General features: G+C 59.3%; 48 protein-coding genes (1 of these 48 running past the window's edge). 31 read left to right on the plus strand and 17 right to left on the minus strand.

Annotated elements, in window-relative coordinates; translation table 11 throughout:
* On the plus strand, positions 1–605 hold a 605-nt coding region (locus Q0K10_RS04290; RefSeq protein WP_294503644.1), incomplete at its 5' end, for a hypothetical protein.
* A gap of 76 nt (positions 606–681) precedes the next feature.
* Here the strand turns inward: Q0K10_RS04290 and Q0K10_RS04295 are convergent.
* The 3 genes from Q0K10_RS04295 to Q0K10_RS04305 are packed head-to-tail and all read right to left on the minus strand — an operon-like array spanning position 682 to position 3920.
* Positions 682–2469, minus strand: a complete 1788-nt coding sequence (locus Q0K10_RS04295; RefSeq protein ID WP_294503646.1) for an exo-alpha-sialidase — start codon at positions 2467–2469, stop codon at positions 682–684.
* Between the two features lie 28 nt (positions 2470–2497).
* Complete coding sequence (locus Q0K10_RS04300) at positions 2498–3253, minus strand: aldolase/citrate lyase family protein (RefSeq protein ID WP_294503649.1); 756 nt, start codon at positions 3251–3253, stop codon at positions 2498–2500.
* Positions 3254–3257: 4 nt separating this feature from the next.
* Positions 3258–3920 carry an FCD domain-containing protein gene (locus Q0K10_RS04305; RefSeq protein ID WP_294503652.1) on the minus strand — a complete coding sequence of 221 codons (663 nt, stop codon included), beginning with the start codon at positions 3918–3920 and terminating at the stop codon, positions 3258–3260.
* A gap of 189 nt (positions 3921–4109) precedes the next feature.
* On the opposite strand from Q0K10_RS04305, the gene Q0K10_RS04310 reads away from it, so the two are divergent.
* Entirely contained in the window at positions 4110–4727 is a 618-nt protein-coding gene (locus Q0K10_RS04310) for a hypothetical protein (protein WP_294479788.1), read from the plus strand.
* Between the two features lie 30 nt (positions 4728–4757).
* Here Q0K10_RS04310 and Q0K10_RS04315 read toward each other — a convergent pair whose 3' ends face one another.
* Entirely contained in the window at positions 4758–5741 is a 984-nt protein-coding gene (locus Q0K10_RS04315; RefSeq protein ID WP_294503655.1) for an alcohol dehydrogenase catalytic domain-containing protein, read from the minus strand.
* 28 nt (positions 5742–5769) lie between these two features.
* A complete protein-coding gene (locus Q0K10_RS04320; RefSeq protein ID WP_294503658.1) occupies positions 5770–6852 on the minus strand; it encodes a Gfo/Idh/MocA family oxidoreductase in 1083 nt (360 codons plus the stop codon).
* Positions 6853–6952: 100 nt separating this feature from the next.
* On the opposite strand from Q0K10_RS04320, the gene Q0K10_RS04325 reads away from it, so the two are divergent.
* The 11 genes from Q0K10_RS04325 (at position 6953) to Q0K10_RS04375 (ending at position 19934) form a co-directional block, all read left to right on the plus strand.
* Complete coding sequence (locus tag Q0K10_RS04325; RefSeq protein WP_294503661.1) at positions 6953–7522, plus strand: AraC family ligand binding domain-containing protein; 570 nt, start codon at positions 6953–6955, stop codon at positions 7520–7522.
* Positions 7483–9873, plus strand: coding sequence for a hypothetical protein (locus Q0K10_RS04330; RefSeq protein ID WP_294503664.1), 2391 nt, complete (start codon positions 7483–7485; stop codon positions 9871–9873). The genes Q0K10_RS04325 and Q0K10_RS04330 overlap by 40 nt, the downstream gene beginning before the upstream one ends.
* Positions 9825–10391 (plus strand): ribosome recycling factor, encoded by a 567-nt coding sequence (gene frr, locus Q0K10_RS04335; RefSeq protein ID WP_294479804.1) that lies wholly within the window; start codon positions 9825–9827, stop codon positions 10389–10391. The genes Q0K10_RS04330 and frr overlap by 49 nt, the downstream gene beginning before the upstream one ends.
* Positions 10391–12271, plus strand: coding sequence for a glycosyltransferase family 39 protein (locus Q0K10_RS04340; RefSeq protein WP_294503667.1), 1881 nt, complete (start codon positions 10391–10393; stop codon positions 12269–12271). Before frr ends, Q0K10_RS04340 begins: the two co-directional genes overlap by 1 nt.
* Before the next feature lie 83 nt (positions 12272–12354).
* Positions 12355–12648 (plus strand): hypothetical protein, encoded by a 294-nt coding sequence (locus Q0K10_RS04345; protein WP_294503670.1) that lies wholly within the window; start codon positions 12355–12357, stop codon positions 12646–12648.
* 220 nt (positions 12649–12868) lie between these two features.
* Positions 12869–13969 (plus strand): sn-glycerol-3-phosphate ABC transporter ATP-binding protein UgpC, encoded by a 1101-nt coding sequence (gene ugpC / locus Q0K10_RS04350; protein ID WP_294503674.1) that lies wholly within the window; start codon positions 12869–12871, stop codon positions 13967–13969.
* A 178-nt stretch (positions 13970–14147) separates the two neighbouring features.
* A complete protein-coding gene (locus Q0K10_RS04355; protein WP_294503676.1) occupies positions 14148–15926 on the plus strand; it encodes an ABC transporter ATP-binding protein in 1779 nt (592 codons plus the stop codon).
* 25 nt (positions 15927–15951) lie between these two features.
* Positions 15952–16275: a 50S ribosome-binding protein YggL gene (locus Q0K10_RS04360; protein WP_294503679.1), complete on the plus strand. Its 324-nt coding sequence runs from the start codon at positions 15952–15954 to the stop codon at positions 16273–16275.
* 123 nt (positions 16276–16398) lie between these two features.
* Positions 16399–17379 (plus strand): substrate-binding domain-containing protein, encoded by a 981-nt coding sequence (locus Q0K10_RS04365; RefSeq protein WP_294503682.1) that lies wholly within the window; start codon positions 16399–16401, stop codon positions 17377–17379.
* 2 nt (positions 17380–17381) lie between these two features.
* The gene (locus Q0K10_RS04370; protein ID WP_294503684.1) at positions 17382–18881 is read left to right on the plus strand and encodes a sugar ABC transporter ATP-binding protein; all 1500 of its coding nucleotides are present in this window, start codon (positions 17382–17384) and stop codon (positions 18879–18881) included.
* Positions 18882–18926: 45 nt separating this feature from the next.
* Entirely contained in the window at positions 18927–19934 is a 1008-nt protein-coding gene (locus Q0K10_RS04375) for an ABC transporter permease (RefSeq protein WP_294503686.1), read from the plus strand.
* 40 nt (positions 19935–19974) lie between these two features.
* Here Q0K10_RS04375 and Q0K10_RS04380 read toward each other — a convergent pair whose 3' ends face one another.
* The 7 genes from Q0K10_RS04380 to Q0K10_RS04410 all read right to left on the minus strand — a co-directional run bounded on the left by Q0K10_RS04380 (position 19975) and on the right by Q0K10_RS04410 (position 26645).
* Positions 19975–21147, minus strand: a complete 1173-nt coding sequence (locus Q0K10_RS04380; RefSeq protein WP_294503688.1) for an SGNH/GDSL hydrolase family protein — start codon at positions 21145–21147, stop codon at positions 19975–19977.
* 14 nt (positions 21148–21161) lie between these two features.
* Complete coding sequence (locus Q0K10_RS04385; protein ID WP_294503690.1) at positions 21162–21923, minus strand: type II secretion system protein; 762 nt, start codon at positions 21921–21923, stop codon at positions 21162–21164.
* A gap of 10 nt (positions 21924–21933) precedes the next feature.
* Positions 21934–22698, minus strand: a complete 765-nt coding sequence (locus Q0K10_RS04390) for a type II secretion system protein (protein ID WP_294479834.1) — start codon at positions 22696–22698, stop codon at positions 21934–21936.
* A 15-nt stretch (positions 22699–22713) separates the two neighbouring features.
* Positions 22714–23856, minus strand: coding sequence for an MBL fold metallo-hydrolase (locus Q0K10_RS04395; RefSeq protein ID WP_294503692.1), 1143 nt, complete (start codon positions 23854–23856; stop codon positions 22714–22716).
* A 150-nt stretch (positions 23857–24006) separates the two neighbouring features.
* A complete protein-coding gene (locus Q0K10_RS04400; protein WP_294503694.1) occupies positions 24007–24804 on the minus strand; it encodes a hypothetical protein in 798 nt (265 codons plus the stop codon).
* Between the two features lies 1 nt (position 24805).
* The gene (locus tag Q0K10_RS04405) at positions 24806–25666 is read right to left on the minus strand and encodes an endonuclease/exonuclease/phosphatase family protein (protein ID WP_294503696.1); all 861 of its coding nucleotides are present in this window, start codon (positions 25664–25666) and stop codon (positions 24806–24808) included.
* 121 nt (positions 25667–25787) lie between these two features.
* Positions 25788–26645, minus strand: a complete 858-nt coding sequence (locus Q0K10_RS04410; protein ID WP_294503699.1) for an AraC family transcriptional regulator — start codon at positions 26643–26645, stop codon at positions 25788–25790.
* Between the two features lie 224 nt (positions 26646–26869).
* Between Q0K10_RS04410 and Q0K10_RS04415 the strand changes: the two genes are divergently transcribed.
* From Q0K10_RS04415 to Q0K10_RS04480, 14 genes are all read left to right on the plus strand, one after another.
* Positions 26870–27676 carry a type II secretion system protein gene (locus tag Q0K10_RS04415; protein WP_294503702.1) on the plus strand — a complete coding sequence of 269 codons (807 nt, stop codon included), beginning with the start codon at positions 26870–26872 and terminating at the stop codon, positions 27674–27676.
* A gap of 101 nt (positions 27677–27777) precedes the next feature.
* Positions 27778–29868 carry a cellulase family glycosylhydrolase gene (locus Q0K10_RS04420; RefSeq protein ID WP_294503704.1) on the plus strand — a complete coding sequence of 697 codons (2091 nt, stop codon included), beginning with the start codon at positions 27778–27780 and terminating at the stop codon, positions 29866–29868.
* Between the two features lie 29 nt (positions 29869–29897).
* Positions 29898–31175 carry an acetylxylan esterase gene (locus tag Q0K10_RS04425; RefSeq protein WP_294503706.1) on the plus strand — a complete coding sequence of 426 codons (1278 nt, stop codon included), beginning with the start codon at positions 29898–29900 and terminating at the stop codon, positions 31173–31175.
* 58 nt (positions 31176–31233) lie between these two features.
* Entirely contained in the window at positions 31234–34023 is a 2790-nt protein-coding gene (locus tag Q0K10_RS04430) for a cellulase family glycosylhydrolase (protein ID WP_294503710.1), read from the plus strand.
* Positions 34024–34129: 106 nt separating this feature from the next.
* The gene (locus Q0K10_RS04435) at positions 34130–35500 is read left to right on the plus strand and encodes a hypothetical protein (protein WP_294503712.1); all 1371 of its coding nucleotides are present in this window, start codon (positions 34130–34132) and stop codon (positions 35498–35500) included.
* A gap of 96 nt (positions 35501–35596) precedes the next feature.
* Positions 35597–36271: a hypothetical protein gene (locus Q0K10_RS04440; protein ID WP_294503715.1), complete on the plus strand. Its 675-nt coding sequence runs from the start codon at positions 35597–35599 to the stop codon at positions 36269–36271.
* Between the two features lie 13 nt (positions 36272–36284).
* Positions 36285–37847 carry a tetratricopeptide repeat protein gene (locus tag Q0K10_RS04445; protein ID WP_294503718.1) on the plus strand — a complete coding sequence of 521 codons (1563 nt, stop codon included), beginning with the start codon at positions 36285–36287 and terminating at the stop codon, positions 37845–37847.
* Positions 37844–39163 (plus strand): hypothetical protein, encoded by a 1320-nt coding sequence (locus Q0K10_RS04450; RefSeq protein WP_294503721.1) that lies wholly within the window; start codon positions 37844–37846, stop codon positions 39161–39163. The genes Q0K10_RS04445 and Q0K10_RS04450 overlap by 4 nt, the downstream gene beginning before the upstream one ends.
* A 208-nt stretch (positions 39164–39371) precedes the next feature.
* Positions 39372–39803, plus strand: coding sequence for a MarR family transcriptional regulator (locus Q0K10_RS04455; protein ID WP_294503724.1), 432 nt, complete (start codon positions 39372–39374; stop codon positions 39801–39803).
* A gap of 18 nt (positions 39804–39821) precedes the next feature.
* Entirely contained in the window at positions 39822–40937 is a 1116-nt protein-coding gene (locus Q0K10_RS04460) for an efflux RND transporter periplasmic adaptor subunit (RefSeq protein ID WP_294503727.1), read from the plus strand.
* A 3-nt stretch (positions 40938–40940) separates the two neighbouring features.
* Complete coding sequence (locus tag Q0K10_RS04465; RefSeq protein ID WP_294503731.1) at positions 40941–41147, plus strand: efflux RND transporter permease subunit; 207 nt, start codon at positions 40941–40943, stop codon at positions 41145–41147.
* Positions 41113–44073 carry an efflux RND transporter permease subunit gene (locus Q0K10_RS04470; protein ID WP_294503734.1) on the plus strand — a complete coding sequence of 987 codons (2961 nt, stop codon included), beginning with the start codon at positions 41113–41115 and terminating at the stop codon, positions 44071–44073. Before Q0K10_RS04465 ends, Q0K10_RS04470 begins: the two co-directional genes overlap by 35 nt.
* 74 nt (positions 44074–44147) lie before the next feature.
* Positions 44148–45290 (plus strand): aldo/keto reductase, encoded by a 1143-nt coding sequence (locus Q0K10_RS04475; protein WP_294503736.1) that lies wholly within the window; start codon positions 44148–44150, stop codon positions 45288–45290.
* 26 nt (positions 45291–45316) lie between these two features.
* Positions 45317–47422, plus strand: a complete 2106-nt coding sequence (locus Q0K10_RS04480; RefSeq protein WP_294503739.1) for a beta-galactosidase — start codon at positions 45317–45319, stop codon at positions 47420–47422.
* Here the strand turns inward: Q0K10_RS04480 and Q0K10_RS04485 are convergent.
* The 5 genes from Q0K10_RS04485 to Q0K10_RS04505 form a co-directional block, all read right to left on the minus strand.
* Positions 47400–47825, minus strand: a complete 426-nt coding sequence (locus Q0K10_RS04485) for a hypothetical protein (RefSeq protein WP_294503742.1) — start codon at positions 47823–47825, stop codon at positions 47400–47402. The two genes, Q0K10_RS04480 and Q0K10_RS04485, sit on opposite strands and share 23 nt — an antisense overlap.
* Positions 47826–47829: 4 nt before the next feature.
* Positions 47830–48672 carry an MBL fold metallo-hydrolase gene (locus tag Q0K10_RS04490; protein ID WP_294503745.1) on the minus strand — a complete coding sequence of 281 codons (843 nt, stop codon included), beginning with the start codon at positions 48670–48672 and terminating at the stop codon, positions 47830–47832.
* Complete coding sequence (locus Q0K10_RS04495; RefSeq protein ID WP_294503747.1) at positions 48669–49748, minus strand: hypothetical protein; 1080 nt, start codon at positions 49746–49748, stop codon at positions 48669–48671. Before Q0K10_RS04495 ends, Q0K10_RS04490 begins: the two co-directional genes overlap by 4 nt.
* Positions 49749–49774: 26 nt before the next feature.
* Positions 49775–50641, minus strand: coding sequence for a DUF1559 domain-containing protein (locus Q0K10_RS04500; protein ID WP_294503749.1), 867 nt, complete (start codon positions 50639–50641; stop codon positions 49775–49777).
* A gap of 644 nt (positions 50642–51285) precedes the next feature.
* Complete coding sequence (locus Q0K10_RS04505; RefSeq protein ID WP_294503752.1) at positions 51286–52419, minus strand: GntR family transcriptional regulator; 1134 nt, start codon at positions 52417–52419, stop codon at positions 51286–51288.
* 288 nt (positions 52420–52707) lie between these two features.
* Between Q0K10_RS04505 and Q0K10_RS04510 the strand changes: the two genes are divergently transcribed.
* The 4 genes from Q0K10_RS04510 to Q0K10_RS04525 form a co-directional block, all read left to right on the plus strand.
* The gene (locus tag Q0K10_RS04510) at positions 52708–53403 is read left to right on the plus strand and encodes a metal-dependent transcriptional regulator (protein WP_294503754.1); all 696 of its coding nucleotides are present in this window, start codon (positions 52708–52710) and stop codon (positions 53401–53403) included.
* A gap of 80 nt (positions 53404–53483) precedes the next feature.
* On the plus strand, positions 53484–55685 hold the full coding sequence (gene feoB / locus Q0K10_RS04515) for a ferrous iron transport protein B (RefSeq protein ID WP_294503757.1): 2202 nt from the start codon (positions 53484–53486) through the stop codon (positions 55683–55685).
* Positions 55682–56389, plus strand: coding sequence for an HD domain-containing protein (locus tag Q0K10_RS04520; RefSeq protein WP_294503760.1), 708 nt, complete (start codon positions 55682–55684; stop codon positions 56387–56389). Before feoB ends, Q0K10_RS04520 begins: the two co-directional genes overlap by 4 nt.
* A 38-nt stretch (positions 56390–56427) precedes the next feature.
* Positions 56428–57671, plus strand: partial view of a right-handed parallel beta-helix repeat-containing protein gene (locus Q0K10_RS04525; protein ID WP_294503763.1) — the 5' portion only. 472 nt of this gene lie beyond the right edge of the window; the window shows 1244 of its 1716 coding nt (coding positions 1–1244); the start codon lies at positions 56428–56430; the stop codon falls past the right edge of the window.

A 57671-nucleotide genomic window follows, 5' to 3' on the forward strand; every position in this document is an offset into this window, starting at 1 on the left:
AAAACAAGCATTATGCGCCTATCGGGATGGACATTGATTTTCCCAAGCCAAAAATCTCACTCCGACAGGCTGCTAGACGAATCTTCCAGCCTTTTGCTCACAAATCCCGGTTTTACTTTTTCCCCAGGGTTCCGATGCGGGTGTTGTCGATTCCGCTGGGGATAACCAGCTGGCGGGATATTGCGCCGCAATCGATTCTGGCGTTTTATGATTGTTCGTGGGGACGCAACGCATCAAGTGGGATTCTGGTCACAACCCGCTATGTCTGTCTGTATGACGGACAACACCCGTTACGGTATCCTCTTCTTCAGAAACAGGAATTCCGAATGACGCCAATCTCATCTGCGGCTCCCTATTGCTGGGCGGGAATCGCTGGATTTTCAGGTCTGCTGGCGCTGGCGGTAACGCCGGTGGCCTGGATTGGTACGGCGGCATTGATTCCGGCTGTACTCTCTTCGCCGTGGAAAGTGGAAATTCAATGTGAAGAACGTGCCCGGATGGTTTTCCGGGTGCGTTCACCGGAGACGCTGAGACATTTCTGCATGGCCGTGGATGAGCTGTGCAGGGTTGTCAAGGAGTTCAGGAAGAAGATTGCCGAACAGTGAAGCGCGTTTTTCGGAATGTCGAACGGAAAAATCCCTGCTCCGGACCGGGGATTCCGAACCCGGAGCAGGGGGGCGGTCATTCCGCCCGCATGGAGACGGATTCCAGCAGAACCCCGAACGGATCGGCGGTTTCCGCCAGACTCTGCAAATGGAGATAGCAGACGGCGTTGTCCGTCGCGGTTTGCGCGGAAGTTTGCAGTACCTCCTTCCCGTTGAGCAGGCAGATCGCTTTCCCAGCCTCCTGGTCCCAGCGGATTCGCAGTTCCCCCCATTCGCCTGGCTTGAATGCAGGAACTTCATTGAGCCGCCCCGCGTCATCGAGATCGAACCGGAATGCGGCAAAGTGTTCCACCACCGGATCTGACGGGTTGAACCAGCGGTCGGTCAACAGGATGCGGACTCCGGCGGAGTTGCGTTCCAGCCGCAGTTTCAGCGTCAGCTCCCCCTGCTGCGCGGCCGGAAAATTCCAGACCGCTCCCTCTTTTTCGCTCAGCAGACGGCTGTCGGGATGACGCCCGATCTGGAGCACCTCGCGCGGTACCCCGTCCGGATGCGGAATCAACGCCGCCCCCTGGCGACGATTGAAGGAACAGTGACCCGTAATTCCCCTGTAATTGCCGTAAATACTCCGGTAATACAAGTGCAGCGACCAGTTGTCAAGCCCCTTTGCGAAATCGTCGGAACGTTCCCGGTCATAGAGAAAATCAAGGTCGAAAATAACGAACTTACGGCAGCGTGCATGCTGACCGAATGCGATGATCACCTTGTTTTCCGGCAGCTCGATCAACTCGTTCTGGTGGACGCTCTTGTCGAGCGAGTCGAAGGAACCGCCGCTGCTGCGGAAGTCGCCGTCGTTGCGGCATTCGTTCAGATGAATTTCACGGAATCCGATCCAGCTGCGTCCGCCGTCTTCGGAAATCGCCGCGTGCAGTGCGTCGCGGTTCGTGAACACGTCCTCGCTCAGGCCGTCGATCTCATGCTGCTGCAGAATCGGCTGCTGACGGTGGTCGGTTTCCGGCAGCGGTGTGGTGTTGTTCCAGACCGCCACCATGCGTCCGTCGGAGAGCGTCACCAGATTCGGCATGGTCGCCACACTGTAGAAAGGAGAGGGTTCCGGCGCGCTCCAGGTGTCGCCGGCGTCCCTTGAGAACATCCAGTAATGTTTGTCCTGCGAGGTGCGCAGCAGCATGATGAGCTCTCCCGACGGCGTCTCCGCAACGACCGGCTCGGAACCCGGCTGCCGCCAGCGGTATCCCTTGTGCGGCCAGGCGATTTCGTGCAGCGGGGGGTACGGCAGGATCTGCCGTGTCCAGCTGGCACCGTCGTCATCGGAGATCAGTACCCCCGGATGCAGAAATCCGTCTTCGCACCAGTACTGGAATGTCTGAACCCACCGTTTCCGGTTTCGCAAGGCCAGCGGCTGCCGCTGTATATGCAGCACTTCCGGACAGATTCTGGTCATGCGGAACGGTCCTTCCGGAGTGGCTGCCCGGAAGCACCAGACTCCCTCTTCCGGACATTGTTCCGTCGCATCGTAAAAGGCGTCCAGATCAATGATCTCGCTGTTCGGATCCTGCCTTTTGCAGTACAGGATCGTGATATACTCCCCGCTCCAGGGACTCTTTACCATGGCGCCGACGGTCGGAGATGTCAAAATCTCCTCGCGCCAGTTGAGGCCGCAGTCATCGCTTTTGGCAACCAGACGGGTGAGCGAAATTTTTCCGTTTTCACGGAAAGCGCGCATTCCGTAATGGCGCAGTTCGCCATCCGGCATCTTCATGAAATCACGGTGGGGATTGGCGGGGGGAACCCCCGTTACAACCGGTGCGTGGATGGTGCGGAAAAACGGTGTGATCTGCATCATGGTTCCTTTTCGTTTTGTGCTGAGATGGTTACTTTTTGCCGATCAGCCGCCGGGTGGCGGCCGCGAGAATGCTCACGTCGCTGCCGATCGCCTTCCAGTTCATGAAACGGTCGCTCCAGAACGGCCCGGCGCAGAATCCTCCGAGCAGCACTCCGGCTGCGAGCGTTTTCTCCCGGACGAGATCGATTGCATCGGAGACCTCCGGATCTTCAAAACAACCGGTTTTCCCGTAGGAGGCCGAGAGATCGCAGGGACCGATGCAGACTCCTCCGATTCCTTCGACTTTCAGGATGTCGTCGATATTGCGAACGGCTTCACGGTGCTCGATCTGCACGAAGACCCGCGGTTCTTTCCGGGAAAGTTCCAGATATCCGGCGAGCGGATCGCGGTCATAACCGGTGGCGCGCCGCGTCGCAAAGCCGCGCTCGCCGCCGTCGACCGGATACCGGCAGGCGCGGACGGCCGCCTCCGCATCCCGGGCGTTGTTCACCATCGGCACAATCACCGCTGCGGGAGCCAGATCAAGTACCGGTTTGAGCAGATAAGGCAGATTCCATGCCACCCGTACGAAGGGGGCGCAATTCGTGCCGCGGAGTGCCATGACGTGGTGCATCGCATCGACGATGGTCAGAGGCGAATGCTCCAGGTCGATCCAGACAAAGTCGCACCCGCAGTCCGCCGCGAGTTCCGAAATCGACGCGTCGTGCGACGTGATGACGATTCCGGTCGCGGTTTTCCCCGAATCAGTGACGGAAAGAAAGTGTTCCAGGTTGTTGATTTTCATGTTGTTACTCCTGATGTTCCTGTGCGGTGATTCTCCCGGTGTGGCGGGAGAGGATTTCGGTGAGGGTTTCGGCTTTTTTTGCGACGATCGCGTCGATCATCTGCTGGTGTTCCGAGGCGGAAAATGCGACCGCGTCACTGTCACGGAACGGGGGGCGCAACCGCTCTTCAAACTGCAGCGAAACGATCTCTGCAAAGAGTTTGACCAGGCGGTTCCCCGCGGTATCGAAGAGCATTCGATGGAACTCCAGATCGATTTCATCCGCCTGGCGCGGCGTCGAGCGGGCAGCCAGCATCTGCCGGTTCAAACTGGTCAGTTCATCGATTCGCTGCGGCGTCGCGAACTGCACCACCGCCGGGGCGATCGCCGATTCGAGCATTTTCCGGCAGGAGTTGACCTCCGTTACTCCGCAGTTCAGCAGCCGCAGCTGAAACGAGAAATCCAGGGCGATTTCCTCCGATGTCGGCAGCCGCAGAACCGTTCCGCGGCTGGTCCGTCGTTCCAGCAGTCCCCGGCTTACGCAGCAGGCGATCGCTTCCCGCATCGTCCCGCGCGAAACTCCGAAATGCGTTGCAAGTTCCTGCTCCCCCGGAATCCGGTCTCCCGGGCGGTATTTCCCCCGGATCAGGTAGTTTTCAAAACGTCTGAGCAGTTCGATTCCGGCCATAATGATCTCCTTTGTTCGACATGAATATATACTTTGTTAAACAAATTGCAAGCACTGTTTCGAATGTTTTTTGTTTTTTTCACGGGGGGAGAGAATTGCAATTGCTCAAGGGGCATGTTATGTTACCGGGTCAGAAGCGGAACCGGATGAAAACGGGGCCGCCGGGAAAGAGTGAGCGGAGTTTCCGGCATGTGGAATTTTTTGGGCGGGAAAGGGCGGTTTGACGGCAAACCGTCGTGGAGTGTGAGCGGTCCGGCGGCGATGCTTTATGGTGGAATCGGCTGCTATTTCATCTACGCGACGATCCGTTATCTGACGGCGGAAGACGGGGGCGCTTACACATCGCTCTTCTGGGTGATTCACGGCCCGATCCACGAGATCGGCCACTTCTTTTTTTCTTCGGGCCGTTTCCCGCTGACGATCCATCTGCTTGCCGGGACGTTGTTTCAGGTTCTTGCCCCGGTTGTCGGAGCGATTCAGTTCGCCTGGCGCGGAGAGTACCCTCCTTTGGCGGTGATGCTTGGATGGTTCGGGTTTTCCGTACTGGATGTTTCCGTCTACATGGCGGACGCGCGACGACTGGAACTGACTCTCGTGTCGCCTTTCGCAGGGGAGGGGGAAACGATTCACGACTGGAACTGGCTCTTCGACCGTTTCGGCTGTCTGAGTTGTGCGGAGGGAATCGCCGCCGTCACGGCGTCTTTCGGCTATTTGTGCTGTTTTCTTTCCATATTCGGAATCGCATGGATGGTGCTGCGCGGGCTTCGCCGGCGGGCGGCTGCGGACGGGGAAGACGAGCGGTTTTGACGTTCTCCCCCGGGAGCGGCGGAAGACGGGTCAGCACTTGACAGCGCCTTTGATGAAGCCGTTCCGGTGCAGCTCCATGTCCTCCATGCCCTTGTCGAACTCTTCCAGGGAATAGATGTGATTCGTCACGCCCGTGAACTTCCAGATTCCGCACGAGAGCAGCTTCATGATCCGGCCGCAGAGTCCGGCTTCGTACATGATCCGGCGCTCGTGGCAGTTGATCGTATCCATCGCCTTGAAATTCCAGAGCTTGTAATCGATCGTGCGCAGAGAGTCATTGTGGTAGCCGCCGATTCCCATCCTGCCGTGGGCGCAGACCATTTCGCCCGCGAGTTTCAATCCGCTTTCAGTTCCTGTGAACTCCATCACGTTCGGAAATCCGATCCCGAAAATGTCGGTCTTATGGCCGTCGCGTTTCAGGTCGGGCGCGCCGATCGCTTTCCAGTCGAGAATGTACTCTTCCGGAAGTTCCCCGGGCAGATAGACCTCCGTCGCTCCGAAACGGAGCGCGTTGTCCAGCGCCTCCCGGCGGAGATCCACTCCGATGATGTCGCCGTATCCCATCGCCTTGAAGAGCGAGATCATCCCGAGCCCCATGTAGCCGCAGCCGACGACCGCGACGGAATCCCCCAGCGTCGTGAGCGGCATCTTGACCGCCGCGCTCAGGAGGCAGGCGAGCGGTTCGACGATCGCGTCCTCGTCTTTGAGGTTGTCCGGCACGTGAACGACTTTCTCCGGCTCCATGACGATGAATTCGCGCAGGCCGCCGCCGCCGAGGCCGGTGACCCGGTCTCCCTCCCGGAATCCGGTGACGTTCCGGCCGCAGCGAGCGACCACGCCGACCGATTCATGGCCGAAGAGTTCCCCCGGCTGGGCGATGGTCCAGGGATACCACTCCGAATGGCACATCCCGGTGTAGGTGACTCTCACGAGCAGCTGGTTGTCGTTGATTTCCGGAACCGGAACGTCCACGACTTTGCTTTTGCGCGGTCCGACCATGACGACTTGTTTCATTTTGATCTCCTGATTGCTGGGGGTTATGTCAGACAGTTTCCACGAATACCGGGGCTTCGGTTGCGGCGGAGCGGTAGGCGGCATCGATGATCTTCATGAGTTTGACCGCGTCATCGGGCGTATTGAGCGGTTCGGCTTCGCCTTTCAGGACGCGGATGAAATTTTCGGCGGATTCGATTCGCCCCATCGATTCTTCTCTGGCGAATTCGATTTCGCGGTTGACCGGTCTGGCGCCATCCTGCCAGTAGAGTTCGCACAGATCCCGGGTCGTTGTTTCATCGCCGTCGACCTCGAACGTTCGATGGAGCATTCCCCCGGCCCGGGTCCCCTGAAAGGAGACGGAGATCTCTTCCGCCCGGATCATCTCCGCCCAGGAGCAGCGCAGCGTCAGCACCTGTCCGGTTTTGAAACGGACGAATCCGTGGCAGGCGTTTTCCACATCGGTGATGCCGTCCATCCGGGCCGCACCCCACGGCCCCCTGAAATCCGGGTTCGAGATGAAGTCGTCAAAGGTTTGGGCCAGCACGCAGTCCGGCTCGGGCTCTCCGAGGAAGCAGAGCGCCAGATCCAGCATGTGAAGCAGATCGATCAGCGGCCCGCCGCCCGCGAGCTCCCGGGTGGTGAACCAGCCGCCGAATCCCGGTATGCCGGTTCGCCGGATCCAGACCGCCTGAGCGGAATTGACGCGCCCCGCCTTGCCCGCTTTCAGGAAATCGACGATTGCGCGCACATCGGCCCGGGCGCGGTTGTTCAGATTGAACATTAACGTCCTGTCCGCACTGCGGGCGGCGTCGCGCATCGCCACGGTTTCCTCCGCGGTGATGGCGGGAGGTTTTTCACAGAAAACATGGACTCCGGCCGCGAGCGCCTCCAGCGTCATCGGAGCATGAAAACGGTTCGGAGTCAGAATGATAACCGCATCAACCAGCCCGGACGCAAGCATTGCGGTCAGGTCGGGGAAGAACCGGGCATTGAGCTTTTGCGCCAGAGGGCGCCCGCTCTCTTCGTTCCGGTCGGTGACGGCGGTAATCGCCGCTCCCGCGTTCCGGCAGCCGGCAATGTGGTATTGCGCCATGCTGCCGGCCCCGACCAGACCCACCCTCACTGTCATTGCGGAATCCTCCCTGCCGGATTTCGGCGGTTGATTTTTTTCTTGCTATTATTATATTACATCGAAAAGAAACATTCAACCGCAAATCAGGAAAGAAACTATGCGTTTTCAATCAAAAAGCGGTGCAATTCCGGAGTCGGAATCGAAATTCGCCCCCATTCGTCTGTCGCCGGACTTTCCGGTTTCGGAAGTGGACGTGAATATCCGGGGGGAGGTTTCGGATGTTCCGCCGCACATTCACGACTGTCTCGAGCTGGGATTCTGCTATTCGGGGGAGGGGCTTTTTCTGGTGGAGGATAAAATCCTGCCGTTTCGGGCGGGGAATGCGGTTCTCATCAACAACCGGGAAGTGCATGTCATGATGAGCAGTCCGGGCGGGAAGACCCGCTGGATGTTTCTGAATCTCGATCCGGCGGCACTGCTTGCGGGTTACGTCAACGAGCGGGATGAACGGCTCGAGACGGCGTCGTTCTGCGGGGAGTCGTTGCCGAATGTGATCGACGAGGCGCGTTTTCCCGGCGTCGCCCCGCTGATCCGGGCGATTGTCGAGGCGCGTCTGAACGAGCCGGCGGGATTCGCTTCGGAAATCCGGGCATTGGTCATCCGGAATGGAATACGGGAATCGGTTTTGTGCAGGAGGAGCGTCGCAACATCATCGAGACCGCGCTGAACGTCGCGGCCGAGGAGAAGTTCCCGATCTTTTTCATGGATGAGGTCGCGTTCCGCGGTGGCAGTCCGGCGCAGAAGATCGATGTGTCGATCCGGCGGATCACCGAATTCATCAAAAAATACGGTTCTCATCCCGGTTTTTACAAGATCGACGGCAAGCCGGTCTACTATTTTCAGACATTCGGCTGGGAGATTTCGGCGCAGGAGCTCGAGCGCATGTGCGCGGAAGTCGATCGTGCCACGGGCGGGGTCTGCTGGGCGATGTTCGGGCCGGTGGCGAAATTCGGTGTGGTCCCGCAGCTGTCGATGATCATCGACGGCGCAAACATTCATCGGCGCAACCGCACCACGCGGGAATGGATGCTCAAGGAGCAGGATCCCGCGGTGATTTTTGCAAACGGCCGCAAATTCGGAAAGAAGATCACCGATATGCAGTATCCGAAATTCGACGGGACCGGGCAGCCCTGGCGCCAGACCGGAGTCGCGCAGTACGGCATGGACGGGCGGACGCTGGAAACCACGCTTCTGGACAGCCTGAAGTCAAAGCCCGACTTCATCATGCTTTCAAGCTGGAACGACTGGGAGGAGGGGGCGAACTTCGAGCCCGGCTGGGATGTTGACGGGTTTGCGGGCGATCCGTACACCTATTGCAAAGTGATCGCCCATCTCAAAGGAATCGAATTCGTGCCGCCGCCGCCCCCGCCGAAAGAGGCGGTGCACCCGACCATCTGGGAGAAGCTCGGTTACGGCGACGGCGCCGGCCCGCTGATCGAACGCATCGAGCGTACGCATGTCCGGGGCGGGTCGCTGATCGTGACGGTGCGGGACAGCGCCGGAGAGGTGACCGGTCTCGAGGTCGTTCCGGAGGGGGATCTCTTCTGGAAAGCCCCCCGGGGCGCGGGCGAAAAGGCTTCGGGATCGCTTGAGGCTCCGCCGCTTCCGGCGGGCGTGCAGCTCGCGAACGTGTTCGGTTTTACGCCGGGATACGCGGTTCCGCTGCTGGAGCCGAATGTCGAGTTCAAGTTGCCGGCCGGCACGGAACTGCCGGAGCAGTTCGCCGTCGGCGTCGCCTGGGCTTTCAATCCGGAGAAGCCGCTGCAGAGCGTGAAAACCGTTCTCAGAAACCGGGAACCGGTGCTGCTGCGCGAACCGAAAGGGAACGTTCAGCCGGAGATGACGCTGGATTTCACCGCATCCCCCCGTTCCTCCGCGCTGCCGTCGGAGAACTGGAACGGCTGGCAGACCGCGGTCGCAGTCGTGCCGCGTCCGGCTGATCTCTCGCAGCCGTTGAAGCTGCAGGCGGGCGGAGCCCGGCTTGGACAGATCTCGCTGCTCGGAGCTCCCCGGGAGGAGCGGGTCATCACCTGCGCGGAGAACGTCGACGCCGACGGGAAGATCAAACGCTTTTACATCACTCTTCCGGATGAGACCATCACTACGCCCGGAGCCCATTTCTTCTGGCTGCGCGCCCGCGATGCCGCCGGAAACTGGGGCAGTCCGGTGCTTTACGCCGCTCCGAATTACGAGTTTTTCGACCGGTCGGGAGGCAATGCCGCCCTCCGGGAGCCGGAACTGGAAATCCCCGGCGCGGTCATCGCCGACAACTGCGCGCGTTCCGACGCCTGGCGCGGAGGCAGCGTCGAAGTGGAGAAAGTCGAGCTGAAACAGCTCTCCGGACGGCTGCGGCTGGGCAATACGCTGATTCACCGGGATCTGACTCCGACGTTGACGCAGGGGCGTTTCCGGCTCTCGTTCGATGTGAGTCACAGCAGCTATCAGCGCAAGATCATCGTCTGGCTCACCGATAAGGCCGGGAAACGGGGATACGGCGTTGCCTGGGATTCGGTCAATCCGGATCAGGCCGGCGGTACCGGCATGGTGCAGATCGTCAAACTCAACGGGGATCAACCCCTCGACTGGGGGGAACGGCGGTACGGTTCTGGCGGAGAGCCCGTCCGGTCATCCGGCGCTCTCGGATGTCCCGGCCCGTTTCGAGTTTCAGCTGGCGGACGGGGTGCTGACGGTCCGCGTGGACGGGAAGACGGCCGTTTCCGCCCGCGATGCGGAGTTCAGGCAGTTCGACCGGCTCTATCTGCGCGGAAACGACAGTCAGAGCGTCGACCGTCTGATTCTGCTGCCTTGAGCTCCCGGCGGGAGGGTTTCCCCGCCGCGCGGGAAGTTCAAGTGAAAAAAACGGTCGAATTTTCACCGATTCGGCCGTTTTCTTATTTGCATTTTACGGAAAGGGTTGCTATTTTACCCGACGGAAGCGAAAAAGCGTATTTAACACTTGGGAGGGAACCATGCAGCTTGATCCGACCAACCTTATGGACGAACTCGAAGAACATATGATGAAGACGGAAGAGTCTCTCATCGGTAATTTCAAAACCATCCGCACGGGGAAAGCGTCTCCGTCGCTGGTTGAAAACATCACGGTCGAGTATTACGGCACCCCGACCCGGCTCAAGGAACTCGCCGGAATCACCACGCCCGAACCGCGGCTGCTCGTGATCCAGCCGTGGGACAAGAGTTCGCTGGGTGCGGTCGAGAAAGCGATTCTCGCTTCGAATATCGGAATCACGCCGATGAATGACGGAACGCACATCAAACTGCCGATTCCGGAGCTCAGCCAGGATCGCCGCGTCGCGCTCGCGAAACAGGCGAAAGGATTCGTGGAAGAGGCGAAGGTCGCGCTGCGCAACATCCGCCGGGACGGCAACGAAGTCGCCAAGAAGGCCCAGAAAGACGGGGTCTTTACCGAAGATGAACTCAAGAAGATGCTCGACGATATCCAGAAGCTCACCGACCGTTACATCGCTTCTCTCGACAAAGAGCTTGCGAACAAGGAAAAGGAGCTCATGACCGTCTGATGGCGGAATCTTCGTCCAACCAGCGTGCCGCTGCCGGGATTCGTTCCGGCCGCGGTTTTTTGCTGATTCTCGGCGGGATCGCGGGGTGCGCGCTGCTGCTGCGGCTCGGGGTCTGGGCTGAACTCGGCGCGATGAACGGCGGGCACAACAGCGTTTACACTCCGTCGGTATTTACGGATCTGGCGACCTACATGAAGCTCGGGCGGGAGATCGCCGCGGGGGAATATTCCGGTCCGTTCTACTATCAGCCGTTCTACTATGCGGTGTTTCTGCCGGTCTGCTACTGGCTGTCGGGCGGCTCGATCGGGTTTGTGATTTTCATCCAGTCTCTGCTCGGGGCGGGGACGAGCTGGTTTGCAGGACTTGCCGCGGCGCGGCTTTTCGGCCGGACGGCGGGAATGGTGGCGGCGGGGTTCGTCGCGATTTCCACGCCGCTGCTGCTGTACACGCCGTTCCATCAGAATGAGACGCTGCAGGCGTTCAACCTGACACTGCTCTTTTATCTGTCGCTGCGCGCGTGTGAATGCTGGACTCTCCGGCGGTGGAGCGCAGTCGGTCTCGTCGCCGGAATCGCGATTCTCACGCGCGGGAACATCGTGCTGTTCCTCCCGGGAATCGTCGCTGCGGCGGCCTGGTCCGGTTTGCGGCGGAAAGTCCGGTTGCCGCGCATTGCCGCGGGATGCGCGCTGCTGCTGGCGGCTGCATATCTCGTGCAGATGCCGTTCATCATTCACAACACACGCGAAACCGGGAAGCTCTCCGGCCCCTCGACTGCGGCGGACGCGGTGCTCGCGCTCGGGAATTCGCCGGAGGCCCCCGCGGGCGGACGCAATCCCGGTCTGCCGGCCGGACCGATGGAGTACCCTGAAGCGTACAGTCGGATGATGGCGCTTGCCGGAGAGGGCGTGAGTGTTCCTGAGCAGATGTTCGAGATGATGTGCCGCGAACCAGGCGCGTTTTTCGAGCTGCAGTTTCGCAAGTTGCTGCTCTTCTGGGATTCCCGCGAAATTCCGAACAATGTTTCGCTTTACGGGGAGGGTGAGTCGAGCCGGATTCTGCGGTGGCTGCTGCCGGGGCGGAGTCTCGTGCTGCTGCCGCTGGGGCTTTCCGGATTGCTGTTTGCGATCGGGAGAGCGTACCGGCGGAGGGAAGTCAAACTCTGGCTGCTGCTCTATTTCGTGGCGGTCTACTGGGGAGCGACGGCGCTCTTTTATATTCTTTCGCGGTTCCGGGCGCCGATTCTGCCTCTGATCGCGGTGGCGGCGGGGGGATTTGCCGCCTGGTTTCTGAGGCGGTGGCGGCTGGCGCCGGAAAAGCGGCGGCAGCTGCTGCTCTACGGCGGCGGGACGCTCGTGGCGATGTTCTGGATCTCAAGTTCCAGTTACGATTTTTACCGGACGCATCTGGAGGCCTCGCTGGCGCGCTGTTTCCGGCCGGACGGGGTTGTTGTTTCTTTCGGCGGGACTCCGTACCGGCTCGACCACGGGCCCATGACCTTCGGCGGCTGGGAGATGATCGAGATCACTCCGGGGCGGAAGCTTGCGAAACGATTTGCCGGAGTCACCGCTCCGGGCGAGGTGGAGTGGACGGTGCTGACCGGCAGGCCGGGGCGGATTCGTTACCGGGTGAACGGAGTTCCCCGGACGTATCTGGCGGAGAAGCCCGGATTCTCGAAATTGCGTTTCCCGGTGACGTCGCGGGAAGGGGAGTTCACGATCGAAATCGTCGGCTTCACGGGAGAACACTGGCTGTTTTACGATACGCAGCGCAATTACGGACGCTCGCAACTCGACGGAAAACCACTTGATGGAGAGTGGATCATGCGGTTTTATGAAGGGGCGGGAGAGCGATTTCCCGGCTCTGAGACAAAGAAAATGTGAAAATTTCTGTTTTTGCGATTTGACAAATGACAAAGAGTCAATATAGTACCCGGAGGAAATGACCCCAGGAAGGAGGCTGTGTTATGGCTACAATTTGTCCCTATTGCAATATTGAAGTGAGCGAAAGCGCGATTGAGGCCGAGGACGGTTGCTGTCCGGAGTGCGGCTCCGTCATCAGCGCCTCTTCGTCGTTTCTCGGCGAGGATCCGGATTACGATGACGATCTCGAAAACGACGATCTCTACGATGATTTCGACGAGGATGACGATGATATCTTCGAGCGCGACGAATTCGATGACGACGCGTTCGATGATGAGGACCTCGACGCGGAATTCGACGACGAGGAGTTCGACGACGAGGAAGAGGAGGAGTTCTGAACCTTCCGCCCGTTGCGCCGTCCCTGGTCGGGACGGCTTTTTTGTGCTGGAAAGTTGCCGGTGAGGCTTGCAATTCCGGACGAGCGGCTCTATATTGCGGAAATGGCAAAAGGTCCGGATGTGCCCGGAGACGGGCCGGTTCGAGTGGAACCGGAGTCACCCGCAGGTCGTCAGAGGCTGCTTCGGCGTCGCGGACCGCAGAGCAAAGGCAGGTATAACAATGGCAGAAGTGATTCTGGAGCACGTCTACAAGATCTACGACGGTTCGGTGACCGCCGTGCGTGACGTCAATCTCGAAATCCGTGACCGCGAGTTCATGGTTCTGGTCGGGCCTTCGGGTTGCGGAAAATCGACGACGCTGCGCATGGTCGCCGGACTTGAGGAGATCTCCAAGGGAACGATCAAAATCGGCGACCGCGTGGTCAACAACGTCGCTCCGAAAGACCGCGACATCGCGATGGTGTTTCAGAACTACGCGCTCTACCCGCATATGTCGGTCTACGATAACATGGCGTTCGGGCTGAAACTGCGCAACTTCTCCAAGGAGGATATTCAGTACCGCGTGATGGAGGCCGCGAAGATTCTCGGACTTGAGGAGTATCTCGACCGGCGTCCGAAACAGCTTTCCGGTGGTCAGCGTCAGCGCGTGGCGGTCGGGCGCGCGATTGTGCGCAAGCCGAAGGCGTTCCTGTTTGACGAACCGCTGTCGAACCTCGACGCGAAGATGCGTGTGCAGATGCGCACCGAAATCTCCAAGCTGCACCAGCACCTCGAAAGCACGATGATTTACGTGACGCACGACCAGACCGAAGCGATGACCATGGGCGACCGGATCTGCGTCATGAAGGACGGCGTCATTCAGCAGGTCGCCGAGCCGATCGAGCTGTATGACAATCCGTGCAACAAGTTCGTGGCCGGATTCATCGGTACGCCGCCGATGAACTTCTTCGACGGGCTCATCGTGAAAAAGGATGGCCGACTCTGCTTCTCCGAGCCGGGATTTGAGTTTGCGATTCCGGAGGAGTGGAAGGCGAAGCTCGAACCTTACGTCGACAAGAAAGTCACCTTCGGCCTCCGTCCGGAGGACATCGGCACCGACGAAGCGGAGAAGGCGCCGGGCATGCCGCGCGTGAAGGCGAAGATCGAAGTGGTCGAGCCGATGGGGTCCGAGACCTATGTTTATTTGAACACCGGGGAGAACACCTTCATCGCGCGCGTCGATCCGCACAAGCGTCTGCGGGTCGGGGAGCTGGAAAGCCTGGCGGTGCTTCTGCCGAAGGCTCACTTCTTTGACGGGGAGACCGAAAAGACCATTATTTGACGCCGGAGGAGGAGGCGGGCACGGGGGAGCTCTCTTCCGTTTCCGCCTTTTCCGGGAAACTCCAGATGCTTCGCGGCGCAGCCGGGTTTGTTGAGGGATTTTCTTCCGGGTAAATGAGTGTGGATACGGCCATCCGGGCCGTATCTTCTCTTTTTGAACAACAGTTTCCGGTAAAATTATGAGAAGAGAACTGCTGCATCGTCAATACCGCAACCGCGGTCCGCTGCAAAACTACATCGGCTTTTATTCGGAGTGGAAGGGCCGCTTCGTGCTGGTCTGGATCATGTATCTGATCAAGGCCGCGCCGGTCTTTGTGATTCCAATCCTGACGGCTGAGGTGATCAACCTCATCACGAACCGGACGCTGCCGCAGGAGCAGATTTTCGGCCGGCTCTGGGAGATTCTTGCGCTCGGATTTGTGGTGATCGTGCAGAATATTCCGACCCACATGCTCTACGTGAGGCTCATGAGCGTGCCGTGCCGGGCAGTGGAGATGAGTCTGCGCTCGGCACTCTGCACACGGCTTCAGCATCTGTCGATTCCATATCACACGCAGACGAAGATCGGGTCGCTGCAGAACAAGGTCACGCGCGACGTCGAGAGCATCGAGAACATGACCCGCATGCTGCTCGACACGGCGCCGCACATCATCTGCACGGTTGTGATCGCGGTGATCGTCACGCTGTTCAAGGCGCCGATTTTCGTGCTGTTCTATCTGGCCGCGGTGCCGCTGGCGGTGGTGCTTTTTGTGGCGATCCGCAAGAAGATACGGGACAGCAACCGGGCGTTCCGGGAGAGCATCGAAGAGATGTCCGGCCGCGTGACCGAGATGATCCGGCTCATTCCGATCACGCGTGCGCATCATGTGGAGGACGTCGAGATCGACCGGGTCAACCGGAAACTCGATCAGATCCGTCACACGGGGCTCCAGGTCGATCTCATCAACTCGATTTTCGGCTCGGTGAACTGGGTTCTGTTGATGCTCTTCAACTTGTGTACGCTGATTTTCATCGCGTTCCTCTACCAGAAGGGATGGCTGAATATCGGCGTCGGAGACATCGTGCTGCTGACGGGATATTTCAGCTCGATCACGACGATGGTGATGCAGGCGATGAACTGCATTCCGGCGATCACGAAGGGACTCGAATCGGTCCGGTCGGTCGGAGAAGTTCTGGAGTGTCCGGACATCGAACTCAACGAAAACAAGCCGCAGTTGACGGAGGTAAAGGGAGATTTTGTCTTTGAGAACGTCTGCTTCTCCTATCCCGGCAACGATAAGCACGCGCTCGAAAACATCAATTTGCACGTGCGGGCGGGGGAGACCATCGCACTGGTCGGCTCCTCCGGCGCGGGCAAATCGACGATGGCGCATCTCGTGATCGGATTCGTACGCCCGACGAGCGGACGGTTGCTGCTCGACGGGAAGGATATGAATACGCTCGATCTGCGCAGCTACCGGACGTTCATCTCGGTCGTGACGCAGGAGACGCTGCTTTTCGACGGGACGATCCGCGAAAACATCTGCTACGGAGTGAAACCGACGGAATTCGAACTCATGGACGCGGTCCGCTGCGCGGATCTTCTGGATTTCATCGACTCGCTGCCGGATGGACTCGACACGCAGGTGCGTGAGAACGGCGCCCGGTTGTCGGGCGGGCAGAAGCAGCGGATCGCGATTGCGCGGGCGCTGCTGCGCGATCCGCGCGTGCTGATTCTCGACGAGGCCACCAGCGCGCTCGACGTCGAGTCCGAGAGCCAGATCAAGAGCGCACTTGACCACCTGGTCAAGGGACGGACGACCTTCATCGTCGCGCACCGTCTCTCGACCATCCGGGACGCCGACCGCATCGTCGTGATGCAGAACGGCAGAATCACCGAAATCGGCAACCACCGGGAGCTGCTCGCTCTCGACGGGATTTATGCGGATATGAACCGCAAGTTCAACGCCGCCCAGTAACCGCAACAAAAATGGAGAGAACAGTATGAAAAAACGTCTGCGTAAAAAGACCCATCGTGGAGAGTTCAAGGAACTCGGTTTCGTCATGACCGCCGAATATGACGAGAAGCCCGATATGGAGTCCCTCTGTGAGTTTGCCGATCAGCTGATGGACAAGTTCGAAGAGCTCGGCATGGACGTGACGGGCTATTTCGACTTCAGCGACTTCGACGTTCTGCTGAACACCGGGCGTCCGGGTTCGGACGAAGAGAACCGCCGGAATCAGGCGATCGAATTCGTGAAGGCGCAGCCCGGAATCCGGAATGTCGAGGCGGGGGAACTCGTCGACGCCTGGCACAACGATCTGTGAACGGCATTGCTTTTCCGCCGGGGCCGGTTGCGGTTCCGGCTTTTTTTTGCCCGAAATTTCCGCCGGACGGATTTGCTATTTGACTGTGGCGGCGCTACTGTATGACCAGGGGGGCATGAAACCATGAGACGCGTTTGGTTCGCAATCGGTATTCTGCTGTTGGCCGCGGCGCTGTTTTCCGCCGGGCTCGTGCGCAAGCTCGCGAGTCTGCGCGGGACGGGACGCACGGCGGAGCGCGTCATCACGGTGATTCCGAAGACGATGGAGAGCCCCTGGTGGAATCAGGTGCGGCTCGGTGCCCTCACCGGCGTGCAGGGAACCCCATACCGCATGGTCTGGAACGGTCCCGCGCTGGAGAGCGACCACATCAGCCAGATCATCTCTCTGGAACATGCGCTTGCGCGCCGTTCCGCCGCGGTCGTAATCGCCCCGAATGATTCGCAGGCGCTGAATCGCCCGGTGGCGGAGGCGGCCGCGCAGATTCCCTGCGTGTTGATCGATTCCCCGCTTATGGAGACGGGGCAGCTTCCTCTGGTCGCGACAGACAACTACCGCGCGGGGGAACTCGCGGCCCGGATTCTGGCGAAATCGATCGATGGGAGGGGCCGGATTCTCGTCATCAATCATCTGAGAAATTCCAAATCGACGGGAGAACGCGCGCGGGGATTTGCCGCCGCCATGGCGGATGACTATCCGGAGATCCGCGTGGTGCAGTCCTCCTGTGCGGAGACGTCACTGATGGATTACCGGGCGCAGACCGTGGAACTTCTGGCCCGCCATCCGGACGCCGTCGGGGTGTTCGCGGCCAATCTCGAAACATCCGAAGGGGCGTACAAGGCCCTGAAGAGCGAAAAGCGTGCGGGAGAGATCTCGTTTGTGGCGTTCGACTCCTCCGCTCAGCTGGTCGGCGGCGTCGCAAACGGTGAAATCGGGGCGCTGATTGTGCAGAATCCGTTTGAGATCGGCCGCCGTGGCGTTCAGCGTGCGATCGAGGCGTTGGAAAACCGGCAGGGGGAATCGTTTTCGCCGATTCCGGTGTTTGTTGTGACCCGGAGAAATCTGGAACGGATGAAGCGGAAGTTTCCCGCAGCACTGGGGTTGTAAAGATGTACAGCTTTGAGACGGAACACATTACGAAACGGTTTGGAGCGGTTTCCGCACTGCGTGACGTTTCGTTTGCGGCCCGTCCCGGAACGGTTCACGCGCTCTGCGGTGAGAACGGAGCGGGAAAATCGGTGCTCTCCAAGATTCTTGCCGGGGTGTACCGTCCTGATTCGGGCCGGATTCTCGTCCAGGGGAGAGAGGTGTCGTTTTCCGCGCCGTCTGAGGCGGTCCGCGCAGGGATTTCGATGCTCTACCAGGAGTCGGATCTCGCTCTCGATCTGACGGTCGCAGAGAACATCTTTCTCGGGGCGGAGCGGTTGATCGGCGGGAAATTTGCCTGCGTGCTCGACTCGGACCGGATGCGGCACGAGGCCGACGACATGATCGACAGCCATGGATTCATTCTGAAGCCCGATACGATTGTGGCGGAATTGACGCCGGCGAAACGACAGCAGGTCGAGGTGCTCAAAGCTCTGAACCGCCGGGCGCAGGTGCTGGTTATGGATGAGCCGACTGCGTCGCTCTCCCCGCGGGAGACCCAGGAACTCTTTGCGATCATCCGCGGATTGCGGAATTCGGGGATGACGGTCGTCTACATTTCGCATCGTCTCGACGAAGTTCTGAAAATCGCCGATGAGATCACGGTGCTGCGTGACGGCGTGAAGGTGTATTCCGGGGCGCGTTCGGCCGTGAATGCGGACCGGGTGGTTCGTCTGATGACCGGGAGTGCTCCGGCGGAGCTGTTTCCGACGCGGAACAACGTTCCGGGGGCGCTGTTTTTCGAAGCGAAGGAGATCTCCGATCGCAGCGGGCGGGTTCGGCGAGTCTCGTTTCAGCTTCGGCGCGGTGAAATCGTCGGTCTGGCGGGGCTGGTCGGTTCCGGAAGGAGCGAGACGGCGGAGCTGATCTCCGGCGTTTCTCCGCTTGCGGAAGGGGCGTTTTTTCTGGATGGGGAGAAGGTGGAACTCCATTCGCCGAGGTGTGCGGTGGAACATCGGATTGCGCTGGTTCCGGACGACCGGACTTTTGAGGGGATCATTCCCGCTCTCTCCGGGGCGGCGAATCTGCTTTTGCCGAATTACCGGCGGTTCGGTATGCGGTACTGGATTCCACGGCGTCGGGAGCTGCGTCTGGGGGAGACGTTCGGACGCTGTTTCCGGCTGGAGTGGCCGTCGCCGCGGACGGCGGGCGGACGGCTTGCCGCCGGGACGATGCGCAAGATTCTGATCGGGCGCTGGCTGATGTCGGACATTCGGCTTCTCATTCTCGATGAGCCGACCCGGGGGATCGACGTCGAATCGCGCCGGGAGATCTATGAGTTCATGAGTCGGTTTGTCCGACGGGGCCGGACGATTCTGCTGATCTCCTCGAATCTGACCGAGCTGTTCGGCATGAGCGATCGAATTCTGGTCATGCGCAACGGTCGCATGGTGGGAAATGTAAATACTGCGGAGACCACACGTGAGGAAGTGATGGGCCTCGCCGCCGTGGATGGTCTTTAAAATGGAAGTGACCGGCAACGATCAACCACAACGGGACGGGGAAGAATGAGACGTTACAGCAGACAATTGTTTCCGTTTTGCGCACTGGTTTTTGTATTCGCACTGTTCAGTGTGCTCGCGCCGGAACGTTTTCTGGCGCTGCGGAATCTGGTGAACATCCTGCGGGTTTCATCGGTGACGGGGATCGCGGCCGCGGGGATGACCTTCGTTGTCATCATCGGCGGAATCGATCTCTCGGTGGGGGCGATGCTTTCGCTGTCGGCGATGGTGACGGCGATTTCGATGCTGCTGTTCGCGGGAGCGGATCTCTCGATGATCGCGAACGGTGAATATGTGTCGCTCGGGCTTCTGCCGATGCTGGGAGGGACACTCTGCGGAATTTTCATCTCGGGTTTATGCGGGTTCCTGAATGGAGAGTTGATCGCCCGACTCAAAATCGCACCATTCCTCGCCACGCTCGGAACGATGGTGGTGTTCCGCGGCGGATCGCTGCTGTTGAATGACGGACGGCCCGCCATGACTTCAGACTGCAACTGGCTTGATGTCGGGCATGTACTCGGGGTTCCGGCTGCGGTGGTGGTGTATTTTGCCGTCCTGCTTGCAGGGGGAGTTCTGCTGCAGTACACGACCTTCGGGCGCTATGTGCGGGCGCTCGGATCGAGTCCGAGAACGGCGCTGCATGTGGGAATTGATGTGACGCGTCTGCGGGTGCTGGTTTATACGCTCTGCGGCGTTCTGGTCGGAGTCGCCGGGCTGATCCGGATGAGCCGGGCGAGCGGTGCGTATCCGTTTTCCGCGGGAGTCGGACTTGAAATCGATGTGATCGCCGCGGTGTTGATCGGCGGAGCTTCGCCTTCCGGAGGTCGAGGAACGATGGCCGGGAGTTTGATCGGCGTGCTGCTGGTCGGCGTGCTGCGCAGCGGGATGACGATGCTGGATATCTCGATCTACTGGCAGATGGTCGCGGTCGGAGTGCTCGTGCTCGGCGCGCTTGCGGCAGATCGGCGCGAGGCGCAGCGTCTCAACCTTGTTCAGGAAAATACCGGCAGCTGATTCCGCAGCTGCCGGAGTTCAGGCGGAATGATCCTGACGCCTAACGTTTGAGCAGTTCGCGGATCACCGGTTCGAGCTTTTCCGCCATGCGGTAGAAGCCCAGATCGGTCGGATGAACACCGTCCACGGAACATTCGTCGAAATCCGCTCCGAGCAGGTCGTCCCCGGACAGGAAGTGAAGATCGGCGTCTTCCCGACTGAGCTTCTCAAATGCAGAACGTTCCTCCGATTGGATTGCCTGAACTGATTTCGGGCGGGGAAGATCGTTCCCCCGCTCCAGATCGCGCCCCTCGTATGCGTAGCGTATCTTGGTCAGGATCAGAATCGGCACATCCGGATGGCTTTTCCGCAGGATGCCGATGAACGGGGTGAGTGTATCCCGCATCCGTTTTGCCTGATGGATATTCGCCTCGTAATCGAGTATGAAGCAGGCGGGATTTTCGATTTTTGCAATTTCGGCGGCGACCTCCGGCTCCCCCCTGCCGTTGCCCGAAAATCCGAGATTGATCACCGGACGGTTCAACCGGCGGCTCAGCTGGCTGGTGTAGGCCATGCCGGGACGGGAGGCGCATCCCCCCTGCGTAATGGAAGTCCCGTAGATCACGATCGGACGAGCGTCCTCCCATGCGGGCGGAGCTTCCACTTTCGCGTCGGCGTCGACCCCGATGAACACCTGGTCGACACCGGCATACAACGGAAAGTTGATCGTGAAGTCGCGCATGCGGCGTTCTCCCTGAAAGAGCCGGGCGGTGTACTCCTTCGCTCCGGCCGGGAAGCGGGTGACCCCGAAAAAGCGCTGTTTGCCGGGCGCTCCGGCATAGAGATCGAATCCGGCGGTTCCGGTCTGGGCCATGTGGTACATGACGCTGTTGCTGCGCATCCTGACTTTCAGGACGATCCGGCCGGTATCGGAGCGGAACGCGACCTGTCCCCCGGCGGTGTTCCATGCGAGCGTTTCCACTCCGCGGCTGAGTTTCCCATCCGGACGGAGCGGCAGCCGCCGGTAGACGTGATCCGTGTCGTACCAGCAGAAACCGCTCAAGCGCAACGGTTTTTCCGCCGGAATCAGATATTTCAGGCCGTCGGTATTCTCCGGCTTGAGCTTCATATTCGGATCAAGGTCAAGCGCGGATTCCGCAGCGGGCAGATTGGCGCAGCAGAAAAGGGCTGCGGCAAGACACCCGAGCCATGTGCTCAAACGATTGGGTTTCATATCGGACTCCCGGGTCAGAATTCGGTGTAGAATTTTCCGCGCACCGAATAGGGGAGGGCGAACCCGTCATCTTCCCGGATCTGCGCCACGCTCTTGCGGACGACGTGACCGTCGGAAAGCAGATAGTTCACCGCATTGTCATGTCGGGGGTCGACGAGTGCATAGGTCGCACCGCCGTTCATATCGCGTCCGTCTCTGCGGATGATGGCTTTTTCGTGGTTGTAGGTGTCGATCATGTAACCGTACTGAGCCGCGCCGCCGCCGTAAACTCCGTTCCAGCGTTTCAGCACGGCCGAATCTCCCAGAACGATGCCGCCGTTGCCGCGGATGTACCGGGAGGCGACCGTGAATTTCACGGGATGGCGCAAATTGGCGCTGGAACGGTCGGTCGTGAGCCCCCACAAATAGTAGTTCAGCCCGTAACCGATGCTGCGGTTGCCCGTCGAGCCTGATTCGGTCCACTCGCAGCGGCTCTCCAGCGGGCAGAAGAACAGCTGTTTCTGCTGCAGATACGCCTCCTGCATCAGGTGTGCCCAGTCACGGACATTGGAGCCGGAGCCGCCGTTTGCGTTGACTCGAACCGGGGCCACCCAGTCGGCGTTGTCCGTGATGTACATGTGGAACGCAAGTCCCTGTTGTTTGAGATTGTTGCGGCAGGTTGCGTCTTTGCCCCGGGTTTCCGCTTTCGCCAGCGCCGGCAGCAGCATCGCCAGAAGAACTGCGATGATCGCTACAACAACAAGGAGTTCGATCAATGTAAATTTCTGAAGTTTCATAGGAAATCCTTTACTTTGCAAGTTCAAGCGGACTGACCGAAACATACCAGTAGCCGCGGATGGAGAAAGGAATCGCGTATTTTTCATCGGGGTCGATCAATGCCGTCGCCGGGACCTGGTCGACATGGCCGTCGTGGTAGACGTTGTTGACGGCCTCCCGGTGCCGGGGTTTAAACAGAGCGATGGCCGATCCGGGTCCGGTGTAGACGTGGTGATTGAGGACCGTTTCATAGGGGCTGAGCATATAACCGTATTGGGCGGAATCGGCTTCGGTTTTCGGGGCGGAGTCGGAGAACATGATGATGCCTTTGCCGCCGCCGAGTCTGGCCGCATCTGCCAGATCGCTCATTCTGGCCGGCTGCCGGAGATTGCTTTTGTCGGTCGAGGGGCCCAGACCGTAGGCGAAATAATTCAAGCCGTAGCTTACGGAACGGTTTCCGGTCAGTTTTTCCTCGACCCAGTCGTTCGGGCCGCTCTCTTTTTCGACCGGGCAGAAGTAGAGAGCGCGGGCGGGGGCGTAGACGGAAAGTGCGTGCGTCCAGTCCACCACATCGCTGGCGGAGCTGTCGTTCAAGCGCGCGGGACACGCCCAGCCGTCGTTGTCGCGGGAATAGAAGTTCATCGCCTGATGGAGCTGACGCAGCTGACTTTTGCAGACCGTGTCCCGCGCCTTTTCCCGCGCCATCCCGAGTGCCGGCATCAGGAGTCCGGCCAGAATTGCGATGATCGCAATGACAATGAGAAGTTCGACTAATGTAAAACGACGTTTCTTCATTTCATCTCTTTTCCTTTATTTGTTGGAGTAACTGACGCTTTCGCCGCAATCGATCACGCGGATCGGAGTGGCGAGCCCGGCGTCGGTGATACGTTTGAAAACCGTGGCCCAGGGATCGCGTCCCGAGACCTTGTGTTTGAGTTCGTGCTCGTGCCCGATGAGAGCGAGCTTCGGTTGACCCGCCTTGAGACAGGGGGCGAATCCGGACCAGCTGTTGACCAGCATCACATCCGGTTTGATCCGGGCTTTTTCAAGCAGCTCATAGGGTTGCGGGTTCTGATTGTCGCCGTTGTGGGCGACGGTGATGCCGTCCGCGGTGACGACGTAGACGCAGCAGGGGACCTCCCGGTTGGGGATCTCCTGATAGCCGGGGAACGCCCGGACGAGCAGCCCGTCGACTTTCACGGCCTTTCCGAATCGTCCGTACAGATTGCGCAGGTGGGGATCGCCGTTGAGTTCGGAAACGGTGTCGTCGGTCGGGCGGACCACGGTCTTTCCGGCGCGGACCATCTCCCGGACGAGATCGGCGCCGACATGGTCGGCATGGTTGTGGGAGAGAAACAGCACGTCGAGAATCTTCACGAGTTTCGCCAGCTGGTCGGGTGTGAATTTCCGGGTGATGGTATTGCCCGAACGTACGTCGAATCCCCAGGTGTGATTCGGCGTTTTCACGATGAAGCCCATGTTGTAAACTTTCCAGATCCGAACGCCTGACGCAACCCGGGTTTTCAGGATTTCATCGAGCATTTCGTCGCAGACCGGCTGGTAGATCGAGTTGATCGTTTCGCGCCAGGTCTGCCCGAACCCGGCCGGCGCGGCCGGATCGGTGTCCTCCACGCTCAGCGGAGCGTCGAGAATCAGCAGTGCCGCCCGACGGATCTCGTCCCGGTTGCTCTGAGGAGGATTTTCCCGGAGTACGCTTCTGCCGAAGCGGATGGTTTCGCCGATCCAACGGTTTGGATCCGGGTCGGCCGCCTCTTGCGCGAGGATGCGTTCGGCCTGTTCCGAGGCCGGGGATTGCGGCCGGGATTCGACAAATGCACGCATTTTCGCGAGTGCGTCACGGCGCAGGGTTTCAACCGGTTCCGGCTTGCCGGCCGCGGCAGCGAGGGTCACTCCTGCCAGCAGCAGAAAGGCGAGAGTTCTGATGATTTTCATAGAGATCACTCCTGTTTGGCTGTGGGAAACGCTTTCCCGAATGATTGTGAAATAAAATACTCCCGCTGTGTTTGGATTTGATGAGCGGGAGATTAGAATAAAATGTCGTTCAACGCGATGCGTCTCAGCGGCAGTGTGATTCCGGTTGTTTCACCGGAATTCCGAGACTTTCAAGTTGGAGATGGCGCATCCTGAGGGGGAAATTCGTATTCCGTTCACATTTTCCGGAATCAGTGTGATTTCACGGCACTCCCGGCGGATTCCGGCCGGGATGTAGATCGTCATCCGGCTGCGGTTGATCCAGCCGCGCGTCGGATCGTGAAATTCCACCGTCACTGTTCCGTCGGACTCTCCACCCTGAGCGGTGAATGTGATTTTCTGGTAGCTGTCGCTCCTGACCGGGAGATCCAGCGGGGATCGGTTCGGAGCGAACGGGGCCGGGCGCAGAGCATCCCGGTACGCTTCCCCGGTCGCGGCATCGATTTTCTCCAGCTTGACCGCTCTCAGATTCAACGTCCCGGCCGAATCGAGCCGGAAATCGATCCGGGCCAGATCGACATCCGGCGGCGTCTGAAACACGATTCTGCCGGGAGTCCATTCTCCGTTTACGAGCGGTGTCACGCAGGAAAGCCGGGTTTTGTCGCGCCATTTTCCGTCTTTTCCGCGGAAAATGATGAGCAGAAGGTCGAGTGCCCCATGTTCGGTGTGCTGTTCAAATGTCAGCGAATACCAGGCGCCGGGCTCCAGCGCCGTATCGTGATAGAGCCGGGCAAACTTCGCTCCGGCATAACGGCGGAACTGGAGAATCCCGTTTTCGTCAATTCTCAGATTGGACAGTTTCTTTTCGGGACGGCAGTCGTATTTCCACCCTTGCGGGGAAAGCGGCTCTCCGGCGTAGGCGGTGGCGATGATGAACAGAATGGCCGGCAGCAGAGAAAGCAGTTTCATTTTATTCTTCCTTGTTCTTCGATTCATGCAGATTCTTCAACGTGAGAATGACCGGATAGTGATCGGAAAGGGTCTGAAAAAATTCCCGTCGCGTGGTGTCCACATACGCTTCGACCACATTCTCTTCCAGATTGCGGCTCAACATCGCCATATCGATCCGGACGCCGAGTGCGGGCTGGTAATTGTGCTTCTTCATCCAGAAGAAACAGACATCCTCCAGACCGGCATCCAGCAGATTGTTCATGCACTGGAAATCGAAGAAGCCGTTGCGGAGGTTTTCAATGTGCGGGCGATTGTCGTTGCGGCGCGCTTCCAGAGCGGCGGCGTTGGAATTGGCCTGTGCCGCATCGTAGGGGGAGGGGTTGTTGAAATCTCCCATCATGATGACTTTCTCGCCTGCTTCCAGCAACGGTTTCAGGCGCTTTGCGTAGATTTCGGTCTCCCGGATTCTGGTATCGTAGCGGAATGGCGAGAGGTGAATGGACATGTAATAGACTCCATCGATTCTGGCAAGAATGTAACCGTGATGCAGACCGTCGATGCGCATTTCCACCATTTCAAACGGGCGCCGGCTGGTCATGGCGATGGAGTAGTCCTGCCACGGTTTGCAGACGGCGGCATAGGAGTGGTTCCACAATTTCGCCTGTCGGGCGAACGATTCGTCTGTCTGCCGGGCGATCTCCTGAAAAAGGACCACATCCGGTTTTTTTTCGCGCAGCCAGGATGCGGTTTCTTCAATTCGTTCGGCCCGATTGAAGCCGATCAGCACATTGTACCCGATGATCCGGGTCATTTCGTCCGCGCCGCTTGCGGTCAGCGCGGCTCCGACACTGAATGTCGCGAGCAACTGTTTGATTTTCATAATCTGGATTCTCCCGTGTTTTCAGATGATATGATATACCATACCACCGTCGTGTTTGAATCACGTTACGGGAGAATTCAAGGAGTGTTTGTTTTGCCGGAAGAGGTGGTTTCGGTTCAACTTAACTTTCGGTCTTCGTCGCTCCGGAGGCGGGGGCGCAGTTGCCGCCGCCCTGCTTGCGCAGTTCGAGCGGAGAGAGTCGGGTGCCGCGCCGGATGAAACGGGAAAATGAGCGCGCTTCCGCAAAACCGCAGCGATGGGCGATCTCGTTCACAGGCAGGCTCGTCCCGCGCAGCAGGGCGATGCCGTGGGCCATGCGGTGATCCCGGATGTAGCGACCCGGCGCGCAGCCCATGCGGGCGGTGAAAATCTGGGTCAGGGTCGAGCGGGAGACCTTGAGTTCGTCGCAGAGCATGCCGACGTCGAGCTGCGGATCGGAGAGGTGGGCGACGATGAATTCCGAGCAGCGTTTGGTCAGCAGTTCCGACCGAACGCCGCTGGCGGCGCCGTCGGAATAGGCGAGAATTTCCATGATGACCGCTGCCATGCGGCGGACCTGCACCGGGTCATCGTCGCCGATGTTGTGTTCGAGTTCCCGGAACAGCCGTTCCGGAACCGGCTGCGCAAGCTGCCGATAGCGCGGATAACGGCATGAGAGCATCACGGCCTCCGCCAGAGGTCCGTCGAAACAGACCCATCGGACATGCCAGCTGCTCGAAAGCGACCGATGCAGATGGTCTTCGCCGGGCAGATAGTAGAAAGAGTCTCCGGGATGGAGTTGAAACGGCTGACCGTAGAGCACAATTTCGCCGATCCCATCCACGCCGAACATCAGTTCCACGAATGGATTGACCCGTCCGTTCTTCTTCAGAACGCCGCGATCATGGAGTTCCGATATTCCGGTCCCGTATGCGTAAAACGGCATGGGAGTAGGTGGAAGTGCCGTAATGTCCGAACGGTAGTACATGATCTGTGCCATTTGCGCCCCTCCTTTTCTGTTAAAATAATGGCGCTCTCCGCAAAAGTCAAGCTCAAAGCATCGATGCGGACCGCTTGGACAGAGGATTGTTCAAAATCGCACCAATTCGTACAAAATGTCTATTGCCAAAATCGATTTTTTGCGCCATAATATATCAGGCGATGAAAATAATGAGTTCCGGGCGGAAATGAGTTCCGGGCGGAAAAGTTCAGAAAGGAAACAAGATGCAAAACTTTTTTTACGGGAAGGTGTACCGGCGGGCCGGGAGGTTGAATTTTACCTTGATCGAGCTCCTCGTGGTGATTGCGATCATCGCGATTCTGGCGGGTATGCTGCTGCCGGCGCTGAACCAGGCGCGGGACAGGGCGCGCACCACGGCGTGCATGTCGAACCTGAAACAGCTCGGGCTTTCGCTCTCGCAGTATACGATCGCGAGCGACGATTATCTGCCCTCCGTCCAGTACGCGAATGAGAGTTGGGCACGGCTGCTGCGCAAAGGATTGGGAGATACCACTGCGCTCGGCGGACAGTTTGACGCCAGCGGCTGGTACGATGAGGCCTCTTACCGCGCGTATAAAGCTTATCGCTGCCCTTCGGTTCCTGAGGGAAAGAGCAAGAACTACCGCAATCCGCAGCTTGAGGTTTACGGTATGAACACCAACATCACCGGCTGGTGGCAGAATTATGCGGGTTGGAACAACTACAATCCGATGAATTTTTTCGTGAAACTTTCGCGCCTCGGGAAACACTCTTCGGCCGGAAATCTTGAATGGTATCCGAATTCCGGGCCGTCGGGATTGATTGTCCTTGCCGACAGCGCGACGGACAATCCGGCAGATGAGCTCTGCAGCGATCAGATCTTCTGGTTCGGCACAAGTCACCAGAAGATTCAGCTCCGCCATGTCGCACGTTCCAACATTCTTTGTGCGGACGGTCACGCGGCCACGGCAGGATTCAACGATCTGCGTTCTTATGCCGCAATATCCGGAGCATCGGTTTTCGATGCGAACAAAAATTCGTTCACGTTCTGACCGCTTTCTCTTCACGGCCCGTTCCTGGTGCCGGATTCGCACCGGGAACAGGTCTTTTCAATCCATTTTTCATGCTCAACGTACAATCAGGAGATTTTTTCATGAAATTCCGGTCATTGCTGGCGGGAATCGCCCTGCCTGCCCTTTTTGCCGCCGCTTCTGCCGCTGAACCCTTCATGTTGCGGGAGGGGAATGAGTGGCGCAAGATCCGCTTCGATGTGACGAAAATCAAGGAGGGGTCGATTCTGGACTTCAGCAAAGTCCTGAACCATCACCGCCCCGCCGGAAAATACGGATTTCTGAAAGCGGTCGGAGATCACTTTGAATTTGAAAAGCTCCCGGGCGTAAAACAGCGTTTCTTCGGAGTCAATCTCTGTGAAGTGAGCACAATTCCGTCGAAAGAGGACGCGCCGCTGCTGGCGGAGTCGATCGCCCGCGCCGGATACAATTCCGTGCGGCTGCACCACTATGACGATTATATCGTCAAAAAGGATGGTGGTACGACCACAGAGCTCGATCCGGAGAAGATCGACCGTATGGATTTTCTGGTCAAACAGCTCAGGGACCGCGGCATCTACGTGACGATCGATCTCTATTGCAGCCGGGTTGTGTCGGATCAGGAGATTCCGGAGATCTATCATCCGGTCTCCTCCTGGTGCTACAAGAACGCGGTCTACATCGTCGATTCCGCCCGGAAGAACTTCCTCGCGTTTGCGAAGAATTTGCTTACGCACAAAAATCCCTATACCGGATTGAGCTATGCCGAAGATCCGGCGTTCTGCTTCATCAGCGTCATCAATGAGAACCGTTTTGCCGAATGGGATCCGAAGAATGCCGGTGCGCTCGGCTGGAAGTGGGAGGCTCTCTACGTCGACTGGTGCCGGAAGAAAGGCATCTCGAAAGAGCGGCAGGCCGATGGCGGATTGCGGCTGCGCTTCATCCAGGATTTCCAGAAGCAGTATTTCGGCGAGATCCGCGCCGCGCTGCGTGACATGGGAGTCAAAGTACCGCTGACCGATCAGAATAACGGTGTGGAACCGATATTGTCGCTGACCCGTCGCAATTATGATTACACGGACATGCACTTTTACATGGGGCATCCTCATTTTCCGAACAACAACTGGCGGCTGCCGTCGACCTGTGAGCAGAAGAGTTTCGTGGAGCTGTTTCCCGGCGGAGCAACCGGCGAGATTTTCCCGCAGCGGATTTACGGCCGTCCCTATACGGTGACGGAACTGAAGTGGTGCAAACCGCTCAAGGCGCGCGGCGAGGGCGGCGCGATCATGGGCGGAATCGCGGGTCTGCAGGATTACGACGCGCTCTACACGTTCCAGTGGGCGTGGGGCGGAAAGGATTACATGAAAGAGGCCTTGGGCGGTTTCTTCTGTCTCTACGGAGATCCGATCACCTATCTCTCGGACCGGATGATCCATCTGCTCTTCATGCGCGGCGATGTGTCGCCCTCGGAACTGAAAACGACTCTGGTGATGCCGAATGACGCGGCGAAACTCGACCCGGAAGCGGATCAGCTGCCGGGTCTCGGCGGCGAGATCGGTCTCGTCACGCAGATCGGCAACTCGACTTCCGGCGCGGGAAGCGACTTCTCCTGGCGGTTCGGCTCGGACGCTTCCGAGGCGACAATGCTGAAAAAATTCAAAAATTCCGGGCTCGGGCGCGGTCTCCTTGACCGTGAGAATCGCCATTACGTCAGTTCGACCGGAGAGGTTGAACTTGACGGCCGGACCAACACTTACAAAGTCGTTTCCCCGCGCAGCGAGGCGATGGTTTTCGTCAACGGGGGGAAACTCGACGGCGGCGTGATGAGTGTCGAAAACCGGACGCCTTACACTACGTTCTTCGCCTCGGCGATGGACGGAAAAAATCTGCGGGAGTCGGGGCGGATTCTGTTTCTGCACCTCAACAATGCGGGACACCATAATATGACGTTCACCGATGAGACGATGACGCAGATGAACTCCTACGGCAATCTTCCCCATCTGGTGCACCACGCGACCGGCAGTGTCACACTGCGGCTCGGCGGCGACGGAACTCCGAAAGTCTATGCGCTCAATCTGAAAGGCGAACGGATCGGGGAGGTCAAATCGGAATTCGCCGACGGCGCATTGCGTTTCACGGCCGACACCGCCGGCATCAACGGCGAAGCGGTTCTCGCTTACGAAATCGCACGGTGAAAGGGCGAATCGTGATTGGGGAACGGCGGATGTTGCTGCGGTCGGCGGCGGCGCTGCTCTGCGCCTGGATCGCCGCGGCGCCGACGGGCGCGGCGGCGGAACTCGCGGTCGACCCGCTTCCCGCATCGGGAGTCTGCCGGGCGGGGGAGGAGGCGCAGTTCATCGTCCGCTATGAGGCGGGAACGGGTCCGCGGACGATCCGCTGTTCGATCATTGGAGGCGCGGCCCCGGCTGTCGTGAACCGCGAGGTTTCCGCCGCTTCGGGAAAGTTTGCACTGACGCATCGGCTGGAAGTCCCCGGCGGTATCGTCTGCGTGGCCGAGTCGGAGAAGTCGGGCAAAGCCGCCGGCGGTGTGCTGTTTTCTCCGGAGAAGATCCGCCCGGCCGATCCCGTACCGGATGATTTCGACCGGTTCTGGGCGGAGAATCTGGCCGCGCTCGATCAGGTCAATCCCGCGGCTGTCCGGAGAGAGCCCACGGCCCATCAGCCGCAGGGTGTCCGGGTGTGGGATGTGGAGATCCCCTGTGTCGGGAACGCCCCTGTGCGCGGTCATCTGGCGATTCCGGAGGGCGCCCGTCCGGGGTCGCTGCCGGTTGAGGTTTCGTTTCATGGCGCGGGCGTGGTGAGCGCGCGGATGCCGTGGGAGGCGAAGCGGCTGAACCGGATTCTCTTCGACGTGAATGCGCACGGGATTCCGAACGGCCGGGACGCGGAGTTCTACCGGGAGTACGGCAGGAAACAGCTTCACGGCTATCAGCACTGGTTTGTGAACGACCGGGATCGGATCTATTTCAAGAATATGGTCCTCCGGGCGTGCCAGGCACTTCGCTTTGTCCGGACGCTGCCGGAGTGGGATGGCAGGAATCTGATCGTTTCAGGCGGGAGTCAGGGCGGATTTCAGGCGCTGGCGGCGGCGGGGTTGGATCCCCGGGTGAGCTGCGTGGTCGCCTATGTCCCGGCGGTCTGCGATGTCAACGGATTCCGGAACGGGCGTGCGCCCTCGTGGCCGCGATTTCAGGAGGCGGGGGAGTACGATCCCGTGCGCGGCGGGCGTGCGGCGCGTTATGTCGACACTGCCAATTTCGCATCGCGCATCCGGAATGCGGCATGTTTCGTTTCCGCGGGCGGGAGGGACCTTACATCTCCTGCCGTGAGTGTCTATGCCGCATTCAATGTGATTCCCTCGGAGAACAAGACGATTGTTCTCCGCCCCGAGGGCGGGCACGAAATCCCCGGTGACCTCAAGGCCGAGGGGGAACGATTCATCCGGAGTCGCCTGAAACCGGTCGGTACCGGCGGGAAATGACCTCGGCGCCGGGAATCCTTTTTTTTGAACACAAATTGATCGACAGGAGGAGATCGACATGAAATTCTGGTTGTTTGCCGCGCTGTTCGCGGTTGCCGTTTCGCCGCTGGCGGCGGAGGAACTCAAGTCCGCCGGAGCGGACAAAAATGCGAAATCGACCGGAACCCCCGCCGGGGAGTCCCGGGTCTCGGAACCGATCCCGCTCGATCAGGTTGCGAACATGGGATTCGCCGACGACGCTCCGGACGACGGGAAAGGCGGCTGGAACGATCAGGGATCCGAAAACGATCTGCGGAGTTTTACGCCGGGAAAACTCACGCTGCGTGGAATCCGGTTCGATGTGCCCGATCCTGCGAAAAACGGCGGGAAAGGGTGTCTGGTGCTTTCCCTGGAGCGGACTCCGAAACAGAAGAACGCCGTCGTCCGGCTCGAACGGCCGCGCCGGATGAACTACCTGGCATTGCTGCACGCGACCGCATGGACGCCGCTGGCGGGGACGCCGATCGGTTCGGTCGTGTTCCGCTATGAGGACGGCAGCCGCTCCGAGGTGGTGATCCGCGCCGATGAGCACGTCGGCAACTGGTGGTCGCCCGATACGCTGCCGAACGGACGGGTCGCCTGGCGCGGTTTCAACAAATACTCGGATGTGGGGCTCTATCTCTCGGAGATTCCGGTCGAGGCGAAGCCGGTAACGGAGATCGAATTCATCTGCCACCCCCGCGAATTGACGCAGAAACCGCACCAGTGGATGATCGTCGGAATCAGCTCGACCGACCTCCCGATTCCCCGCGAGGAGAGAAAATCATACCGGATCGTCGAATCCGCAGATTGGAAACCGTTCCGCTACAACCCGGCGGAGATCGAAAAGGGCTCCCCGATGGATTTCTCATGGCTGCTCGACGCCCCCGCCGGAAAGCACGGCAGGATCGTCGTCCGCAACGGCCATTTTGAATTCGAGAACCAGCCGGGGAAACCGCTGCGCTTCTACGGCGTCAACCTGTCGGAGACCTCGAACTTCCCCGAGAAGAAGAACGCCGCGAAAGTCGCCGACGCGATCGCGCGCTCCGGCTACAACTGCGTGCGCATCCACCATCATGACAACCATCTCGCCGCGACGTCTCCCGAGGACCGTACTGAACTGAATCCGGAGATGATCGACCGGCTCGACTATCTGGTCAGGGAGTTGAAAGAGCGCGGGATCTATATCACGCTCGACCTCTTCGTGAGCCGCCAGCTTCCGATGAAATACATGATCGGCAAAGATGTCAAGGATTACGTTTACAGTCTGGGCGATTACAAGCGCGCCGTGTTCATCTCCGACGTCGGCATGGAGAATCTGCTGAAATTCTCCCGCAACTGGCTCAATCACGTCAATCCCTACACCGGCGTCGCGTGGAAAGAGGAGCCCGCACTCGCTTTCATCAGCCTCGTGAACGAGGATCCGCTCACCGGCTGGAACAACATGCCGCCGGAAATCCAGGCGCTTTACAATCAGAAACTCGAGGAGTTTCTCGCTGCGCGCAACGCCGCTTCCGCGACCGGGAAAGAGCGCGAGGCGCTCACGAAAGAGTTCATGGTCGCCACCCATCAGAAAGGTTTCCGGAAGATCGAATCGTTCCTGCGCGACCTCGGCCTGCGCTGTCCGATCACGGACCAGAACTGCGGCAACACTCCGCTGCTTCAGAACAGCCGGGTGCTTTACGACTATGTGGACAACCATTTCTACGCCTCGCATCCGTGGTCGCTGCGGGAGGCGTGGCGGCTGCCGAGCGTCGTGACCGGGCCGAGCAATCTCGGCATCCACGGCGGAGCGGATTTCACGCCGGGACTCGCGAACCGCGTCTACGGCAAACCCTACACCATCACGGAGTTCTCGTTCTGCAAACCGAACTCGTTCCGGGCGGAGAACGGGCCGTTCATCGGCGCCTACGCGGCACTGCAGGGATGGGACGGACTCTTCCGCTTCCAGTGGGCGTGGGCGGACAAGGTCTCGATCGTGGAGAGCACGGGCGGTTATTTCGATATCGCGAGCGATCCGATCGCGTTGTTGTCGGACAAGATCGCCATGCTGCTTTTTGTGCGAGGCGACGTTGCGACTTCGGACGTGACGCTGACCATGATTCAGAACGACGACTTCAATGTGACCACCGCCAACCTGCCGCCGGAGATCGCGCAGAAGATCGGGTTCGTCGCCCGGACCGGCATGGTGCTGGAATCGAAAGGGAAATGCAAACTTCCGGCGAAGAACAGTTTCGCCTACCGCTGTGAAGAAGCCGGGGACACGGCGGCCATGCTCGAGAAGATCCGGAAAAACGTCGATCTCGGCGCCGGGAAGATCGATCTCAAACGCAAATCCTACGTCAGCACGACCGGAGAGGTGGCGCTTGATACCGACCGCGCCGCGCTGACCGTCGTGACGCCGCGCAGCGAAACACTGGTCCGTTCTTTCCCCGGCGAGGCGCAGGGGAAAGTGCTCGAGGTACGGATCCCGGAAAAATCCGCGACGGTCTGCGCCTCCGGAATGGACGGGAAACCGCTGCGCGATTCCAGTCGGATTCTCTTCTTCCATCTGACCGACGCGACCGAGTCCGGGATTCAGTTCGCGAACGAGGGGTGCACGATTCTGGAGTGCTGGGGCAGACTTCCGCATCTCGCCCGCCGCGGCGTCGCCGAGGTGACTCTGCGTCTCGCTCCGGCGGGAAATGCTCCGCGGGTGTTCGCGCTGGATATGTTCGGGCGGCGGATCGAAGAGGTGAAATCCGCCTGGACTCCGGACGGCACACTCCGGTTCGAGGCGGCGGTGACCGGCGGCAAGTCGCCGCGTTTCCTCTACGAAATTCTCCGCTGACCGGTTTGTCCGGGGAGTGCCTGTTGCGAATTCCCCGGACGTGCATTTGGAAAATCCCTTTCCGCGTGCTATTGTATGATGGAATCAATCGTGTGCGGAGAGTGGGATGATGCAGGAACTCAATACCCGGCTGCTGACCCTGGGCGGAGCCGGAATGCGCGGCAAGATCGGCTCCGGCCTGACCCCCGGAGCGGCAAGCGATTTCGCCGCTGCGTTCGCTTCGTTCACCGGGGCGGGGAAAGTTCTGGTCGGCAGTGATCCCCGCACCTCTTCCGGAATGCTCAAATGCGCGGTGACGGCGGCGCTCGCCGGGGGAGGCTGCGAGGTGATCGACGGCGGCGTTCTGACCGCCGGGCTCATGCACTTTCTGATTCCCGCCGGCGGCTACGCGGGGGGAATTCTCATCACCGGCGGCCACCAGGCGGCCGGATGGAACGCGCTGATTCCGCTCGCGTCCGACGGGTCGTACTTCGATCCGTTGCGACAGCGGGAACTTTTCGATCTCTATCTCGGGAGGCGTTTCGCGCCGGTGCGGGCGTCGGAGGTCAAGGCGGTTCAACAGCCGGCTCCGGAGGAGTTGGAGGCGTACTGGACGTTTCTGGAGCGGAACATCGATGTCGAGGCGGTCCGGAAAGCGAATCTCACGCTGCTCGGAGATTTCTGCAACGGTTCCGGGGCGCGATTCGCGAAGCGGTTTGCATCGCTGCTCGGAGTGCGTCTCATCGGGTTGAACGATGTCCCCTGCGGGACGATTCCGCGCGATCCGGAGCCGAGACCGCGCACGGCTTCCCCGATCCGGTCGATCGTCGAACCGCTCGGTGCAGCGGTCGGACTGGTCTTCAACAGTGATCTTTCGCGGATGGGGATCGTGACCGATTCGGGCGAACCGTTGAGCGAGGAACTGACCTATCCTCTCGCGGCGGATTATCTGCTCGGGAAACTTCCGGCCGGAACGCCGATCGTGACGAATGTCTGCACGAGCCGTTCCGTCGACGATGTCGCAGCACGTCACGGGGCGACCCTCGAACGCGCCCGGGTCGGCCAGGCCGCGGTGATCGATCTCGCGCGCTCGACCGGGGCGGGACTGGCGGGAGAGGGGTCCGGAAGTTTCACGACAGCCCCGCTGCGCGGATTCGACGGATTTCTGATGGCGGGGCTGATTCTGGAATCGATCGCGGTGCGCGGGGTTCCGCTCAGTGAACAGCTTGCGTCGCTGCCGCGCTATGAGATGGTCAAGCAGGCGATCCCGGTCAGTTCTCCGAATGCGTATTCGATGTTGCGGCGCATGATCCGGGAGTTCGGGGAGGAGGCGTCCGTCTCGGAACTCGACGGGCTTCGTTTCGACTGGCCGGATGGTTTTTTAAGTCTGCGCCTCTCTTCGACGGAGGCGGCTCTGCGTCTGATTTCGGAGTCGAAGTCCCGGGAGACGGCGCTTGAGCGGGCGTGGCGTGCGCGCCTCGCCTGGGAACGGTTGTGACGGATTGTCCGCTCCGGAATGCGGACTTCACATATACGGGAATACGGTTGCCGGAAACGGAAAATCCGTTTCGGACCTGAAAGAAAGGAGTCAGCCATGGGAGTCAATGATTCAGCCCGGCTTTTGATGAGACGTCTGATCAAGTTCGCTCTGGTCATCGCCGTTTTGTACGGTGCGGTATGGAGTTATTTCAACTGGGATTACATTCTGGAAAAGTTCGGTGCGAAATATGAGGTTTCGCGTTACGGCATCATCTGGAATACGAATCTCTCCGCGGCCAAACGAACTGCCGCAAAGTACAACCGTGATATCATGATCGTCTACATTCGTTCCGGCGCGAAGCACGATCCGAGCGAGTATCTGATCAACCGGATCTTTCCGAGCACGCAGTTCCGCAGGGCGGCAGACACCTACATCCCGCTGCTGATCGACGCCAGCGGCGGAGCGGACGAGTCGGCGCGGATCAAGCAGAACCGGGACGAGATCGTCAAGGCCTACGATCTCTGGAACCGTCCCGGGCAGCTTCTGCTGCTCGATTCCAGTGGAAAGGAGCTGTCGCGCGTGCAGTATCAGGATCAACCGGTTTCGGAGCTGATTTCAGAACTTTCCGGCGGGAATTTCAAACCGCTTCCGGCGATTCCGCGCCCCGGCGTGAAGGACCCGTTCGCCGAGAGCGAGAAGAAGGCGCGCGAATTGACCGGGCCGACCGTGAAAAAAAGTGAGGAGTCGCCGAAGGTGGAAGAGAAATGGGGCTTCACCACCGGATTGTGAGAGGAAACTGCGGATGATGAAGTGGATGAGAGAAATCGGCACCCTGGCGCTGCCGGGGATATTGCTGTTCGCAGCCGGATGCTCGTCGTTTGACCGGTTGCGGGATGCGGCCGAGCAGGGGGATGCCTCCGCTCAGTATGAACTGGCGATGCACTACCGGGCTGGCGATCCGGCTCTTTCGATGGTCTGGCTGCGGCGCGCGGCGGAACAGGAACATCCCGACGCCATGATCGAACTCGGCCGACGCTACCTGGAAGGGAACGGCGTCGACCGGGATCGGGACGCCGCCGTCAACTGGTGGCGCAAGGCCGCATTGGAAAAAAAGAATCTCAAGGCTGCGCAGCTGCTTGGAGAACTGCTGCTGCCGGATCCCCCGCCGGGCCGGGCCGAGCTGGCTGTCGCCGCTTACGGAGTGCTTCTGGCGGATCCCGCCTGCACTGAGCGCCGGGAGTTTGCCGAGCGGCTGCTGGCGGAAGGGGAAAAGCTGCGGCTGTCGTTGCTGCTGGCGGATCGGCGCGAGGAGCTTTCTGCGGTGGAAAAGCAGTTCACGAAAATCTTCCGGCAGTCGGAGGAGTGCTTCGATTTGTCGGATCCGGCGGTTCTGGAGCTGATGGACAAATTGAGCGATGAAAGTTATCAGCTTCCTCCGTTTGCCGGCACTCCGCCCCGTCCGCCCGAAGCGGACGGACTGCGTCCGGAGTACGCCGCGCTGCTTGCCGCCTGCGACCGGCTTGAAACGGACGATCTGCCGGAGCTGATGGCGGTGGCGCGGCAGTTGCCGGATTTTCAGGAGTTTCTCTCGACGGTTCCGGAACTGATTGTGCCGATGTTCTTCGGGCGGCCGGTATTGTATGGCGGCGTTCCTGCGGGTCGTTCCTTTTATGACTTTGCGCTGTTCGGGTCGCATATGACCGAGAGCCGCGAGTTCGATTCGTTTCAGCGGTCGTATCCGGTGCTGGTCTGCCGCACTTCGATCCAGGACGGGGAGGGGGAGTTTCTCTTCGGAATGCCGGGGCTCGAACCGGTTCCGGCAGATACGCCGGTCAAGTACGGCAGGAGCGAGCTTTTCGGTGTGCGGGTGCTGTTTCCGCCGTTCGGGGACTTCAAAGCGATCCGGGAAGCCGTCGAGAAAGAGTATGGGCGGCTCACTCCGGTCGAGCACACGTTTGAGCTGATTCGCGACAGCCGTCCGTACCTTGTGCGGATCACGGTTCAGGCCTACGAACGCAAGGGCGGAAAGCTCCATCTGCTTCTGACCGATAACGTAAAGCCGATCAAGGTCGAACTGCTCGATCTGATTCCTGGCACTCTTGCTTACGAACACTGGGAGAAGTATATTGCCATGAACAGTCTCGACGGCATTTTCACCTGGAAACACCAGAATGCCGAGCACTACCTTACGGCGGAAAACGCGTATGACCGGTTGAAGTTGAAAGAGTATGAGAAGAAAGCGTTTATCGAGCAGATCGAACAGGAATATTTCCCTGGACGGATGCTGGAGGTCGTGGATGTCCGGCGGGATGCCATTTTGACCGGCGCTGCCGCAAAAAGCGAAAGAAAGGGGCAGATGAAATGAGAAATGCCTGGATGATCGGTGCCGTTTCGGCTGTTGTTGCGCTGACCGGATGTATGAACTTCAGCGGAGAGACTGCTGTGGAGCCGGAGGTCGAGCGTCCACGGCCGAGTCCTGCTCAGCGGGAGACGGCCCGCATTGAACGGGCGCTTTCGGAAAGGACGCTGAATCCATTGGAAGTCAAGCGGAAATTCGCCGAGATGACTGCCTCCATGCGGAACGGAGCGCTCGATTTCAGCCGCGGCGAATTCTTCTCCGGGATGACCGACGAGGCGCTGCTGCGCCAGGCGATGCTGACGTGGGATCTCTCCGCGCTCTTTGAGAAGATGAGAGACGGCAGTCATGTGAAAATCGACCTCGGAAGATTGTGGTACAATCAGATTGTTCGGCAGGCTTTGACCACGCTCCTTGCGGCAAATTCCGCCAAAGCGACGGTTGTGGGGGACTGCGATCCCAATCATAATTCTCAGATCGTGTTTTCCGGTGTGCGGTACGATCCGGTGAAGGAGGATTATCTGCTCCGGGTGCGTCCGATGGAACAGGCTCTTTTGCACAGCTGGAGTTTGAACCGGTACAATTTGCCATATCTGCGGAGATATGCAGCGGCCAGCGCCTGGCTTGAGCTGTGTGATCTGGCGAATGGAGAGGTCGTCTGGTCCGGTGTGGTGGACAGTTCCCGGAATTTTGTCGGCGATTACGGACCGCTGCTCTGGCTCTACGAGGCGCTGGGGACACCGGACGAGGGCACGACGGCGTTCTCTCCGGCGTTGGCTGCGGTAACTGCTCCGGCCCGGGCCTGGGGGTATCCCTTCAGTCCTGCGAACGAAGTTTTAGTCGGGGAGGCGTTCCGGAAAATTCCGCTTTCTGATGCACTGTTCTCCGGGATTGCCGCTGGCGACAAGTCGATTGAAGTTCTGGTGATGGAGGATGACTCCTTCCTGAAATCGAAATACGCCGAAGCCATTCGCTCTCTGCTGCTGGAACGCGGCTTGAAAGTCTGTTTCTCCGCCAGGCAGGACAACGCCGCTCCGGCTCGATCCGCGGAATATTTGTTTATCTGCCGGGTGGATTATGCCGGAGTGACCGCGTTGCCGGATGCGCCGGGGAGCGGCACGTTCCGGCGGCGGGCGGCGGTTCTGCTCTGGGCGGAGCTTGTCGAGATGCCTTCGTGCAAGGTGGTCTGGTGCGGGCAGCTCTCCGGAAAATCGGAGGTCCTGACCGATCCGCTGATTTTTTATCCGTTGATTTTCAAGAACGCCAATTTCGACGCGCAGCCGAAGAGTTCGAAAAATGTCTCTTCGGCAATCGCCGGCGAGTGAAATGGTCTTATTCTGAAAAAATTTTTCCAGGTTGCACAATAAAATCGGAATCCTTCCGTTAAACATGTGAGTGCAAACTCCGGAATGTGTGTTCTCCTTCCTGTCTGCCCGGCGGAAGGAGGAGCATTCCGCTCTTGCACTTTTTTTTACAGCTCAATTGTTTAGTTTCTAAATTATCAATAGATTAAAATTAACTGCAGGGCCGAAAATGAAAGAAGCTGAAATCTGGTTTAAACTTTGTCAGGTGACGGATTTGATCCGCGAGCTCTTTGACCGGAGCCATGTGAACGATCGTCCGCCGCTTCGATCGACTCTGGTTGAGATGAAAATCATGGGTTGCGTGATTTCATCTCCCGAAGGGTGTTCGGTGAAGGAGCTGGCCGAGCGGTTGAAGATCACGCCCGGCGCGGTTTCCCAGAATGTGGAGAAACTCGTGCGGCGCGGGCCGCTGGTTCGTCTGCCGGATGAGAATGACCGCCGTTCTGTGCGGATCATGCTTTCCCCGGAAGGGTTAAAGCGGCATGAACGGCTCAATCGGGAGTTCGGGAAGCTGCTCGCCGGGATGCTCGAAGGAGTCCCGGAAGAGAAGATTGCGATATTTGATGAAGTGCTCACTCATTTGATCTCGACAAAAAGATGACAGGGAAAGGGGGATGTCATGAAGGAAGGATTCTGGAAAAAAATCGGGATGTTGGCCGGTTGCGTGGCGTTTTCCGCCTTTGCGGCGTCGGCTCCGGAGGGAAACCAGGCTGTGGTCGGAGTGGAAAAGGTGACGGAAGCCGAGGATTTCGAGACCCGGCATTACACGGGGCAGGTGGTGTCGCGTTCGGTCGTGAACATTGTCGCCCGGGTGTCGGGAGAGATCCTGGAAGTCGGGTTCAACGATGGTGGCGTCGTGCGCAAGGGGCAGATGCTCTACAAACTCGATCCGGTTCAGTACGAGGCCGCGGTGAAAGGGGCTGAAGCCGCCGTCGAGAAGAGCCGCGCCGAACTCGAATACGCGGAAAGCAATTACGAACGGTTGAAGCTGCTCTATGAGAAACAGGCGTCGAGTCTCGACACGATGGAGAGCGCCAAGTCTTCGCTCGGCGTGGCGAAAGCGGCGCTGCTTTCCGCCGAGGCGGAGCTGATTACGGCAAAAGACAATCTCAAGAATACCGTCATCACCGCCCCGCAGGACGGAATCGTCGGCGTGACGGCGTACACGACCGGCAACTACATCACGCCGAATTCCGGAACGCTGGTGACGATCATTGAGAATCAGCCGATCCGGGTGCGGTTTTCCGTGAGCGTCGCCGATCTCTTTGCGATGTTCGGCACGCATGAGGAGTTGATGGAGAACGGCATGGTTGCTCTCACGCTTGCGGACGGCAGTGAGTTTCCGGAAAAGGGGGAGATCGAACTCCTGAACAACGAGGCGAATGTCCGGACCGATACGATCCAGATCTACGCGAGCTTCCCGAACGCGGAGCGGAAACTTGTGACGGGAAGCACGCTTTCCGTCACGCTTTCGCGCCGGAACGGCAAACTGCTCGCCTCGATTTCCCCCTCGGCACTGATGCACGATGCGAAAGGCTCCTACGTCTACGTCCTCGACGCCGCGAACAAAGTCGAGCAGCGGTATGTGGAGCCCGGCAGCGCGACGCCGCAGCGCCAGTTGATCCAGTCGGGCCTTTCGGCGGGGGAGGTCGTCATCTGCAAGGGAACCCACAAAGCCGCTCCCGGGATGACGATCGAGCCGGAATTTCAGACGGCGGCGGCACAGGAGGAGTGACGTATGATTTCCGGAATCTTCATCGAACGGCCGCGTCTGGCGGTTGTGGTGAGTGTGGTGATGGTGCTCGCCGGGGTGATTTCGCTCTTCAAGCTGCCGGTGGCGGAGTATCCGGAGATCACGCCGCCGACGCTGTTCGTTTCGGCGAGCTACCCGGGCGCGAGTGCGGAAAGTCGTGACGCAGACCGTGGCCATGCCGATCGAGGATGAGATCAACGGCGTGGATGATCTGCTCTATTTCTCGTCGACCAGCGACAACTCCGGAAGTTACTCCTGCCAGGTGACGTTCCAGAGCGGAACGGATACGGATATCGCTCTGGTCAATCTGCAGAACGCGGTCAAACGCGCGGAGTCGAAACTTCCCTCCGATGTGACCAAGAACGGGATCAACGTCGAGAAGCGCGGCGGCGATATTCTCGCGATGTTCGCGTTTCTGACCGACGGCTCCGAGATGAGCCTCATGGAGTTGAACAACTACGTCGACTCGAACATCAAGGACGCGGTGAGCCGGATCGACGGCGTCTCGTCGGCGGAAGTGATGTCCTCGCAGGAGTACTCCATGCGCATCTGGCTCAATCCGCTGCGGATGTCCGGACTCGGAATCTCCACGTCCGACATCACCTCCGCGCTTGAGTCGCAGAACATCCAGGCCGCGGCCGGATCGATCGGGACGGAACACTCGAACGAATATGTGAACTACAAGCTCAATGTAAAAGGACGTCTGACGACCGCGGAGGAGTTCGGGAACATCATCGTCCGGCACGATACCGACGGCAGCATCGTCCGGCTCAAGGACATCGCGAAAGTCGAGATCGGCTCGAGCTCCTACGAGGGGACGAGTCTCTTCAACGGCCAGGAGTCGGTCGGGCTCGGCGTCTACCGTTCCCCTGATGCGAATGCGCTCTCCACGGTCAAACTCGTCAAGGCGGAACTCGACAAATGGGCGGAACTGCTTCCGGACGGCGTCACCTATTCGATCGCCTACGATCCGACCGAATTCATTGAGGTTTCCATGGCGGAGATCGTGACCACTTTGATCTCCGCGCTGCTGCTGGTGGTTCTGATCACCTGGCTGTTTCTGCAGGACTGGCGGGCGACGCTGGTGCCGTCGATCGCGATTCCGGTCGCGCTGCTCGGGACGTTTCCGTTCCTGCTTGCGCTTGACTACAGCATCAACGTGCTCACCATGTTCGGGCTGATTCTCGTGGTCGGTTCGCTCTGCGACGACGCGATTGTCGTGGTGGAGAATTGTCAGTCGCTGATGGAACGCGAGGGGCTCTCGCCGAAGGAGGCGGCATTCAAGTGCATGCGGCAGATTACCGGTGCGATCATCGCAACCACGCTCGTGACAGTGGCGTGTTACGCGCCGCTGGCGTTTTACGGCGGAATGGTCGGGAACATCTACATTCAGTTCGCGGTGTCGATGTGCATTGCGCTGTGTCTTTCGACGGTGGTCGCGATGACGCTGAGTCCGGCGCTCTGTGCGGTGCTGCTGCGCAGGCCGGACGGGCATGTGCCGGTGATTTTCCGTCCGTTCAACCGGGTGCTGGACGGCAGTCGGAAAGCCTATTCGTTCTTCGTTTCGTTTCTGGTTCGCCGGGCGCTGGTGACGCTGCTGCTGTTCGGCGGGGCGTGCTGTGCGGTCTGGCTGCTGTTCGGAAAGATCGACAGTTCGTTTCTCCCCTCCGAGGACAAGGGGGAGATCATGTGCAACATCGAGTTGCCGCAGGGAGCCTCGGTGGATCGGACCGATGCGGTGCTCAAGGAGTTTCTGGAACGGGTCTCCGGGATCCCCGGAATCCGTTCTTCGATGGTGATTTCGGGGCGCAGCATGATGTCCGGTTCGGGGGAGAACGTCGCGATGTGCATTCTGCGGCTCGATCCATGGGATCAGCGCAAAACGCCGGATCTGCAGCTCGATGCGATCATGACCCGGATTCAGGAGGAGACCCGCACGATCTCCGATGCGAGCATCATCGTTTTCACGCCGCCGGCCATCATGGGACTCGGCGCGACCGGTGGAGCGACATTTGAACTGTGCGGCATCGGCGACATCGATGCGGGAGAACTCTCCACGCAGGCGAAACAGTTCGCCATGAAGCTCTCGAACAGTCCGGAGACCCGTTACGCCATGACCTCTTACAACGCCGATACGCCCCAGCTTTTTCTGGATATCAACCGGGAAAAAGCCGAGACGCTCGGGGTGGCGACCGGCACGATCTTCTCGACGCTGCAGAGCAAGCTCGCCTCGCTCTACGTGAACGACTTCACGTTTCAGGGGCGCAACTACGAGGTGAAGATCCAGTCGACGGCGGACAACCGCGCCACGCTCGACAACGTCCGGGAGATTCAGGTCCCGAACGACTCGGGGGAGATGGTTCCGCTCAGTTCGATCGGAACGCTTCGCTACACCGTCGGCCCCAGCCAGATCACGCGCTTCAACAAGATGACCTGTGCGGAACTTAACGCTCAGGCCGCGCCGGGCGTCAGTTCGCAGAGGCTCTTTGAACTCGTGGAAGGAACGGAGCTCCCCGAAAACTACCATGTTGAGTGGACCGGGCTCAGCTATCAGGAGAAGCAAAATCAGGGGCAGATCGTCTATCTGATGGCGCTTGCGCTGCTCTTTGCCTACCTTTTCCTGGTCGGACAGTATGAGAGCTGGATGATTCCAGTTCCGGTGATGCTCGCGGTGGTGTTCGCGGTCCTCGGCGCGCTGCTCGGGCTTCTGATTACGGGAGAAACCATGAGCATCTATGCGCAGCTCGGCATGGTCATGCTGATCGGGCTCGCGGCCAAGAACGCGATTCTGATGGTGGAGTTCTCGAAACAGGAACGCGAGAGCGGCAAGAGCATTTATGAGGCCGCGCTGAACGGCGCGAACCTCCGTTATCGTGCGGTGCTGATGACGGCGTGGAGTTTTCTCTTCGGGGTGTTCCCGCTCGTGATCGCGACGGGAGCCGGTTCCGGCAGCCGGCGCGCGATCGGAATCACGACCTTTTCGGGGATGGTTGTGGCGACACTGATCGGAATCGTCTTCACTCCGGCGCTTTACGCGCTGTTCCAGCGGATTCGCGAATTTCTGAAGACGAAGATCCGGCCGGCCGCCCGAAATGCGGAAGTTCCTCCGGAAATTTGAACCAATTCCGCTTGCGGTGCGGGAGAATGTGGATTATATTCTTCCCGGACTCATGAATCCGGGGAGAATGGAATATGGAATTTCGCAAGGTCGGAAAAACCGATTTTTCGGTCGGAGCGGTCGGGCTCGGGGGTGAACACCTCGACGGCAAACCGTATGCCGTCGTCGAGGAGACGATCCACGCGGCGCTGGACAACGGCATCAACCTCATGGATCTCTTTATGCCCGGCGAGGAGGTTCGCACGAACATCGGGCGGGCTCTCGCGGGACGGCGCGACAAAATGATGATTCAGGGGCACATCTGCTCCGTGGATCTGAACGAGCAGTACGACATCAGCCGCGATCTTGCGGTCTGCAAACGCTATTTCGAAACGCTGCTGCGCTGCCTGCGGACCGATTACATCGATTTCGGCATGCTCTTCTTCGTCGATTCGGCGGCGGATTACTCCGCCGTTTTCGAGTCGGATATCCTGGAATACGCGCAGGATCTGAAGCGCCGCGGCGTCATCCGGGCGATCGGGGCGAGTTCGCACAACCCGGTGACTGCGCGCCGCATCGTCGAGAGCGGCGTCGTGGATCTGCTGATGTTCAGCATCAATCCGGCGTTCGACATGATGCCGCCGGATTCCGATCTCATGAAGATGATCGGCTCTCCGGGCGAACTCATGTCCGGCATGAATCCGGTCAGGGCGGAACTCTACCGGCTCTGCGAACAGCGCGGCGTCGGAATCTCCGTCATGAAGTCGCTCGGTGCGGGCAAGCTGATCTCCCGCGAACACACGCCGTTCTGTGAACCGCTGACCGTCGCACAGTGCATCCACTACGCGTTGACCCGTCCTGCGGTGGTTTCCGCGCTGGTGGGGTGCTGTTCGGCGGCGCAGGTCCGGGAGGCGGTCGGCTATTTTGACCTTTCCGACGCGGAGCGCGACTACGCCCCGGTCGTCGGCAGCCGCCGCAACGATTTCAAGGGGAACTGCGTCTACTGCAACCACTGTCGCCCATGTCCGGAGGGGATCGACATCGCGGCGGTCAACAAGTATCTCGACATTGCGAAACTTGATGAGTCGGCGATTCCGCCGAGCATCGCGCAACATTATCGGAGTCTGGAACATACGGCATCGGAATGCATCGGCTGCGGCAGTTGTGAAAAACGGTGCCCGTTCGGAGTTCCCGTGATGGAAAACATGAAACATGCGGCGCGGCTGTTCGGCTGTTGACGCGTCATTTTTCAGGAGAAATCGATATGAATCTCGGCGTACAGTATTACCGCGCACCCTTTCCCGATTCGAAATACTGGGAGGACGATCTGCGTAAAATGCGCGATTCGGGACTGAATACGGTTCAGCTCTGGATCAGCTGGGGATGGGTTGAGGCGACACCGGACAAGTTCGTTTACGACGACTATGACCGCCTGGTCGAACTCGCCGCCGGAAATGGACTCGGCGTGGTGTTGAGCACGATTGCGGAGATCCAGCCGAACTGGATTCACCGCGTTGTCCCCGGCAGCGAAATGATCGGCCTGAGCGGAAACCCGATCCTTTCGAGCGCCCGGTGCGAACACCATTTCGGTGTGACGCCCGGCGGATGCACCGACCACCCCGAAGTGTGGGCCCGCATGAAGCGCTTCATCCAGGAGACCGGGAAACGTTACGCCGGACTCGACAATCTGCGCGGCTGGGACATCTGGAATGAACTGCGCTGGAATGTGCAGGCCGGTGAACTGGTCTGCTTCTGTCCGGAGACGCTGCGCAAATTCCGTTCGTGGCTGGAGGAGAAATACGGCTCGCTCGACGGCTTGAACGAGGCATGGAAGCGGCGCCACTGTTCGTGGGAGGATGTGATGCCCGGACGGATTATCGATGGAGTCTACACGGAACTCATGGCATTTCAGCACTTTCTGACCTGCCGGGCGGACCGCCACGCGGCGATGCGTTATGCTGCGATGCGCGAAGTCGACCCGGTTCATCCGATCACCGCACACGGCTGCCAGCCGAGTGCAATGTACTCCGGTGCGATCGAGTTCGACCAGTATGCCCTCGATCGCGGAAACGACTGGAATCTGGCCGACGAACTCGACGGCATCGGCTGTTCGAGTTTCCCGCAGTGGAGCGGAATCGACGACGCCGATTTCGGGCTGCGCATCGACATGGTCAAATCCGCCGCCCGCGGCAGGAAGGTGTGGCTGAGCGAGTTGCAGGGCGGGCGAGCCGCGGTCGGATTCAACGTCTATGATGTGGTGCGCGCGAATCAGCAGCAGCGCTGGCTCTGGAACGGGCTCGGCTGCGGCGCCGATACGATTCTCTTCTGGTGCTGGCGCGACGAGGTGTTCGGACGCGAATCGAATGGATTCGGCATCGACGGGCGCGACGGCTTTGCGGAAGAGCGCCTGGCGGCGACCCGGATCACGGGCTCGCTCTGGGAAAAATATGCGGAACTCTTTGACAACTATGTTCCGGACACTTCCGAAGTCGGGTTGTTTTTCTCGCCGCAGAGCTACTATCTGGCCTGGGCGCAGGAGGGAACCGCCAACCGCATCCGGGACGGACTGACCGGATACGGACGGGCGCTTACCAAACGTTCGATTCCGCTGGTTTCCGTGGAGGAGACCCATCTTGAGGTGCTCGACCAGTTGAAAGTGCTGTTTCTGCCGCGCGTGATCGTTACGGACCCGGCGACGGAGCAGGCTCTCATCGCGTTCGTTGAACGCGGAGGAACGCTTGTGGTCGAGTCCGAGTGCGGCGCATTCAGCTCTGCCGGATTCTACCGCTACCCCGAGGAACGGTTCCTGAGCCGGATGGGCATGACGGAAATCGGCCGACGCTCTCTGGAGGCGGATGAGGCGGCGTTTCGCTACGGCGGAAACGATTACCAGCTCGGCGTTACGCAGTGGCGCACCCCGGTCGAAGCGGATGCTTTTTGTGTGGAGAGACGGTTCGGAAAGGGGCGGATCATTCATCTGGCGAGTTACCCCGGTAACGCATATCTTGCGAAATGGAATCCCGCATTTGAGGCGCTGCTTGCGGCGATTGTGCGTGATTCCGGTGTTTCACTCCCGGTCGAAGTGCTTTCCCCGGAGTGCGGCGACAAGGAGTTCCTCTACTTGAAGAGCGGCAAATCGAAGGGGAGGAGTCTGCTTTTCGTCTTCTTCCCCGCGGAGGTGGAGAGCGCGGAAGTTGTGCTCGGTCCGGAGTTGTTCCCGGATGGAACGGCAACCGAACTCTTCTCCGGGGAGGAGTTCCGGGTTTCGGTTGCCGCGGATGGTCGTCGCGTTCTGAAGTTGAAGCCGGGGCGTTTCCGTATCTCCGTCTGCACCGACGCGCCGGACGTCAACGGCGGTCTGCGGCGCTGACGAGAGTCACGCCTTTGAGTTGCGCCCGTTCGACGGCGTATTCCCGAATCTCTTTCGGTGCGCCTTCCGGAAGGTAGAGCGGAAAATCCGGGAAGAGTTCGACGAAGGCATTCGTCAGCTCCTTCGTCAGCTCTCCGCCGCCGATGACGATCAGCGCTGCTCGATTCCGTTCCGGATGTTCGTAGAGATACTGGGAAAAGCGGGTCAGCGTATGGAATGTCGCTCCCGAATCGATCCGGATCACAAACCGGTCGGTTCCGGCAACCTTGAGCGCCGTGTACGCAAAACCCGGCGATTGAAAGGTGAAACAGGATTCCGTCTCCGCCGCCTGAAGCACAAAAGGTGCGATTTCGACGGCGGACTCGCGTTCCGGCAGCGGCAGCGCATGGTAAACCGGCATCATGAATTCACCTCCCGAGTTCGAGACCGTCGTATCCGACCGCGATGCCGTACGGTTTGAAGTACTCTTCGAGCTCCTCGTGGGTCACGCCGATATGGTGGCTGATGTGGGTGACCACCACGCGGGTTGAAGCGGTCACGGCTCCCAGTTCGGCGAGCTTGTCGCGAAAGGCGATTGCCGCCCTGGCGCCGAGATGCGTTCCGCGTTCCTCCGCGTAGGGCATGCGGATTCCCATGCTGATCTCGATCACGGCCACTTCAAGTGGACGCCATCGCAGCAGTTCCCAGGACTCCGGCGGCCACCAGCCCGTATCGTTTGCGATGAGAATGCGGCTTTCGTCCCTGTTTTTCAGCAGGTAATTCAGCGCGCATTCTCCCGGCGCGTGGGCGGCCCGCACGGGCAGAATCGTGAGCTCTGCGTCCTGAATCGGAACGCCCGGAACCGGTTCGACCGGATCGAGTTGCAGCGAATGTGCCGATTCTCCCATCTGCCCCTCGCGTACACGCCGGTCGAGTTCCGAGAGGATTCTGGCGTTCGCATAGAAACCGATCCTGCGGCCGGGACGGCTGAATTCTCCGTTCCGCCAGAGCAGATCGACCGGATTGAAATGGTCGATGTGTGAATGCGTCATGAGGATTCGCCGGATCTTCGCCGGATCGATGCGGAACTCTTTCATCTGCCAGTTCGCATCCGGGCCGAAGTCGACGAGCGTGTGATCTTCGATCAGATAAGAGGTGCGACGCCGGATGTTCTTTCCGCCGAGCTCCATCGCCTTGCGGCAGTTCGGACACTCGCACCAGATTGCCGGAATCGACTCCGAGGCCGCGCTGCCGAGAAAACGCAATTTCATTTTTCACGCTCCTTCCGGTACTGTTCAAGCACCTTCACGCACTCCGGGCAGATGCAGTCGTGATGCCAGAACTGCACCCAGCTGACTCCGTTCTGTCGGGCGAGTTCAAGCTGCTCCGCGATGGGGAGGCATTTCAGGCGGCAACTGCCCATCTGGCCCTCCCATGCGCCGAAACCGGCCGCTTTCGCGCTCTTGAGATAAAGCCGCATGAGCGGATGATTCGGGTTGTCGCAGATTCCCTTCCAGCCGAGCCAGAGACCCATCGGTACGACAGTTGCGTTCTTTTCCTTTGCCTTTGTGATCGCGTACTCCAGAATCTGTGCGCTTTCCGAAAGGTCGCGCCGGTTGCCTTCGGCCGTTGAACCGAACCAGTCGGTATAGGCGATCCCAAGCGGAAAATCCGACAGGTGTTCGAGGTGGATGTCGATGACGCGACAGCAGAATTCCACATAGAGCTTCTTTGCTTCCGCATCGTAGTTCAAGGCGCCGAAGTCCTTCTTTGACAGAGGAATATAAAGTTCCAACCCGTTTCCGAACGGAAAGCCGGTCATGGGAACGTAGTTGATCCGGTTCCGGTTCGGGTCGGAGAGAAGCCGGTCGGCGAATTTTGCAACGGTTTCGTTCCAGATCTTCAGAAACGGCGTATTGAGTTCCCGTTTCCCGTTCCGCTCGATCCACGGCAGATATCCCCCCTGATTCCTGGCCGTATCGAAGATCACGCGCGGGATTCCCGCCTTTTCATACACCCATTCCGGAGTGTGAATCCCGGCCAGGATTCCGTAGGAGAGGTTCTTGTCGGAGTCGACTGCCTCCTTCAGCATCCGGTCGAGCCCGGGATAACGTACGGCGTTCTCTTCCGGCTGAACCATGCGCCAGGTGACATAATTGGTCACCCCGTCGACCGGAGTTTCGAAAAGGTTGATCCGTTTCCCCTCCTTTGTGACCCAGTTGCAGGTGTTGGTCAGAGCGTAGACGCCCGGTTTCGGACGGCGGTCAAGTTCCGGCAGCTCATCGGCTGCCGTGAGGAACGTTGTGCACAGCATGGCGATTCCTGTTGCGATAGCGTATGGTTTCATGAAATGTTTTCCTTGAAATTCTTCTTTCAATTGGCGGACCAGTCAATGGTTTTGCTGCTGGCACTCATATCTTTTTCCGGCGACGCACTGCCGTCGATGAACACCACATTGAATGTTCCCGAGTGGCGCGGCGCAAACCACGGCGTCGTTGCGTATGGACTGATGTAATGTCCTTTCATGTCGATGTCGAGAATCAGCGGCTTGCGTTTGCCGCGCCCCCAGACGTCGCGCCGAACCGGCCAGCCGACACCGTTCGCCGCACTGTATGTCCGGTAACTCATTCCGTAGGACCAGCTGATCGATGTGCCGATCGCGGATGGACACTGAAACAGTTTGAGATGACCGTAAAGCCCGGTCGTGTTCTGATCCTCATGCCTTCCGGCAACATAGCTGACGATGTCGGTTTTCCAGTTCTTTTCGGGAGAATTCGAGCTCCACGCCGCTGGCCAGTAGCCGTAATCTCCCGTATACATCACCGTCGCGGTGTAAAGTTGTTTCAGGTTGTTGATGCAGTTGATCCCCTTGGCGCGTTCCCGGGCCTGCTGCAGCGCCGGCAGCAGCATCGACGCCAGAATCGCGATGATCGCAATCACCACGAGGAGCTCGATCAAGGTAAACGCCGCCTTTCCCGGCGCAGAGTCGTGGGCTTTGACCGTTGCATGGTCGTGGGAGGCAGGGGGCGTGTCCGCCTTCCGGAGCGTTGCATGGTCGTGGGAGGCAGGGGGCGTGTCCGCCGCCCCCCGCACCCCCTGCGTCCGGCAAGGTGCCGGTGCCGGGTACGGAGCGGTTCCGGACGTGGCTGCGGTCGGCAGGCGCGAGGGGAAAGAGCCGCAAAAACGCGAACGGCTCTTCCCGCTTTTCTGCGGAAAGACCCATTCGCGTTTTTGCTCCACTTCGCCGCTTGCCGAGCGGAGACTTTGTTGCGGGGCAATGATGGACCGATGAGGAGTTTGAGGGTTGGTCGGTACGGGGAGAGACGCGCTCTTACGAGCCGCTTTCTCTCCCCCGAACCCCTCTCTTGTTCTGCCGGGCGCTGAACTTTGTTGCGGGGCGATGATGGACCGCTGGGAAGTTTGATGGTTGGTCGGTACGGGGAGAGGCGCGGTGTTTCCAATCGCTTTCTCTCCCCCGAACCCCTCTCTTGTTCTGCCGGGCGCTGAACTTTGTTGCGGAAGTTCAGACGATTCTGGCTGCGGAGCGGAAAGCCGATAACTCTTGGACATGGGGCAAGTTTTTATCGCTGGATATTCAATGAGCGAAGCCGCATTGATCACCGCTGTGCGGCGCTTCATCGGCAAGGCTGAGGGTTGGAGAGCGGAAAAATAGCGGTTTTCCGGGAGGAATGAAATGGCGCAGGATGTGGTTTTCGGCCGATCGACTGGATGATTTTTCAGCATTTTTTCACAATTCCTCTTCCATGGGGTTGATTGCGAGGCCGAATCGTGATATTTTGTACCGGTTCGGCGTTTCGTTGCACACGGGATTTCCGGATCAGAGGTCGTCGGAGTGTTGCAGCACTCCGCGGCCTGTTTGCTTTTCAGGGGGCGACACCTCCCGTCCCCGCGGATTCCCGCGGAATGAAGCGTCCCGGATGTTCCAGGTGTCGAAAGGTGACGGAACCCGGGGCATCAAGCTGATCACGCAATATGGTGTACAGCAACTTCGAGAGTTCCGGGAACGAGGCTTCGATCGAGGCCAGCGGCGGATCGCATTCCGTGCATTCGGGTTCGTCGTTGAGCCCGATGACCGCGACCTCCCCGGGAACCTTCACTCCGGCCCGGCGCAACGCTTTGAGTACGCCGAACGCGCGTTGATCGGTCCCGCAGATCACCGCATCGAACCGAAGTTTCTCTTCCAGCATGCGGCGGATCGCCCATTCTCCATCTGTGGCGCCCGGGGGACAGAATCGGTAAAGTTCCGAAATATAGGGCAGCCCCGCTTTCGCCAGAGAGTGACGGAATCTGTGGTAACGGTCGATGGCGTAGCCGTAGTGCGGAATTTCCGGCAGCTCCGGAGACCACAAATCGAGCAGCGCGATCCGCTTCCGGCCTCCGGCGGCGAGAAAGGAGATCGCGTCATCGAATGCCGGCCCCATGTCGAATCCTGCGGTGTGACAGAAATCCGTCGCCTCGAAATAGCGCCCGACACACACTTTCCCGGCGGCGTTCAGCCGTTCGATGACCGGTTTGAGTTCCGGTACGAGCGAGGGGAACAGAAACGCCGGAACGTCACTGCGGTTCAACAACCGTTCTCCCTCTTCCGGCGTATACCGGTCGTGATCGAAAAAGACCAGGTTTAAAATAAAATTGTCCTTCCGGGCCGCCTCTGCAAAATATTCGAGAGTATACTGGTGATTGAACCAGTTCGGCGTCTCCTTCGCATTCAGCAGATGCAGGGATGGCATCACCGCCGTGATCATTCGAACCGGACGGGCGGTGTCTCCGGCAGATGGTTCCGCGCGGAACGTTCCGATGCCGTTTCTGCGGTAGATGAGTCCGCGCGACATTAAATTGAAATAGACCTTGTGCATCGTCGTTCGCGATGTCTCCAGCTCATCAGCCATCTGCTGTTCCGACGGGATCCGGTCCCCGGGACGGTAGCGCGGCAGCACCTCGCGCAGCAGGTGCCGTTCCAACCGTTCCGACTTCGAGTTGTTTTCCATAAGTTTCATCTCGTTTTCTAATCAGCTGCTAAGCAGCTAAGCGGCCTTCTCTTTCATTATACAAAAAAAGTCGCGCTTGTCAAGTGGTTTTTTGAAAAAAATGATGATTTTCAAAGAAATGCGACTGGCGGTTTCATGCCTGTGACTCTGTCTCCGGAGAAACGGGGAAGGGGCGGAGAATGCGATTCGGTCGACGTCAAGGAGAAATTTTATAAGAAATTGTTAGGTTAAGCTAATAAACGGTTTGAAATGAACCGCGCGAAATGATATATTAGAGCCGCGAAAGGAATATGCGTTATGAGCAACAATGTGATTTCCAGCAGCCTGGAAGATTATCTCGAGGCGATCGCCGAGATTATCGAAACCAAAGGCCACGCCCATACCAAAGATATCGCCGAACGGCTTCAGGTGAAAATGCCGTCGGTGACGAATGCGTTGCAGGCGCTCTCGGTTCGGGGGCTTATCAACTATCAGTCGCACAGTCCGGTGGTTCTGACTAGTCGCGGTGCGGAAATGGCGGCGGTGATTCGCCATCGCCATTCCGTGCTGAAGAGCTTCTTCTCCGGTCTTTTGAAACTTGAGGAGAAGGAGGCCGACGAAACCGCCTGTAAAATTGAACACGTCATCGGGGAAACGGTTCTCTCCCGCCTGGTCGTTCTCATCGAGGCGATTGCCGGGCGCGAAGACTGTGCATCGCTGCGCGATTTCCTTGAGACGACCATGCCCAGGGTCAAAACCGAAGTCGCCGAGGGAGAACTTGCGAACGTCATCCCGCTCAACGAACTTCCGATCGGACAATCCGCCGTGGTCGTTCAAGTGGATGAAAATCTGCGCGGCGTGAAGAAATTCGCCGATCTCGGCCTCGTCCCCGGCACGCTTCTGCAGGTCGAGGGGCATGCGCCGTTCGGGGATCTGCTCCGGATCAAGGTCATGGGAAGCAGTCTCTCGCTGCGTTCGCGTGATGCGGCCTTCATCTGCGTCAAGCTGACCTGAGGGGGGCTTTTTTCTGAAAAAGTGTTTAGCGGATTCTAATTTTTGAAGCTATCGTCTTAATTGCAAGGATATTGGTTCCTATGGAAAGCAAAGTTTTCAGGATCGCCCTGGCCGGTAATCCGAACTGCGGAAAAACCACGATATTCAATCGGCTGACCGGCACGCGGCAGCATGTCGGCAACTATCCGGGCGTCACGGTCGAACGCAAGACGGGGGTCTGCCGGATCGGGGACTTCCGGGCCGAAATCATCGATCTGCCCGGTATTTACAGTTTGTCCTCCTCTTCTCCGGAGGAGAAAGTCGCCTTTCAGGAGCTGCTCAATGACGACATCGACCTGATCCTCAACGTCATCGACGCGGGCAACGCGCAGCGCAACATGTATCTCACGACGCAGTTGACGGAGCTGGATATTCCCATGCTGCTCGCGTTCAACATGATCGACGATGCGGAGAAACAGGGGCTCGTCTTTGACTTCGGTAAACTCGAACAGTTTTTCGGCGCTCCGATCGTGAAGACGATCGGCTCATCCGGCGTCGGTCTTGAAGAGCTCAAGAGTGCGATCTGCGCAATCCGGGACAATCCGTCTCCACAGCGTCCGGTCAAGCCGAAGTACGGACCGAAGACCGATGAGGCGATCCGCGCTCTCACAGCCGGAATCGCGGCGCTGAACCTTCCCGAAACACGTCGGATTCCCGCCCGTTATTTCGCGATCAAGGTGCTTGAGGACGACCCTGCGATCTGTTCCAGACCGGGGTTTGAACCGTTTTGCCGGGAGGCCGGGGAGTGGAGGCGTCAGATCGCGGCCCGCAACGGCATCAACAGCCGGACGCTGATGGCGGACGTTCGCTACGGCGTGATTGCCGGCGCCTGCCGTGAAGCGATCACGATCAGCAGCGACCGTCGCCGCCAGTTGTCGGATGTGATCGACAAATATGTGACGAACCGATTTCTCGGGGTGCCGATCTTTCTGCTGATGATGTACCTCGTGTTCGAATTCACCTTCACGCTCGGGCAGTTCCCGATGGATTACCTGGAGATGTTCTTCGGGTGGCTTGGTGAGTCCGTGACGGCGATCTGGCCGGCGGGACACGGGGAGTTTCTGCGGCGACTGATCGTGGAGGGAATCATCGGCGGTGTCGGCGGAGTGCTTGTTTTTCTGCCGAACATTCTCTTTCTCTTTCTCGCCATCGCAATTCTGGAAGGAACCGGGTACATGGCCCGGGCCGCGTTCGTCATGGATGGATTCATGCACATGTTCGGACTGCACGGCAAGAGCTTCATCCCGATGCTGATCGGTTTCGGCTGCTCGGTTCCGGCCGTGATGGCGACCCGGACGATCGACAATGAAAGCGACCGCCGGACCACGATCATGGTCGTGCCGTTTATCAGCTGCGGCGCACGGCTGCCGATTTATTCGATGTTGATCCCGGCGTTTTTCGCTCTCAAATACCAGGCGCTGGTCATGTGGATTCTCTACTTGATCGGACTGGTTGTTGCGCTCGGTTGTGCGCTGGCGTTGAAATCCACGCTCTTCAAGGGGGAGGGGGAGGTGTTCGTCATGGAACTGCCTCCGTATCGGCTGCCGACGCTGCGCAGCATCCTCATTCTGATGTGGGAGAAAACCTCGCTCTATCTGCAGAAAGCCGGAACGCTGATTCTTCTGGCGTCGATCATCCTCTTTGTCATCAACACCTTCCCGGAGAAGAGCGACTATTCGAAAGATTATGATGCCGCTATTGAACAAGTGCAGAATTCCTCCTTGGCCGAGGCGGAGAAGACAATGGCTGTATCTACCCTTGAAGCGGAACGGAAAGGCGAAGCGCTCGAATATTCGATCGCCGGACGGATCGGCAAGGGACTGGAAACGGTCATGAAGCCGATCGGGTTCGACTGGCGCGTGAGTTCCGCGCTGATCGGTGCGTTCGCGGCCAAGGAGCTTTTTGTCGCCCAGCTTGGAATTCTTTATTCCGTCGGGGACTCCGAAGCGGCGGAGGGGACGCTGCAGCGTGCGCTCCGGAACAGTTACACTCCGCTTCAGGGATTCTGCATCATGCTCTTTTGTCTGCTGACGGTTCCCTGTGTCGCGACGATGGCGGTGGTGCGGCGCGAGTCGAATTCATGGAAGTTCATGTTCGGGCAGATTCTGCTTTTCACCGTGATCGCTTATACGATTACCCTCATCGTCTTCCAGACCGGTTCGCTTCTGAACATCGGAACTTCGATTTCCGCGCCGGAGGAGACTGCGGTTGTCGAATCCGCCGGAATCGGGGCGGCACGATGACCGACAGCGAATTCGAGGCGAAGTTCCGGGCGATTGCCGCGACGGTGCGGCAGAAGCTCGAACACTCGAGCGGCTGCCATGATTTCGACCATACGCAGCGTGTTCTGGCGAACGCAATGCGTCTGGCGGACGAATTACCGCCGGCCGACCGCCGGGTTGTCCGCATGGCGGCGCTGCTGCATGACATCGCCCGGCCGGAGGAGATGGCCGACGAAGGGCGGACCTGCCATGCCGAGCTCGGTGCCGAACTGGTTGTCCCGCTGCTGCGTGAAGCCGGGTTCGGGGAGGCTTTCACTGCGCATGTGTCGGCGGCGGTTCTGACCCATCGTTACCGATCGGGACGGATTCCGGCCTCTCTTGAGGCGGAGATCGTCTATGATGCGGACAAACTTGATTCCCTTGGCGCGGTCGGTATCGGCCGGGCGTTTTTGTTTGCGGGACGTGTTCATGCGCGACTGCACAATACGGAGAAGGAGGCGGTTCTCTCTCCCGCATACAGCCGTGAGGATACGGCCTACCGCGAGTATCTTGTGAAGTTGCGACATCTGCCGGGCGGGATGCTGACGGAGCCGGGCAGACGGATCGCCCGGGGACGTGCCCGGTTTATGCGGACCTTTTTTCGGCGATTGAATGAAGAAACCGGACTGAATCTCGACTCGGAGCATCACGTTCCCGCGGCAGACAGTGACGGTGCAATCCATTGATTTTCCATTGAAACCCGTGCGGAAACGGAAGGAGGAATATGTTGAAAAAGCTGAATTGGATCTCCGGAATCTCCCTGCTTGCCGCCTGGGGCGCGGCTGGTCTGGATGTGCCCGCCGTTCCGGCAGAAGTCGGAGCCGAGATGCCGTTCGTCACCTGCCTGGCTGCGGACGCCGATCACAACGGAACTCTGCTGCGGTCGGTGACGCGTGGCGATATCGCCACTGAGGCGGTCACGCGCCGCGCGGTTCGTCTGGAACGCGCGGGAGAGCACATCCGCTTCCGTGCTCCGAAACCGTTCAATGCGATCGTTGTGCGCTACTGTATTTCGGATGCGCCGCGGGGCGGGGGCATTGACGCGTCACTGACCGTTGCGGCCGACGGCAAACCGGCGGCGAAGCTGCCGCTTCATTCGCGCTACACCTGGCTCTATGCCGATTCCGACGGAGGGTTGGCGGAGGATCCGGCGACAGCCGGAAAACCCGGCGGGTTTGCGCGCAATTTCTTTGATGAGGCGCGGATGCTCTTCGACCGCGAATTCCCTGCGGGCACGGTACTGACGCTTCAGAAGGCGACGGGGGACGACGCGGCTTTTTATGTGATTGATCTGGTCGATTTTGAACTGGTTCCGCCAGAAATCCCATGTCCGGCGGATGCGCTCGCCATAACGGATTTCGGCGCTGTCGCCGATGATGACAAGGATGATACGGCCGCTTTGCGCAAATGTGTGGAAGAAGCGAGGAAACAGAAGAAAAAGGTTTACATCCCCCGCGGCGTATTCCGGCAGGATGGCCTTCTGGATCTGGACGGCGTCACGGTCTGCGGCGCGGGCATGTGGTACACGACGATCACAACCCACGCGCTGCCGCCGCCGAATGGCCCCTGGAGCGGCAATCTGGGATTTGCTCTGGCCGGCCGGGAGATCGAAATCCGGGATCTGCACATCATCGGGCAGAGCCGGACGCGCAACCGTCCGTTCCAGCGCGGAGTGATCGGTTCCGGGGAGAAATTCAAAATCGAACGGCTCTGGATCGAACGCTGCGGCGTCGGCATCTGGATCGGAGAGTGCCGGGACGGCGTGATTCGCGACTGCCGATTCCGCAACAACAAAGCCGACGGAATCAACGTCAACAACAACTCCCATCGCGTGGTGATAGAGAACTGCCATGCGCGCGGCAACGGTGATGATTCATTCGCTGCGTTCTCCAATTCCGACAAGGGGGGCGGTCTGACCGGTGGAAACAGCGACATCCTTTTCCGGCGCAACACCTCCGAATCGAACTG

Source organism: uncultured Victivallis sp. (assembly GCF_944391105.1).
Lineage (GTDB): Bacteria > Verrucomicrobiota > Lentisphaeria > Victivallales > Victivallaceae > Victivallis.

Bases quoted from the DNA above. Each gene is read 5' to 3' on its own strand.
- Q0K10_RS04405 (WP_294503696.1), bottom strand. From the start codon at position 25,666: ATGAAAATCAAACAGTTGCTCGCGACATTCAGTGTCGGAGCCGCGCTG.
- Q0K10_RS04370 (WP_294503684.1), top strand. From the start codon at position 17,382: ATGTACAGCTTTGAGACGGAACACATTACGAAACGGTTTGGAGCGGTT.
- Q0K10_RS04395 (WP_294503692.1), bottom strand. From the start codon at position 23,856: ATGAAAATCATCAGAACTCTCGCCTTTCTGCTGCTGGCAGGAGTGACC.
- Q0K10_RS04400 (WP_294503694.1), bottom strand. From the start codon at position 24,804: ATGAAACTGCTTTCTCTGCTGCCGGCCATTCTGTTCATCATCGCCACC.
- Q0K10_RS04450 (WP_294503721.1), top strand. From the start codon at position 37,844: ATGAGAAATGCCTGGATGATCGGTGCCGTTTCGGCTGTTGTTGCGCTG.
- Q0K10_RS04325 (WP_294503661.1), top strand. From the start codon at position 6,953: ATGCGTTTTCAATCAAAAAGCGGTGCAATTCCGGAGTCGGAATCGAAA.
- Q0K10_RS04490 (WP_294503745.1), bottom strand. From the start codon at position 48,672: ATGAAATTGCGTTTTCTCGGCAGCGCGGCCTCGGAGTCGATTCCGGCA.
- Q0K10_RS04315 (WP_294503655.1), bottom strand. From the start codon at position 5,741: ATGAAACAAGTCGTCATGGTCGGACCGCGCAAAAGCAAAGTCGTGGAC.
- ugpC (WP_294503674.1), top strand. From the start codon at position 12,869: ATGGCAGAAGTGATTCTGGAGCACGTCTACAAGATCTACGACGGTTCG.
- Q0K10_RS04385 (WP_294503690.1), bottom strand. From the start codon at position 21,923: ATGAAACTTCAGAAATTTACATTGATCGAACTCCTTGTTGTTGTAGCG.
- Q0K10_RS04305 (WP_294503652.1), bottom strand. From the start codon at position 3,920: ATGGCCGGAATCGAACTGCTCAGACGTTTTGAAAACTACCTGATCCGG.
- feoB (WP_294503757.1), top strand. From the start codon at position 53,484: ATGGAAAGCAAAGTTTTCAGGATCGCCCTGGCCGGTAATCCGAACTGC.
- Q0K10_RS04360 (WP_294503679.1), top strand. From the start codon at position 15,952: ATGAAAAAACGTCTGCGTAAAAAGACCCATCGTGGAGAGTTCAAGGAA.
- Q0K10_RS04375 (WP_294503686.1), top strand. From the start codon at position 18,927: ATGAGACGTTACAGCAGACAATTGTTTCCGTTTTGCGCACTGGTTTTT.
- Q0K10_RS04365 (WP_294503682.1), top strand. From the start codon at position 16,399: ATGAGACGCGTTTGGTTCGCAATCGGTATTCTGCTGTTGGCCGCGGCG.
- Q0K10_RS04310 (WP_294479788.1), top strand. From the start codon at position 4,110: ATGTGGAATTTTTTGGGCGGGAAAGGGCGGTTTGACGGCAAACCGTCG.
- Q0K10_RS04425 (WP_294503706.1), top strand. From the start codon at position 29,898: ATGTTGCTGCGGTCGGCGGCGGCGCTGCTCTGCGCCTGGATCGCCGCG.
- Q0K10_RS04460 (WP_294503727.1), top strand. From the start codon at position 39,822: ATGAAGGAAGGATTCTGGAAAAAAATCGGGATGTTGGCCGGTTGCGTG.
- Q0K10_RS04300 (WP_294503649.1), bottom strand. From the start codon at position 3,253: ATGAAAATCAACAACCTGGAACACTTTCTTTCCGTCACTGATTCGGGG.
- Q0K10_RS04340 (WP_294503667.1), top strand. From the start codon at position 10,391: ATGGCGGAATCTTCGTCCAACCAGCGTGCCGCTGCCGGGATTCGTTCC.
- Q0K10_RS04430 (WP_294503710.1), top strand. From the start codon at position 31,234: ATGAAATTCTGGTTGTTTGCCGCGCTGTTCGCGGTTGCCGTTTCGCCG.
- Q0K10_RS04355 (WP_294503676.1), top strand. From the start codon at position 14,148: ATGAGAAGAGAACTGCTGCATCGTCAATACCGCAACCGCGGTCCGCTG.
- Q0K10_RS04320 (WP_294503658.1), bottom strand. From the start codon at position 6,852: ATGACAGTGAGGGTGGGTCTGGTCGGGGCCGGCAGCATGGCGCAATAC.
- Q0K10_RS04485 (WP_294503742.1), bottom strand. From the start codon at position 47,825: ATGATGCCGGTTTACCATGCGCTGCCGCTGCCGGAACGCGAGTCCGCC.
- Q0K10_RS04475 (WP_294503736.1), top strand. From the start codon at position 44,148: ATGGAATTTCGCAAGGTCGGAAAAACCGATTTTTCGGTCGGAGCGGTC.
- Q0K10_RS04505 (WP_294503752.1), bottom strand. From the start codon at position 52,419: ATGAAACTTATGGAAAACAACTCGAAGTCGGAACGGTTGGAACGGCAC.
- Q0K10_RS04520 (WP_294503760.1), top strand. From the start codon at position 55,682: ATGACCGACAGCGAATTCGAGGCGAAGTTCCGGGCGATTGCCGCGACG.
- Q0K10_RS04380 (WP_294503688.1), bottom strand. From the start codon at position 21,147: ATGAAACCCAATCGTTTGAGCACATGGCTCGGGTGTCTTGCCGCAGCC.
- Q0K10_RS04465 (WP_294503731.1), top strand. From the start codon at position 40,941: ATGATTTCCGGAATCTTCATCGAACGGCCGCGTCTGGCGGTTGTGGTG.
- Q0K10_RS04435 (WP_294503712.1), top strand. From the start codon at position 34,130: ATGATGCAGGAACTCAATACCCGGCTGCTGACCCTGGGCGGAGCCGGA.
- Q0K10_RS04390 (WP_294479834.1), bottom strand. From the start codon at position 22,698: ATGAAGAAACGTCGTTTTACATTAGTCGAACTTCTCATTGTCATTGCG.
- Q0K10_RS04415 (WP_294503702.1), top strand. From the start codon at position 26,870: ATGCAAAACTTTTTTTACGGGAAGGTGTACCGGCGGGCCGGGAGGTTG.
- frr (WP_294479804.1), top strand. From the start codon at position 9,825: ATGCAGCTTGATCCGACCAACCTTATGGACGAACTCGAAGAACATATG.
- Q0K10_RS04510 (WP_294503754.1), top strand. From the start codon at position 52,708: ATGAGCAACAATGTGATTTCCAGCAGCCTGGAAGATTATCTCGAGGCG.
- Q0K10_RS04410 (WP_294503699.1), bottom strand. From the start codon at position 26,645: ATGGCACAGATCATGTACTACCGTTCGGACATTACGGCACTTCCACCT.
- Q0K10_RS04495 (WP_294503747.1), bottom strand. From the start codon at position 49,748: ATGAAACCATACGCTATCGCAACAGGAATCGCCATGCTGTGCACAACG.
- Q0K10_RS04480 (WP_294503739.1), top strand. From the start codon at position 45,317: ATGAATCTCGGCGTACAGTATTACCGCGCACCCTTTCCCGATTCGAAA.
- Q0K10_RS04295 (WP_294503646.1), bottom strand. From the start codon at position 2,469: ATGATGCAGATCACACCGTTTTTCCGCACCATCCACGCACCGGTTGTA.
- Q0K10_RS04345 (WP_294503670.1), top strand. From the start codon at position 12,355: ATGGCTACAATTTGTCCCTATTGCAATATTGAAGTGAGCGAAAGCGCG.
- Q0K10_RS04420 (WP_294503704.1), top strand. From the start codon at position 27,778: ATGAAATTCCGGTCATTGCTGGCGGGAATCGCCCTGCCTGCCCTTTTT.
- Q0K10_RS04445 (WP_294503718.1), top strand. From the start codon at position 36,285: ATGATGAAGTGGATGAGAGAAATCGGCACCCTGGCGCTGCCGGGGATA.
- Q0K10_RS04440 (WP_294503715.1), top strand. From the start codon at position 35,597: ATGGGAGTCAATGATTCAGCCCGGCTTTTGATGAGACGTCTGATCAAG.
- Q0K10_RS04455 (WP_294503724.1), top strand. From the start codon at position 39,372: ATGAAAGAAGCTGAAATCTGGTTTAAACTTTGTCAGGTGACGGATTTG.